We start from the raw sequence: 48,047 nt of genomic DNA, 5'->3' as shown, positions 1-48,047 counted from the left end.
TGATAACGTCTCAAAAGGATCAAGCAAGTCGATCCTTTTTGATTCTTAAATTAATTGTTTTTAAGACTTTTTTAGGGGCTGAGTAGTAACAGAAAATAATGATAAAAGCACTGCAGAGTAAGAGGTGAGAGACCATGTATAAAGGAAAGTCATAATTAGACAGTGCATAGACCTTTTGAATAACGGGGTGGTTCAATACCACGGCAAAATAAAGGGACACTAAAATAATAACTATATTTACATTTAGTGATAGTTGGCTTGGTAACTTTATATTCTTAAAGGAATAGGCTTGCATAATAAATATTTCCATACGTCTGAGATAGTATGAAACATTTTATGCTGTCAATCTTAAGGATGACTGAAGATAAACTTAACGTTTACTGAGGGTGGGGCGCAGCGAATATGTTTAGGAAAGACTAGCTCAACAATATTTTACCATCGGCTCAAAGGTCTTCTCTAATGAGATTCACTCTATTGATCACTTTTGGCTATTTATCGGTTGGAGAGTAATAAAGTGTCATACTCAATTCCGATATGCTCGCTGCTTCTCGATGACGAGCTGAGTAAATTTGGTTTTTTTCTGAGGCGCAAAGGTTCGTAATGCGACTTACAAAATATCGTAGCTTCACTCTTAATGAGTGGCCAGGTTCACTGAACCACAGCCGTTAATTATTGATCTGATCAACGTGTGAATTCATCGAAATAACGGACGCAATTTTAGGTTCTTTATTTGCTAAAAAATGAAATGATTTATCTAATTCCCCCATTAATGTCGCATGAATATCTTGATAATACTCAACAGCATTTTTGTTTTTTGAATCCCAAGAAGAGCTCCATACCATCTCAGTGATCCCCTCCTTGGTTTCATTTAACTTAATAGTCCCCACGTAATTAGATATATCCCGTTTGATAATGGGGAATTCCCCATCGTCGATACTATATTTAACTTGATGTTTCACTTCATCAATGGCTAATAAATTTTCATAAAGAGATCCATTTAATCGACGTCTTGCCCCAGGGGCATTACCTGCTAAATTTCCAATTTTTTCGACATGATTAATCACTGTAGGCGCCCAGTCTAAGCGATGAAAATCGTGAATTCGGTTCCAAACGTGATCAACACTTGCATGAATTATTTTGACTTGGTTCGTTGAAAACATACTAACTCTCCTAGTAAGACAATCACAAAAACCGTGATCACTATCCTTTATTGTAGTGCATCTGCGGGTAAATCGTGGCGACAATTTCTGTGATAGATTACGCAATAAATAGACTCTGAGGGTACTGTCTAAGAACAAAGAGAAGACAAATAGTAGATTGCTGTGGCTAGCTAAAATTGGCCACTGTTTTATAAGCGAGTAAGGGGTAATGGGGCTAAGTACGTTAGTGGTCAAACTTTTTTTGAGTTAATGCAGCATCCTCGACGTATTTTATCGAGGATGATGGCATTAATTATGTTTACCGGCTACGCGCTGAGATTCCCGATAAAAGAACTCGGGAATGACGAACCTCTAAATTTGAGGCCAAAACCATTTAACCACAGCACCTGCCATCATAGCCTTGTCGTCATTAATGTATTACAAAATATATTCTTTTATATCCTCTAAGTAGCCAACTAAATTAACTCTGCCATTTCAATCATCTAGCACGTAAAAATCATATCAGAATACTTTTACTATCCCCTATAAAAAGAGAGTTTTGTTTTAAGCAAATATTATCTGCATTTGATGTTTTTAAAGTCAACAAATGAAATCGCATTTATTTTTGATTGATTCTTTATGTATTATTAGTGTGTATTTCAAGTTGTTTTCTTGATTTACTTTGCCCTATAAATTAGAGTCGCCTCCCCTCATTATCTATGGAGGGGGGTTAAGTGAATTTTTAAGTAATTAATAAAGAAAAATTTCAATTAGTTACTTATATGATGAGTTTTTAATTTAAACAATATTAAAGAGTGAGTTAGTTATGAGTGAAAATTATGTTCAAACGGTATCAAGTGTTAATTATAACAAAGGTATTTTCTCGTTGTATTTTGTTGGTCAGAACCAACAGAATATGTCTAATGGTGTGATGGCTGAAAATGATTCAGAGCTTGAATTGAAGCAAGTCGTACATATGCCTGCTTCTGGTTTTATGTACATGGTTTCTATGGTTAAAAATATGCTTGAAGATCCTCGAATGGCTGCTGAATTTGAAAAACTAGTTGCTGCTGGTTTTTTACCAACTGATCCGTCACAAGAAGCTAGTGCAGAGTCAGAAATCGTCAAGGCAACGCCAAAAAAGCAGACTTCACGTAGTAAAAAATAACATGATGAGGTTGATACATGGAAATTAACTATCAACCAGCAGATCTTGATTATTCAAAAATACAATCAATGATTGGTGGGGTAATGTTGCTAAGCCAACACTCTCCTCTACACCGACATTACGTTGTTGCTGAATGGCAACAACGTATTATGCCTGCTTTTGAATTGAATCAGTTTTGCTATTACGAAGATGATCAAGGACGCCCAATTGCTTTTTGTAATTGGGCGTTTTTATCTGAGCAAAATAGAGATGAATTGCTGTCTGGAACAAGAGAACTTTTGCCTTCCGATTGGCGTTCTGGCGAGCATATTTATATCCCAGAAATGATTGCTCCATTCGGGCATGGGCGAAAGATGGTAAACGATCTTCGTCGTCGGGTGTTCTTGCCATGGAAAGGACAAAAAGTATGTACTGTGCGTGGCAAGCTGGATGAACAAACGAATCTCTGCACTCGAAATGTGCAGTGGTTTTCTATTTAAATAAAGATAAAAGAGGCTTACTTATGGGTAAACCATTTTGGAGAAGTGTTGAATACTTCTTTACGGGAAATTATTCTGCTGATGCTGGCAATAATAATATTGTTGCTATTGGGTTCGGCGGTGCAATAAATGCTTATGGAGGAGATGATACTATTACAGTTGGTTCCATCGGAGCCTCCGTAAATACGGGCAGTGGAAACGATAAAGTATATGCGGGCGCTGCTTACCTGAAAGTTGAAGACAGTACTGGTAATCTAGATGTTTACGGTGCAGCAGGATATGCAGACATAAATAAAAATGGCGATGGCAATGTTTCTTTTGCCGGAGCCACTGGTGGGGGATCTATTGACCATACCGGTAATCATGGCAATGTAAAGTATAGTGGTGTTGCTGCTTATAATGCTTTAACGCGCAAAGGCCTCAGTGGTGATGTGACATTCGAAGGGGTTGGTGGTCATAACCGTCTTTGGCATGAAACAAATCAAGGCAACCTTAATTTCGCTGGTGCTGGTGCAGGTAATAAGCTCGATCGTACCTGGTTTAATCGTTACCAAGGCTCTAGTGGAGATATCAGTTTTAATGGCATTGGCGCGGCTAACAGTATTAGCTCTCGAGTCGAAACCGGTAATATTTCTTTTCAAGGTGCCGGTGCAGATAACCAGCTAGTTCGTAAGGGCAAGGTCGGTGATATTACCTTTCAGGGGGCCGGTGCATCAAACCGCATCGAGCGTACCCGTCAGGCTGATGATGTCTACAGTGAAACTCGAGGAGATATTCAATTCGAAGGAATCGGTGCTTATAACAGTATTTATTCTGATGTTGCTCACGGTGATATCAATTTCTCAGGTGCTGGTGCATATAATGAGATCACGCGTAAGGGCACTAAAAATGATTTCGAAGGGAAAGGCTTAGAAGATGCTAATGCTAATGAAATTGTACTGACGAGTGCGAACTTAGGCGGTAATTGGATTAAAGAAAGCCAAGCCGTAAATGGTGTCAAATCAACGACAGAAGCTAACACCTATCTCTTTGCTTTTGCTGATGCTACGTATACCAAAATCAGTAAAGTGAAGTTACATAACGATCCGGTTACCGGAAAGCTGAGTTACTACGCAACGTCTTGGTACAAAAAGGGTAATCACTTAACCAATTTAGCAGATCAACAGATTTCATCTGAGAATGGTTTTGCAAACGTAAATAGAAACGGTGCTTATACGCTTTCAAAACTCAACGTTGATCATCAGCAGTCGGTAACCGTCCACGCAATTGAAAAAAACCTGACAGAATACGAATGGATCACTTACGGAGGCGGCACTTCCATTGATGCTGCTGATGTTACCTTGTCTGATAGTAAAATGGGCGGTCCGTCTATTTCGACTATTGGTACAACCATTGATGTAAAGGCTGTTAAGTCCAACAGAAACCCAAACACCTATATTTATGCTTCGTTACAAGGTCCGCACACCAAAATAGTGGTAGTAGAGCTGGCTAATGATCCAGAAAGCGGTGAGCTGAAATACCGATCAATACCTTGGTATAAAACAGGCGACTATACGGCTAATATTGCGGACGAAAATATCTCTGCAGGTAATGGTTATAAGCATGCCGGATATTCGCTGAGCGATCTACAGTACAGTGTTGACACTGTGAGGGTTACTTCCGATCAAATCGCTGATATGGAGGAGTATAGTGAAAAACCATTGATTGAAGCTTCGACAGACAGTGGTGAGAGTTCAGGAGATGTACGCTTTATCGGCGCGGGTGGTGGTAATGTCATCAAGTCCAATGTGACGCAAGGCAACGTGTATTTTGATGGTGCAGGTATTGCCAATGTAATCATTCATAGTTCTGATTTTGGTAACACCGACTTTAATGGTATCGGTTCCGCAAATGTGATTGTTAAAAGCGGGCTGAAAGGAGATTTGACGTTTCATGGAGCAGGGTTTGGCAATGTGCTGGTTCACCAAAGTCAGCAAGGTAAAATGGATGTTTGGGCTGGTGGTCTTGCTAATGTGTTGGTGCGTGTTGGTGATGGTGAGTATCTAGCGCATTTACTTGCTTACGGAAATACTTCCGTGCAGCAAGGTAACGGCGACAGCAGAGTTATGATGTTCGGTGGTTATAATACACATACGCAAATTGGTAATGGTAGCGGTACATGGGTTGCAGCTGGTGGTTTTAATGTGATGACCCAAGTAGGCGACGGTGATATTACCTCTGTTTTAGTTGGTGGTGCTAATGTACTGAGCAAAATCGGCGATGGTGATTTGACATCAGGTATGCTCGGTGGCGCAAACATAATGACTCACATTAGTAGCGATGATCAATCTTCTGATACAACTTCAGTTGCGCTTGGTGGCTTGAATGTGTTGACCAAGAAAGGTAAGGGTAATGCACTTGCGGTAATGGCAGGAGGTGGCAATGTCCTAACCCATATTGGAGATGGCAATACTACAGGCGTAATGATTGGTGGCGCTAACGTTTTAACTAAAGTGGGTAACGGTGATACTACTGGCATAATGCTGGGTCTGGGTAACGTATTAACCCATATTGGTAGTGGTCAGACTCTTGGCGTGATGGGCGCTGTGGGTAATGTATTTACTAAAATGGGTGATGGGGCTGCCATTGCTGCGATGGTTGGTGCTGCCAATATCTTTACCCATATCGGTGAAGGTGATTCTTGGGCGCTGATGGGCGGTTTGGGTAATGTATTTACCAAAATCGGCGATGGTAATGCACTAGCGCTGATGATCGCAGAAGTGAATGTGTTTACTCACATAGGGAACGGCAATACGGTTGCGCTGATGTTAGCTAAAGGCAATATTGCAACTAAAGTTGGCAATGGCATGACCATGGCGGCTATGGTGGGTAATGCTAATGTTTTCACTCATGTTGGTGATGGTGAAACATTCGCTGCTATGATTGGCCAGGCAAATATTTTGACCAAAGTCGGTAATGACTTAACCGCTGCATTGATGGTGGGTAAGGCAAATATTTACACGCATGTCGGCGATGGTACCAGTCTCGGTATTTTTGCTGGTGAAGCGAATATCATGACCAAAGTGGGTGATGGTACAACATTGGCCGCTATGTTTGGTAAAGCCAATGTTATGACTCATGTTGGTGGTGGCTTGACCGGCGTGCTTGCACTTGGTGAAGCTAATATCGTCACTAAAGTGGGTGATGGCTTTATGGGGGTCGTTGCTGCGGCTAAGGCGAATGTGGTCACACATGTCGGTAATGCGACTACTGCGGCGGTATTGCTTGGTGAAGGGAATATTTTAACCAAAGTAGGTGACGGTACAACTGTTGGTTTACTGATTTCTAAGATCGGTAATATCATGACTCATGTCGGTGACGGTATGACGATTGGCGTTGCTAAAGGTAAAGCTAATGTCATCACTAAAGTGGGTGATGGACTGGGTGTTAATGTCGCCTGGGGCGAAGCAAATATACTGACGCATATCGGTGATGGCGATCGTTATAACTTTGCCAAAGGTGCCGCTAATATCATCACTAAAGTGGGTGATGGACAAGAGGTTTCTGTTGTTCATGGTAAAGCTAACATTATTACTCATGTCGGTGATGGTGATGATTATACAGGCGCTTGGGGTGAAGCGAATATTATTACCAAAGTGGGTGATGGTCGTAATGTTGTATTAGCCAAAGGTGACGCGAATATTGTTACCCAAATTGGTGATGGTGATAGCTTCAATGCCTTATGGAGTGAAGGTAATATTGTGACCAAAGTGGGTGACGGTATGCAAGTCACTGCGGCGAAAGGCAAGGCGAATATTGTTACGACTATTGGTAATGGCTTAAGCGTAACGGCGACTTATGGTGATTTGAATATCAATACCAAAGTCGGTGATGGTATTTCTGTCAATGTTGCTTGGGGTAAATACAACATCAACACTAAAGTGGGTGATGGCCTCAACGTTGCGGTGATGAAGGGTAAAGCTAATGCGAATATCCAAGTGGGTGACGGTTTAGGCATTAATGCTTCTTACGCACAACATAATGTTGCCATTAAAATTGGTAACGGCGATTTCTATAGCTTGTCTGTGGCATCAAGTAATACTAAGAGTAATAAACTGTCTTCGCTATTCGCTAATATCAAACAGACGGTATTAGGCATGGCAGGCAGCCAGGGCATCAATTTCTTGGTGCAAGGTGATGATGCTTCGGCATCTGGTTACCGTAAAGGCCGTGGGGCAATTGCGACTCCGGAAATTACTCAACTCAATGGCTTCCAAATGGAAGAAATTGCAGAGGTGGGAAGTGAGCTTGGCGATAACATGTCTGGAGGTGTTACAGATGTTGAAACGCCGGATGTGGCGGCAATGAAAAGCGAATTAAATGTCGACGAAGATACGCAATCAACAGAAAATCTAAACTTGATCACTAACGGCGATTTTGAACAAGGTGCTCAAGGTTGGTTATCGACCAATGGTATTGAAGCGTCGTATTCAGGCAGTGTTTACGGTGTCGATAATACAGGCCACGGTGCTATTGTTAATGAGCTTGCTACCCATGTTAATACCACTATTTATCAAGATATTCAACGTTTAGAAAGTGGTGAAGTTCTTTCTCTAAGTTTTGATTTCGTGCAGCGCGCTGGCCTTTCTGCAGGGCATGGCATGCAGGTTTTATGGAATGGCAGCATCGTCTTCTCAGCCTCTGGTGATGAAAGTACCTGGCAGCAACAAACATTGCAATTGAAAGCACAAGCGGGCAGTAACAGAATTGAATTTAAAGGCACGGGCGAAAGTAATGGTCTTGGTTATATTTTGGATAACGTGGTTGCTAAATCAGATAAGATAGCCGCAACCAGTGCCGTCAGTGACAACGCAGAGCAAAATAAAGCTGCCGCGAATGCTTTGAGTGATAAAGAAAAAGCGGAAGCTGATGCGCAACGCTTGCAACAAGAAAAAGATCAACAGTTAGCTGCTCTTTCAGACTCACAAGAGCAGCTTGAGGCGACGGATGAAGAAGCGTTAAAAACCAATGGTCAAGCAGAACGCGAAGCGCTTGCCGCAGAACAACGAGACATAACCAAAGAACTGACAGACTTGACCCAAGGGCTCGATGCGCTTGATGATCAAAATAATTACCAAGGTGAATCAGGTGATAGCTGGAGAGATAACTTTGCTGGTGGCATTTTAGATAATGTCCAAAGCAAACTTGACGATGCTAAGTTGAATTCAAATGAGCAACTTGATAAAGCGGCTCAGCAAAATAAACAGAATCAGCAAGATGCACAAGTAGCCGTCATTGCATCTGAATCGGGTGTCGCTAAAGGCGAAGAAAACCAAGCCAATGCACAGCAAGAGATTAATGATGCTAAAGCCAATGCCAATTCACGACAAGATGAAGCTGTAGTTAGCCAGCAAGATGCGCTACAGGCTAAAACGAACGCTAATGCAGGCAGTAATCAAGCACAGCAACGCGGAGAACAAGATAGTACTGCTGCGAAAAATAAAGTTTTGCAAGCGCAAGCTGATGCGAAAGCTACAAAGCAAGATGAAGATGATAAGCCGGATCGTAATGGCGTTTCAGGAAGTGGCCTTTCTGGTAAAGCATATGAAGCGCAAGCCGCGGCTGAAAATGCAAATAATGTTGATGTTCATTCTGAAGTTGCTGCTGATGGGCGATACAGTGAAGGCCTGACAGAACAAGAGTTAGACGCGTTGGAGGGGGCTAAGGAAGCTGTTAACCGTCTACAAATTAATGCCGGTGTTCGTATTAAGAATACAGGCACGTCGGTTACCGATAAATTTAGTAATGCAAGTTCGCATAAACCTATGGTTTCAGATGTCGTTACGTTTGACGAAGTTCGTCGTAACGAACAACAGGTTTCAGGAGTTAATCTACAAGGATTAGGTGATGTTCTTGACATGGCAATTGATCCTAAGAATGCTGAAATATTTGATTCTAAGGGGGGATTTGATGGTTTCGGTCGCGTAGCAGGCTTAGTTGAACCGTTAGCTACTGATGAGCCTCGCCTCTTGAAGTATCATAAACTCGATACTGAAAACGTATCGCAAGATACACCTAAAACAGAGCTGATGTCTGTAGCGGATCTGCTTGAGACGGCTTACGTGAAGGGAAAAATCCGAGGTGAGAGTTACCAAAAAGTGATTGATGCACTTGCTCATTACCATACGACTTCGGGCGACAACGTCGATTCTGAAATGGATGCGATGGTTAATCTGCGTCAACAAGTTGAAGGCTATTTACTAGGGCATCCTGATTCAGGTCGAGTATCTGCTCTTAATGTGCTGTTATCTCAAGTGAGTCAAAACATTGAAGTCGGTGATAGCAGTGTCTATCAGGATACATTCAGCACGCTCTATGCTCAGCTTGATAATGCCAATATTAACGATAGCAAACATTTGTATATAGATGTTAATGGTGGCTTTGTTACCAAGGGTAAAGAAAACATTACTGATGCTCAAAAGCTTGCAAGTGGAAAATTGGCGGTAGATAAACTTAAAAGTGCGGTTGTTAAGGAATATGGTCAGGCTATTGCTGACGCGGTTTTTAATGATTTTCAGAAAAATGGTCTTGCTAAAGATAGCAAGGGCGTTGATGTCGAAGGACTGAAAAAAGTTCACCGTGCTATTGAACAGCAACTATCTCCCGTTAGCGCAACTCTATTTATCTGGAAGCCGAGTGGCCACAGTTCTCTTGGTCACGCTGCAATGCAGATCGGACAAGGTCGTGTTCAAGTAGATGCACAAGATACGCCTGATTTCAATCAGAAAAACTATGTGAGCTGGTGGCCGCAGCGGACGATTCCTACGAATCCTGAACAGAATATTAGTAAGAATGATTTTAATTTTAATTTTAATGAACCAGCATTCCCACACAACACTCTTGAAAGTGACATATTTTCTAAAAAAAATGCTACATCTGATAAATTCGGTATGGAAAGCGGAGATGACACACTCAGCTACTTTATAAAAACATTGAACGCTGCTAAAAGTAGTGATGCCCAGTTTAAAGATATCTCCGCAGCATATACGGCGATTGCTTTAAATAACCCAGACATGTTAGATTCATTGGGTCTTCCTGATCATGTTTCTAGACGGTTTGTTGATGAGTGGAATGATACAAGTAATGACATGATGGACGTGGCTAAACGTTTTGCTGAAGAACTGCAAAAACAAACTGAGGAAAGCAGTGACGAAGCAGCAATGGAAAAACGTATTAGCAATATAGTCCGTGAGTTTGCTGATCGTGCACTAAAAAATATTAATGACTTTAAAGCTCAAGAAGCTAATTTGGGTAAAGTATTCCGCATTAATTTAGAAGGTTTGGATGTTGCTGCAATGCAGGCTGAATGGAATAAGCTCAGTAATGACGCTGATCCCCGTTTTAAGTTGTTGACAAATAACTGTTCAACGATTGTTGCAAAAGTACTGAAAGCGGGTGGTGCGGATAAACTGATTGGGCATACTTGGACGCCGAATGTTGGTGTTTGGACGCCGACAGTGCTGTTTAATTATGGACAAGCGCTACAGGAAGCTCAGTTGGAGATTGCTGCGAAGAAGCAAAGTCGTCACTCTATTGATGATGTTGATGTGCAGTCCGGTAAAGATAAATTGCTGGAATCCGTCGTCATGGAAAATGATGACAATCCACCACGCGATAAAGCGTCACTCAGTCCACTGACTCGTTTCTTGAATAATAGACTGTACGGAAGTAAAGATGTTCGTCGCGAAATTGGCTACATCACCCAAGCATCGCTTGATCGTGCTGTCACTGATGAAAAGTCAGTTAAGGTGACACTGAAAGGTAAGTCAGGACGATTGAGTGGTTATTATCATCATGGCGACACGCTTGAAGATACCGGCCAGACTCAAGAAACTGCTCATAAAGTGGTATTGTTTGTACATGGAGCGGGTTCTTCAGCTGAAGAACAGGCGAATGCAGTCCGTCAACATTATCAGAAGCAAGGTATTGATATGCTCGCTGTTAATATGCGTGGCTACGGTGCAAGTGATGGTGGCCCTAATGAAAAAGGCCTTTATCAAGACGCTCGTACGATGTTCAGTTATTTGGTAAATGATAAAGGTATCGAGCCTGGTAATATCATTATTCATGGTTATTCGCTGGGTGGACCGATTGCCGCTGATTTAGCACGTTTTGCAGCACAGAATAATAAGGCTGTTTCAGGTTTGTTATTGGATCGTCCAATGCCAAGCATGACGAAGGCTCTCACGGCGCATGAGGAGGAAAATCCAGCGGGTATCGTCGGATCATTGTCTAAAATAGTTAATGGTCAATTTTCGGTAGAGAAGAACCTGAAAGGTTTACCGAAAGAGACGCCAATCATGCTGCTAACGGATAATGACGCCTTGGCTGACGAAGGTGAAAAACTACGTGCCAAGCTTACTGCGGATGGTTATCAGGTATCGGGTGAAAACACCATCTATGGACATCAAGCAAGTAATCGCTTGATGAGTCAGTATGCTAAGGAAATTGTAGTTGGTTTATTTGATACGAAACCTCAAACAGTAGATGAAGGCTATTTGCTAGGGCATCCTGATTCAGATCGAGTGTCTGATCCTAACGCGCTGTTATCTCAGGAGACTCAAAACATTGAAGTCGGTGATAACACTGTCTCTCAGGATACATTTAGTACGCTCGAGGATCGTCATCAAACGGAAGGGGAAAATGTCGTACCGGATAGTTTAACCAATAGAGAAGAGTCTGGTGATATTGATAGACCTTATCAGTCGCGCGATTTACTTTTGGAACCAATCAAGCCGCGAGAAACCATTGAGCTGGGTATGCCTGAAGCGGACCAAAAAGTACTGGCGGATATTGCTGAACGCGAAAATGTGATTATTGCTGTTCGTCCTGTCGATGAAAAATCAAAATCACTGATTGCCTCTAAGATGTACAGTAGTAAAGGTTTGTTCGTTAAAGCTAAGAGCTCTGACTGGGGCCCTATGTCCGGTTTTATTCCGGTCGATCAGTCGTTCGCGAAAGGTTCGGCAAGAAGGGAATTAGATAAATTCAATGCGTATGCACAGCAGTCAATTAACACTGGAAATGCGGTCAGTGCTGACCTCTACTTAAATGATGTCCGAGTCCATGAATTGGTTTCCAAATATCATTCTCTGACATCATTAGAGCTAGATGCCGAGAGTGGTATGTATAAAACAACCGCAACAAATGGCGAACAAAGCACAGAGTTCTTTTTGAAAAAAGTGACCGTTGATGACGGCGAACTGTGGCAGGTTCATTATTTAAAGGATGGCGAGTTGGCACCGTTCAAAGTGATTGGCGATCCTGTTTCTAAGCAGCCAATGACAGCTGATTATGATTTGCTGACCGTGATGCATTCCTATGGTGATTTAGGACCAAAGGACAAAGTTAAACAGCCGATGACTTGGGAACAATGGAAAGATTCTGTTACTTATGAGGATTTATCTCTCAAACAGAAGGCGTTGTTTGACAGTGAAGCGTTATTTACTAAGAAAGACGGTGAAAGTCTGGGTATCGTGAGTGATCGTCTGAAAGAGCTGAAAGATGTTATCAATACCGGGTTAGGCAGAAATAATGGACTGGAAATGGTTCACCATGGTGCAGATGATGCGAATCCTTATGCGGTAATGGCTGATAACTTCCCAGCAACCTTCTTTGTGCCTAAAAGCTTCTTTGCAGAAGACGGTCTGGGCGATGGTAAAGGCGCAATCCAGACATATTTCAATGTGAATGATCAAGGTGCCGTGGTTATTAGCAACCCGCAAGAGTTCTCCAACTTCCAGCAGGTAGCGATTAATGCAAATTACCGTGCGTCCTTGAACGAAAAATGGAATGAAGGTCTAGCAGACCCTCTATTTACGAAAAAGCGTAAGTTGTCCCATGACTATTTGGATGCGAGAGATGTATTGGCTAAGAAGCTTAATGGTGAGGTTATAAGTACGCTAAGTAATACGCTTAACCCTGACTCTAAACTTGAGCAACTTAATGGCCATACCGTCAACAACCAAAATGTTGAAAGTTGGAACAAAGTAACAGTCACTCCTCAAGATGACGGTGGTGATACTCGCTTTGACGGTCAGCTTATTATTCAGACCGAGAACGATTCAGTAGCAACAAAAGCAGCCGCGGACCTAGCAGGTAAACACCCTGATTCAAGTGTTGTTGTACAACTTGATGCAGACGGTAAATATCGTGTTGTTTATGGTGACCCGTCACAATTATCTGGCAAACTACGCTGGCAAATTGTCGGTCATGGTAGAGATGAGAGTGATAACAATAACACGCGATTAAGCGGTTATAGCGCAACTGAACTGGCTGCTAACCTAGTACAGTTCAGTGAGGACTTTAGTCTGGCGAAAAAGATCAGTAGTAAACCTGAATATATCAGTATTGTTGGTTGTTCGCTTATCAGTACAGATAAGCAGAAGGGCTTCGCTCAAACGTTCATTACTGTGATGGCGGAAAGCGACATTCGTGTAGATGTTTCTGCGCGCAGTAGTGAAGTCGCGGTTGATGCTACGGGTCGTAAGCATACCCGTGATGCTGATGAACAATGGGCACAGAAACTGGTCGATAACAAAGTTGTTCTTAGTTGGAATGATCAGGGGGACGTGACTGTTCGTGAAGAAGCGGTACGTAACACTATTGCTGAAGGTGATATTGATCTTAGCCGTGTCGGTTTAAGTGATAATGATACTGTGGCTCGTGGTGCGATTGCCGATAATGCTGATGTATTTACTGCGCCAGAAAAGCGAAAAAATAAAATCGAAATGAGCAGCTCGGATAAATCGGATAACAAAGTGAGTTACTCTGGCAATATCCAAGTTAACGTCGGTGATGGTGAGTTTACTGCGTTGAACTGGGGCACATCAAACGTAGGTATTAAAGTCGGCACTGGTGGTTTCAAGTCGCTGGCCTTTGGTGATAATAACGTGATGGTGCATATCGGTAACGGTGACAGCAAACATAGCGTTGATATGGGTGGCTACCAAGCACTGGAAGGTGCGCAAATGTTTATTGGCAACCGTAATGTGAGCTTTAATATGGGACGCAGTAATGATTTGATCGTAATGATGGACAAATCAATCCCGACTCCACCATTAGTTAACCCTTTTGATGGTGCTGCACGTATTTCAGGCGTACTCCAGAATATTTCTGAATCAGGTAAAGATCAGGATTGGTTAGTCGCTCAGGACAGTCAATGGACATTAGCGGGTGCGCATAAATTCGTTAAAGATATGTCAGGTCTGGACCAAACCAGCAGTGTTGATTATACAACGCTAGTTAATCTCGATTCTCAGCACGAACGTAGTAGCCGTGGACTGAAAAGTGATACAGAAGCAACATTGAACAAGAAGTATAACGAGTGGTTAAGCGGTAATAAGGGGTCAGATAGCAGTAAGATGAGCCGTTCAGATCAGTTCCGTCAGAAAAACGAGGAACTGGCATTTAACTTAGCGGTAGGTGGTCGAGGCGCTGATATTCAAGTAACGACGGGTAACTGGAACTTTATGTTCGGTGATAATATTCACTCCATTCTCGATACTAATCTCGGCTCGTTATTTGGCCTAATGACTCAGCAGTTCTCTGCATCAGGAAAAGCAGGGACAACTTTCACTTATAACCCTCAAGATTTACCTCGTCAGTTGAAAAATAAGCTGTTGGGTAAACTTGCTGGCGTCGGCGCTAATACGACATTGGCTGACATTTTTGCGGTTGATTATACTGCAGATGGTCAAATAATAGCGCGTAATGGTGAGGCTGTAGATAGCGTCGCTATACTGACTGAAATGGTGGAAGTGGTTGCTGAATTTGGTGGTGAACAACTGAAATCATTTGTTAATCCATCGGCATTGTTAGATAGTTTGAAATCAAGCTTAGACATGGGTAAAGATGGCCTTACCACGTTTGTTGAAAGTCATGGGTTAAAGGATAAAGCACCGGAAGAGCTGGAAAATGAATCCGCAGTTAGTGTTAGTCATGAGACTGATGGCCAGGTTAAACCTGCAACAATAGATAACGTTGCAGATAAAGAGGAGCGCCCATTTGGATTCAATGCGCTTAATTTACCTAACTTATTTGCAACTATTTTTAGTTCAGATAAACAGTCAGAAATGAAGTCTTTAGTCACCAATCTGAAAGATAACTTGACTGCAGACCTGCTTAATATGAAAGAGGCAACGTTTGATTTCCTTCGCAATAGTGGACATTTGCAAGGCGATGGAGATGTGAATGTATCTCTAGGTAATTATAATTTCAACTGGGGTGGTGACGGTAAAGATCTCGGTGCTTATCTCGGTGACAATAATAATTTCTGGGGTGGTCGTGGTGATGATGTTTATTACGCAACCGGTACGTCAAATATCTTCACTGGTGGTGAAGGTAATGATATGGGAGTGCTAATGGGCCGTGAAAATATGATGTTCGGCGGTGATGGCGATGATACTGCTGTTGTTGCTGGTCGTATTAATCATGTGTTTATGGGAGATGGCAATGACCAAGCCTTTGTCTTCGGCGAAGGTGGCACCATTGAATCTGGCTCAGGTCGAGATTATGTTGTCACATCAGGCAACTATAATTCTGTACAGGCTGGTGGTGATCAAGACTATGTAGTTACGATTGGTAACAACAATCAGATCGACTTAGGTCATGGTGATGATTTCTCGAATGTTTTCGGTAATTATAATCGGATTGACGGTAAAGCGGGCAACGACGTTATCAAATTGATGGGGTACCACGCAGTGATTGATGCAGGAGCTGATGATGATCACTTAATCGCTACATCTGTCTCGAAATTCAGTGAGCTAGATGGTGGCGAAGGTAATGATCTACTCGTTCTTGGTGGTTATAGTAATACCTTCTTAGGTGGCACTGGTATTGATAGCTTTATGATCAATGATGGTGTGATTGACAACCAAGTTACTGACATTTCTAAAGAAGATTTTATCATCTTTAATGATCTGAATTGGAATGATCTCTGGTTGCAACGCAGTGGTTCGGATTTACAAATTCAGATAAATCGTAAGATGGATTACAGTTCTGATCAGGCTAAATTTGAAAGCATGGGGTCGGTAACCTTTTCTGATTACTTTTCTGATAATCGTGCTGAATTAGTTATTAGCATGGGTGACAAGCAGCAATCAGGAGAGCGAGATTATATCGCGTTATCCAATGATGCTGTCGATAACTTAGTGCAGGCGATGAGTGGTTTTGCGCCATTAGCTGGTGATGCTGGACTTATTGACCCTCTAGGTAGTAACGCAAAACACAATATTGCGTTGGCATGGGGTAATGTAAATAAGGGGAGCGGTCATCTAGCATAATTTTACGATGAAGCTAGTGTGATTAACAATAATTTAAAGTGACGTTAGAAGTGTAAGTTTTTTTTAACCGCTAAAAATTAAAATTAGATATATTAACCTAGGTCCCTGTCATTACTGATTAGGGGCCTTTTTTTTACTTTGAAATTTAAGATAATTTCATCATGTAATAATCATTTTAAAGGCGCTTGTGAATGTTAAGTTATCGTTAAGTCATTTTTTGTAACACAGGATATTTATGCCTGTTTTTGGCACTGTTTTGTGTTGAAAATGCTATTTCTTTACGTTAGTGTGCGCTAATTTTTATTACACGGATTAATGGTTTCATGAAAATGTTCACTTCCAGAGATGAAGGCGATTTAGCGCAATCTAAGGATATTTCTTCAGCGTTAGCCTGTGCTGTTTTACTTTTAAAATTATCAGGTGTTGAGATTGTAAATGGTCTCGAAAATACAGATGATTTTTCTTTTAAAAAAACGCTTTTAAAATTTTCGTTGGCTAATAACGTTAATTTCATCCAATCAAGTTTACCCGTTAATAAACTCTCTTCTGATATGTTGCCGTTAGCTTTTAAAAATAAAGCCGGTCGCTATGTAGTACTTGCTAAAATGTCTAGTGAACAAGCATTAATACAATCCCCTGAAGAAGCAGAACCACAAGTTGTGAGTCTCGATGAGTTGAAAAAAAACTGGAGTGGAGAGGTGATAATAATGCAAGGGGCTTCATTACGCTTCGATGTGTCGTGGTTTATTCCTGAGTTTGTACGGCATCGAAAGTTATTTTTCGAAGTACTGCTGTTCTCTTTAATGCTACAACTATTGGCACTCGCTACACCACTATTTTTCCAAGTCGTGATGGATAAAGTACTGGTGCATAATGCTTTGTCGACGCTAGATGTGTTAGTGATGGTGTTGGTTATTGTAGGTGTTTTTGAGGTTGTATTGAAGGGCTTGCGTGAATTTCTGTTTGCGCATACCACCAATCGTATTGATATCGAACTGGGGATAAAGCTATTTCGTCATCTGCTCGGATTACCGTTATTATATTTTAAACAGCGTCAAGTCGGTGCCATTATTACGCGTGTGCAGGAGCTTGATAGTATTCGTGATTTCCTTACGGGATCCATGCTCACTCTTTGCGTCGATGTACTATTTACCTTTGTGTTCTTTGGGGTAATGTTCTGGTTATCACCACTGTTAACCTGCATTGTTCTATTCAGTTTACCTTTCTATTTTATTCTTGCTTGGTTAAGTACCAAACCTTTACAGAAACGTATTGAACTGCAGTTTCAAACTTCTGCAATGAATGCTTCTTTTTTGAATGAATCGGTAAGTGGTGTTGAAACGATTAAGAGCTTGGCTGTTGAACCCTTTATGCAAAGGCGTTGGGAATCACAAACACAAGAAATGGTGAAAGCTGGTTTCTCTACACAGACATTAAATAGTGTGATTAGTCACATTGTAACCTTACTTCAAAAAGTAACTGGTGTCGGAGTTATTTGGGTGGGCGCCAATTTGGTTATTTCATTAGAGATTACGATTGGACAACTGATTGCATTTAATATGATGGCCTCACATGTTAGCCAGCCCGTTGCCAAGCTAGTTGAGCTGTGGCAACAGTTTGTACAGACACGTGTTGCCGTTGATAAATTAGGCGATATGCTTAATTTGCCGGTAGAAAAAGAGCAAGGTAGTGAAACCCCACGCTCTGCACTTTGTGGCGAGTTACGCCTTCAAAACGTCTCATTTAAATACCAACCTGATTTAGAACCAGTGCTTTCAAATATTAATCTGCATATTCAGGCGGGTGAAAGCTTGGGAATTGTTGGTCCGTCCGGATCCGGGAAATCCACGTTAACGCGTTTATTACAAAAGCTCTATATCCCTCAAAGTGGCAGTATTTTAATCGACGGTATTTCATTGCATCGTTTAGATCCTGATTATTTACGCAGTCAGATAGGTGTCGTTTTACAAGAAAATTATCTATTTAACCGAAGCGTAAGAAATAATATTGCGATTAAAGATCCTTCTGCAAGTTTGGAGGAGGTCGTCGCGGTGGCAAAATTAGCCGGAGCACATGAGTTTATTTTACAACTCCCCTTGGGTTACGACACCATTTTAGCCGAAGCTGGGAGCTCCTTATCAGGAGGTCAAAAGCAACGAGTTGCGATTGCGAGAGCGTTGATGGCGAAACCTAAGATTCTTATTTTTGATGAAGCAACAAGTGCGCTCGATGATGAATCACAAGCGCTTATTCAGGAAAATATGAAAGAGATAGCACGTAGTCGTACCGTTATTATTATCGCCCATCGTTTATCAACGGTATGCGACTGTGATCGTATTATTACTTTAGAAAAAGGCCAGATAAGTGAATCAGGCGATCATAAGCAGCTCTTAGCGCTTGGTGGTTGCTATGCACGTTTATGGGCGTTACAACAAGAATTACGCAAGGAAACTGATTAATGTTTAGGAAGCACTTACAAGTTATTCAACAAGCTTGGAAAGCACAGCGTAATGAAGCTGTAGAAATAAAACGTAGCCGTGATGAGTATGAATTTCAGCCTGGTTATTTGGAAATTGTTGAGCGTCCGCCAGCCCCTTGGACAAGACGGACTGCTTTAGCATTGACTTGCTTATTGATTATGACTCTGCTGTGGTCCATTGTCGGAAAATTGGATATTCATGCCACGGCGACAGGGCGTTTATTAGTGTCTAGCCACTCCAAAGTAATCCAATCAATTGAGCCAGGTGAGGTACTGGCCATTAATGTACGTGACGGACAATGGGTTAACAAAGGTGACGTACTGATTGAGCTTAATCCGGTTGGTGTTATTAGTGAAGTACAGGAGTTACAACAACAGTTAAATTTTAAACGCTTGGAGATGGCACGTGTACAGGCTTTATTAAACAAAGATCCGATAAATAGTTTTATTGCCCCAGAGGGAGCCTCAGCGCCGCAGATTATAATTGCACGATCCCATCTGCAAAGTAAATGGCAGGAAGTTCAAACCGTTATGGAGAGTATTGATAGTGAAATGCAGGTTAATTTAGCTAATCAGAAAGCGCGTAGTGTTGCTATCCGCGGTCTAGATAAACTGGCTGTCAACATTGAGAAGCGGCTCGATGCGCAGCGATCTCTGGCTGCTAGTAATCTGCTCTCTCGAGTGGAATTGTGGGAGCAGGAAAAGGAGCAACTAGGGATTGAGAGAACGCTGGCTGAGCAGTATACGGAAATTGATATACTCGAAGCACAATATAAAAGTAAACAGGAACAACGTAATAGCTATTTGGCTAAAATTCGCCATGAATTTTACGATAAATTAAACGAGGCACAATCCGCTATTGCTGTTATGGAGCAGAAGCTAATCAAAGCGTTGGAAAAATATCGCTTACAAAGTTTACGTGCACCAGTAAGCGGTGTTGTTCAGCAGATGGAGGTACACACAATTGGCGGTGTAGTGCAGGCTGCCAAACAATTAATGATTATTGTACCTGATGATGCTTTGTTGGAAGTTGAGGTGATGTTGCTCAATAAAGATGTTGGATTTGTACATCGTGGTCAGAGAGTTGAGATTAAAGTCGATTCTTTTCCTTATACTCGTTATGGAACGGTTAAAGGTGAGGTTGCTTATGTTTCTCGTGATGCAGTGCAGGATCAGAAACTCGGTTTAGTTTTTCCTGTCAGATTGAAGATATCACAACGTAGCATATTGGTGAGAGATAAGGAGGTTCCATTGCAGGCCGGTATGAGTGTTAATGCTGAAATCCTTACTGGTGATAGAAGAGTCATTGATTATCTATTAAGCCCGTTGCAGCAGTATCAATCTGAAGCATTGAGAGAGCGCTAATGGTTAATATGGATATTAAAAATATAAAAATAAGTCACGAACTTGAGGGTGACCCCGGTTTACTAGCACTGGTTCGCGCTGCTGGTAAATTTAAATTGTTTGCAGATGTCGGTCAATTAACACATCAACTTGGTCGCCGTGAAGGCGTTGCTGATGATATCGATTTGTGCCGTTGTGCATTATGGGTCGGCTTACGTGCACGACGCAACCACAGCAATATAGATCGCCTTAATGCGCTACCGTTACCTGCATTAATGTCAACTGACATGGGGTGGGTGGTGCTGGAAAAAGTAGAAGCAGAGTCACTTCATTTATACCTGCCGGAGCAGGGAGAGTGCAGAGAATACTCATTTCATGAATTTGAGCCATTGTGGCAGGGCGAGCTAATTTTACTTGCTGAAACGATGGAGGTGCCTAAAAAAACAAAATTTGGTTTTACATGGTTTTTTCCTTCAATTGTTAAGCACGCACGGCAGTTCCGCTATGTATTATTAGTGTCATTTATGTTGCAGTTGATTGCATTAGTCACACCACTTCTTTTTGAAAATGTGATCGATAAAGTGCTAGTAAGCCGCAGTTTATCGAGTTTACAGGTGCTTGGAATCGCAATGCTTGCCTTGGCGATTTTTGAGCCTATGTATGGTTTTTTACGTTCTTGGTTATTTTCTAACCTTGCGAGTAAAGTAAATTCGGAGTTATCTAGTCGTCTTTTTCAACATTTAATCTCTCTGCCACTTAATTATTTTCAGCAACGACAAACGGGTGAAATTATTGCGCGGATCAGCGAAATGGGGCAAATAAGGCAGTTTTTAACGGGATCTGCACTTACTATGATTCTAGATTTGGCGTTTGTTGGTGTTTTTATCGCGGTGATGTTTACCTATGCAGCCAAACTTACTTGGGTAGTGCTGGCCTCATTAGTGTTGTATTTTTTATTTTGGTTTATTGTTGGGCCGGCGCTACGTGCTCGTGTGACTAAAGAGTATGAACTAAGTGCAGATAATACCGCTTTTTTAACAGAATCAATCACAGGTATTGAAACAATTAAGACTACTGCGACAGAGTCTTCTTTTTTACGCCAATGGGAACGTAGTTTAGCCAGTTTTGTACGGGCTTCTTTTCGCGCAAAAGTGATGGGTATTTTGGCAGGGCAGGGAATCGGTTTAATTCAAAAGCTGACATCTGCACTCGTCTTATGGTGGGGCGTTACCTTAGTCATGGACGGTTTATTAACTCCGGGTGAATTGGTGGCATTTAATATGCTCTCCGGTAACGTTACACAACCTATTTTACGTCTTGCACAAATCTGGCAAGACTTTCAGCATACGCTCATTTCATTACGCAGGATTGGTGATATTCTTGATGAAGACGGTGAACAGGGAAGTGGTGGTTTGGCTTCTGTACCTAAATTAGCAGGTGGAGTGAGCTTTAGTGGTGTACGTTTTCGTTATCACAGCGATAGTCATGAAGTCTTACGCAATTTGAATCTGGAGATAAAGCCCGGTGAGTTTATTGGCATTACTGGTCCATCTGGATCAGGAAAGTCAACACTAACGCGTTTATTACAGCGTTTGTATATTCCTCAACATGGTCAAGTACTGGTGGATGGTATTGATTTAGCAATTGCCGACCCGGTAGCATTACGCCGTAACATGAGTGTTGTTTTACAGGATAGTCTGCTTTTTTCTGGCTCTATTGCAGAAAACATCCGTCTTTGTAACCCTCTCGCCAGTGATGAAGAGGTTAGGCAAGCCGCTATTCTCGCTGGCGCTGATGAATTTATTATCGAGTCTCAGGAAGGGTATGCGACACAAGTCGGTGAAAAAGGATCGCGATTATCTGGCGGACAACGCCAGCGAGTTGCATTGGCTCGTGCATTACTCACTAACCCACGTATTTTACTCTTAGACGAAGCTACGAGTGCATTAGATTATGAGTCCGAAGCTGCTGTTATGGCTAATATGGGAACGATTTCGCAAGGACGTACTGTAATTAGCATCGCACATCGTCTTAATACTCTACGTTATGCCGATCGTATTTTGGTACTTGATAAAGGTGAAATAGTTGAAGAAGGATCACATGATAAGTTATTGGAAATGAACGGAATATATTGCAATTTATGGAAGTTGCAAGTTAAATCATAAACTTCAATATAGTGAAGTTTTAATATACAGACGTTTATTTTATAGAAGAAAAGCAATGTATAAAGAAGGATTTTTATACATTGCTTCGTTAATCATATTTATCAACATTGCTCGACAAAATATCCTCTACAATCCGCTATTTGCTGAAGCGTTGATCATCTTTTAAAAAAGAAGATGTGCTACACCCGCAATAACAGGCAAAGTGACTAAGGTACGTAAGATAAAGATAATAAACAACTCTCCAATATTAACCGGTATTTTACTGCCTAATAATAATGCCCCTACCTCACTCATATAGATAAGCTGTGTCACTGACATAGCGGCAATAACAAAACGGGTCATGTCGGATTCAATAGAGGTGGCAATAATAGAAGGGATAAACATATCTGCAAAACCTACCATGATCGTTTCAGAGGCCGCCGCTGCTTCTGGAATCTGTAAGAGTTCTAAAAAGGGAATAAATGGGTAGCCTAAGTATGAAAAAATCGGCGTATATTCTGCAATGATGAGTGCAATCGTTCCTATTGCCATTACCACGGGTAAAACACCAAATACCATATCAATGGCATTTTTTAAGCCATCTTTAAAAGTGTCTTTAAATCCTGTGCTATTGGCTGCTTTTAGTAATGCTTGCTCAAGGCCCCAAGAAAAAACATTGTGACCTTTTGGCGTTAATTCATTATTTTTAAGCGGCACTGTCCCATCAATGTAGATATCCTTTTTCCAGCGTAAAGGGGGAAGTTTAGGCACTATAATCGCAGCGATAATACCGGCTAAACATACTGCAAGATAGAAGGGGAAAAATAGATGCTCGAGCTGAACCTGTACAATAACAACCAATGAAAAAGTGATTGAAACCGCTGAAAAGGTGGTACCAATGACAGCCGCTTCACGCTGCGTATAAAACTTAGCTTCGTATTGTTTACTGGTCATTATAATACCGACACTGCCATCACCTAACCACGAGGCGATACAGTCAATCGCACTTCGCCCAGGAAGGTTGAATACAGGGCGCATCACCTTAGTCAATAAAGTGCCAAATAATTCTAGTAAACCAAAGTTAAGTAATAAAGGCAGTAGCAAACCTGCAAAAATAAATACACAAAAAAGTATTGGCAGCAGGTCATTTAACACCAATGCACCAGTATTATCTGAAAAGATCATTTCTGGGCCAATGGTTAAGTAGGTGAAACTTGCAAAAAGTGCCCCTAGCAATCGAAGAATAAACCAAGTCGGTGAAACATTGATCAGTCCATTTAAAAATTCACTTTGTTTAATCACATTAAAGTGAAATAGCTTTTCAAGTGTGGTGATAAGCGCGGTAAATAGCATAATGCAAGTCACAATAAGTGGCAGTGATTCACCGAGTATGTTTTGTAACATCTTGGCAACAATTGCAATGGGAATTGTCATGTTACCTTGAAAATTAATCGGCGTCATAAAGAGTAATAGGCCAATTAGTGAAGGCACAATAAAAGTCAATATGGTTTGTAGGTTGTGTTTTTTTCGAGTGAACATAGCGAGCATTGCGAACATAAAAAACCCCTTAGTTAATTGTGCTTGGATAAGCGAAAAAGAAAATTACTCCTTTTAATAAAAATTGTAAATGGGACTGTTGCACAAAGGTCGGTCCTGTCGCAAATTGCAAATTATAATTATAATTATTCTCATTTATCTGTAAAGATTTGTTTTTAAAGGGATTTAAAGTCAAAAGAAATAATTTTTTATTTTTTAATAAAAAAACAATCTATTTTACTCCCCTTAAGTCGCTTCAATTAAGACCTTCAATTCATACTTTTTAGCCTCAAAAAACGATAACTTAATCACAGTTTTCAATGTTTTTTTTACACCTATTAATAAGCCGAAGAGTCAGTCTCTACCGCACATTAAATGACCATGACGGTTGTTTTTTATGCTCAGGATGGTGCTCAAAATTAATACTGATAATTGACTTTAAAAAATGCTTGGCATATTGTTTATGCAGTTGCATAGTTTTTAATGTTGCTTATTTGTTAATGGTTTTGTTACTTATTTTGTTAATAGTATTCTTCAAAAAAAGGACGTTGTATGGCTTTAATTCAAGCGCCAAATTCAGTGGTTATGGTTCGACCATGGAAGTTTTTTTCGAACCCAGAAACGGCTGTTGATAATGCTTTTCAAAAAACGAGTCTAGAGAAACAAGACTCGCTTGAGTTAGATCGCACGGGTATATCGCTACAGGCTAAAAACGAATTTGATATCGTGGTTGCGGGATTAAATGAAAATGGCATAAATGTCCACGTATTTGATGATTTTGGTGATCGTGAGACCCCAGATTCAGTCTTTCCGAATAACTGGTTTTCAACCCATAGCGGTGGCCATGTTGCTCTATACCCAATGTTTTCTAAAAATCGCCGACGTGAACGCCGCAGTGACATCATTGAAATGTTAAAAGCGCATTATCGTGTACAAGATGTTATCGACTTTTCTGGATTAGAGTGGGATAACCTATTTCTTGAAGGCACTGGCGCGATGGTACTTGATAATGTGAATCGCATTGCCTACGTCGCTAAATCAAACCGCGCTAACGAAGTCATTCTTGAGCGTTTCTGTACCTCGTTTCAATACGAACCAATGGCGTTTGAAACGGCGGATGCCACGGGTACTGCGATTTATCATACCAATGTAATGATGTGTGTCGCCTCTAAATATGCGCTTATTTGCTTAGACATGATTCCCAATGTACGTCGGGCCGAAGTGAAGCAGCGTTTAGAAGAATCAGGCATCGAAGTCATTGAACTCAGTTTCGATCAAATTGATAATTTTGCGGGTAACGCGATCGAGCTAACGGGTAACGGCAAGAGCCACTTGGTTATGTCACAAAGAGCCAGAAATGCATTAACCGTTGATCAAATTGCAAGCATTGAGCAACACTCAAAAATATTAGATTTTAGCATTCCGACAATTGAATTAGCTGGTGGCTCTATTCGCTGCATGATCGCAGGGATACATTTGAGTCCAAGAACGTAAAAATGAATTAAGAAATCGTAAGAGCACAAAATCTATAGCGTATGGCTTATAAAAGGAGAGGGTTGTGGAAAACAGTTATGTGAAATCAGCGACAGGTGAATTGAAGCAAGTATTACTTTGTTCACCCACTTACCTTAATCTTTCACCCATCAACAAGATTGCTGAAGGGTGGTTAGAGAAAGGCGAGAAAATTGATCAACAAAAATGTTTAAACGAGCACCAACAGTTAATTGATATCTACGAGCAAAATGGCATTAATGTTGAAATACTTGTACCCACTAAAGATTTGTCGAGTCAAGTATTTGCCCGTGATTTTGGTTTCAATATCAAAGAAGGTTATGTACTGGGTCATTTTAAAGAAGCTGGGCGCCAGGCAGAAAGCCAATTATATGCACAAAAACTAGCAGAACTGGGTGTGCCAATTATAGCGACTTGCCATGAAGGTATTCTTGAAGGTGGCGATTTTTGGCAGCTTGATGAAAAAACATTAGCCATTGGCACGTTACAGCGCTCTGATGAAAAAGGTATTCAAAGTATTCGCGAGCAGCTTGAACCCTTAGGTTATACGATTATTTCAGTGAACTCGAAACCGGAATACCTTCACCTAGACATGATTTTTAACATTGTCGGTGAAAATACAGCAGTAACCTATTACGAGGGTTTACCTGAAGAGTTTAAAAACTACCTTGATGAAGTTGGTTATGACCTCATTAAAGTCGAAGAAGAAGGGGTCTTTAAGCATTTCTGTAACCTGCAAGCTTTAGGTAATAAACGGATTATTTCATTAAGCGCCAACACGACAGTTAATGCAAAATTACGTGAGCGTGGTTTCACTGTTTTTGAGTTACATGCGACTGAGATATTGAAAACTGGCGGTGGACCACATTGTATGACGTTCCCGTTAGAGCGCCATTAACAAATGAATAGCGCAGTTTTTCTGTTGCTTTAGCGCTATCCGTCTAAATGTTGGCTAACGAAATAGATAGAATTGCAGATGCACTGTCGATACCGATATTGACGAGTTCATTATCTTTGAATTTGTATGCTGCCATGCTGCCTTCAAGCCATAATCCATCTATTAAGGCATTGATTTTTATAGCAAGTATTTCACATTCATTATGATCAATTATGATGTTTTCGGTAGCTAATGCCGCGCTAATTAAGGGAGCTAAAATTTCAGTTGTTTTGGCATATTCATTAGTACGAATGGTTGCCATTTCTGGATCGATATAGGTCATCGGTAAGAAATTGGCCCACAACAATACCGTGCGTGGTGACACGATTGGCGCTGACAGCGTCGCTTGAATAAAGTGCTGTAATCGAGTTTTGGCACAAATGTCCGGGTTGTTAATTTCAACACGGGTATTAACGTACATTATTTCGAGTAATGCGGAATAGGCTTCACGGAGCATTTCATCTTTACCGGAAAAGTAAAAGCGGATCAGACCATTGGTGACATTCGCATATTCAGCCACATTACGTACTGTGGTTTTTTGTAAACCTTCGTTAGCAATGCAATCAAGTGTCGCATTGATTAACTCTTGTTTACGGTTTTTACCTTTAGTTCCTTTTGCTGGCATAGGCAGGTATTTAATCCGTATTTAAGTATAAGGGTAGTCTTACGAATCATACCTTTAGGGGATGATGCTGGCAATTTTAAACTTAGATGATGCAAACCGATACATACAAAAACTATGTATCTCACAATTCAACGTATTAGATAAACCACTCATTGATTTTTATAATCATGATTGTAATGGAAAAATTCGATTTTTCTCTTTTACCTTAAACAGAATTTTAAAAGGATTATCATGATTGTTTTAGAGATAAAAGATATTAAAGCGGTAATTGCGAAAGTGGGTTACAAAGACTTTTTTGCACAACTTAATGATACATTAACTGAAGATTATAAAAATTGGCACGATTTTGATAAAAGCCCGCGTACGGCCAATCATGTTGAAGATGGTGTTATTGAATTGATGCCAATTTCAAATGCGGAAATGTATTCCTTTAAATACGTCAATGGCCATCCCAAAAATCCAGCACAAAATAAAATGACGGTCATGGCGACTGGCCAATTATCATTAACTGAAACGGGCGAACCGCTGATGTTTTCAGAAATGACGCTACTTACGGGCTTCCGTACTGCTGCGACGTCAGCAATGGCAGCGAAACACTTAGCGAAGAAAGACTCTGAAGTATTAGCATTAATCGGCACTGGCGCACAGAGTGAATTCCAATTCTTAGCGTATTCGTTCATCTTTAATTTAAAAGAAGTACGTTTCTTCGATACTGACCCTGCAGCCATGCGCAAATTTGAACAGAATATGGCGCGTTTCGATATTCGCCTAACACCGTGTAAAGACGCAAGAGAAGCGGTTCAAGGTGCTGATTTAATTACCACATGTACTGCAGATAAGAAATATCAAACCGTATTAACCAAAGATATGATCGACAAAGATGTATTTATTAACGGTCTTGGCGGTGATTGCCCAGGTAAAACAGAAATCGAAAAAGAATTAGTAGAAAGCGCAACAATTGTTGTTGAATTCCTACCGCAATCGCGTGTTGAAGGTGAGATTCAACAACTCGGGCCTGATTTTACATGTACAGAACTACACGAAATAGTGAAGGGTGAGAAAACTCTAAACGTCGCGACAGACGGGACTATTCTGTATGACTCTGTTGGTTTTGCACTGGAAGATTACTCGGTATTACGTTTAGTCTATAAGCTTGCTAAGCAACATAATATCGGCAGCGAGATGAAGTTAATCCCTGAATTAGATGATGTGAAAAACTTGTTCTCTCTATTATAAGGGAACGCTCGCTCAGGCTACTGTTGTTCGTTAACCTGAATTTGGGATAAGTGATTAAAATAAATTAAATACTTGTCCCACTATCTAAACTTTTGACAAGTCGGTGGTATCCAACTCCGCCAAAGCTTTTGATTATTATTGAGCCATCTATCGGCTGCTTTCTGGTAAGTCATTTTATCAGAATTTACAAATGCCGTTATTTCAGAAAGCATTGCATTACTAAAATTTATATTTTTTAAGGTATCGAAAGCACACGGCCATTCATCAGGGAAATTGATTGAAGTTATTTTTTTTAACCAGCCATTTTTAGGGTTACCACAATCCCATAACCATTTTTACTCTCTCCCCATTTTGGCATCGTTTCACATGCAGGAGTATACTCAGGGAACTCGATAAACTTTCCATCATAACGAGAATCAACCCAATTTGGAGTCCAATTAAATAATACGATAGGCTGTTTTACTCGCCATGCTTTTTCCAGTTCCTGCCATAATTCATTCGCATTTTCGACCTTAATCATAGTAAAATCTAAATTCAATGCTCTAATTTTAGCTCTATCGTGTTTCTCCCAAGGGCCTCCAACGTAACGACCTTTGGGAGCTGTTTCATGTGTAGCAAATAACTCGGCGCAACTATTTAATGCTTTCCAATCGGGTAAACCTGGACATAATTCCTCAACATAAGTCGGATACCACCACTCCTCCCTAGTGACGGCATCGTGATTTCCTGCATCAATAATTTGATTTTTTTCAAGTAATATAGTGAATTTATTTGCCATTGCACCTTCTCACACTTCAACTTGAACATGTGCTTTTAAGGTCTTTAATCTAAACCATTGATCATTAGTTTTAGACCCTACATATTCCACCCTGTAGCCTTGCTCTTTGAATATTTCCCCTGTTATTTTTGCTAGAACAATTTGACTAGACCAGTCATTAATAATTATTTTAATTGATTTTTTATTTTTAGTAATAGCCATTGAAGAGTGAATGAAGACTGTCGATAAAAGACAGCTAATAGTGATCGCCTTAAATTTCCCCCACTTCATCATTTGATTACCCCCCTGCATTGCAGTTCAATGTGCACACAATAAAAATTTATTACCAAAATAATCTGCGTCGAAAGGTTCAGTTCATCACCTATTGTTAATGATTAGGAATAATAGGCAAGTACAAATATGCACTAGTCTCGATGACAATCGAGACTAGTGTTAACAAGTTTAAAGTTTAAACTTGTTAAGTTCTTGATGTAGCTCAGCGGCTTTATTTGTTAACTCATTACTGTTTAATACTGACGCCGTCATACTATCCATCGCATCTGTTGCCGTGTCATTGATGATCACAACATTGCGGTTAATCTCCTCTGAAACCGAACTTTGCTCTTCGGCGGCAGAGGCAATTTGAGCATTCATGTCATTTATCACTTCAATCGCATGGTTGATTTCAGTTAGCGCTACATGCGCAGATTGGGTTTCTTCTTTGGTTTCCACTGCTTGTTGCTGGCTTTCTTGCATTAATACAACAATCGATTGAGTTTCTTGCTCTAGCCGAGCCAACATGGTGCGAATTTCTTTGGTTGAACTTTGAGTACGAGTCGCTAAGCAGCGTACTTCGTCAGCAACAACGGCGAACCCACGTCCTGCTTCTCCGGCACGAGCCGCTTCTATAGCCGCATTTAGTGCAAGTAGGTTGGTTTGCTCTGCAATTCCTCCGATTTCGGTTAAAATACTTTGGATAGCTGCACTGGACTCTACTAAGTGATTAGTTTGCTCCTTAGCATCATTTACTTTGGTCGCTAGCTCACTGACTGCTAATGCCGCGTTATCCATTCGAGCCATACCACTTAAACTATTATTTTGTACTTCACTTGCGGCCGCAGAGGCCTGTACAGCGGAGTTTGCAACTTCTTGTGCAGTCGCACTCATTTCATTTATCGCAGTGACTAAAGAGTTTACTTCGTTCGCTTGAGTATTTAACTTGTCTTTCGAGCTTTCAGCGCGTTGTTGGCCTTCCGTTGCAATTTTATCTACCTGAACAGAGGTATCCATAACGGTGCATAACATCTCTTGCATATGGCCTAAAAAAGTATTGAACCAGTGCGCTAGCTGAGCACTTTCATCTTTACCTTTTACTTCAATGCGGTAGGTTAGGTCTCCATCACCTTGAGCAACATCTTTAAATCGTTCGACAAGGTTCATCAATACTTTACCCAATGAACTCGCAACCATGCTCATTACACCAATACCCAACAACACAGCAATGACACCGGCTAGTACACCTTGCTTAATCGCTTCGACGTTTTGTTCACCACTCCAGTTTTCGAAAGCGATGACGCTTTGAGTTAACTTACTTGTTGGCACTAAAACCATGACAATCCATGCAGCACCAGAAGTATCAACTGAAGTCACTGCATATTCATCATTACCGATGGTCACCATACCGATATCATTTTGCGTCGCTAATGATTGTATTTTTCCCCATTGTGATAAAAGCTTACTTGATACTTTCTTACCCACATCGTCGCTTCGCTTGCTATGGGCAAGTACAGCACCTTTCCATGATGAGATAATAATCGTCCCTTCACCATCAAACAGTTCTTCAGCCAACGATTCACTCTGACTTTGTAGTTCAATTAATGATAAATCAAATCCTAACGAACCAATGATCTTGCCATTGAGTTTCAATGGCTGGCTAATAGTAGTAATGAGCTCTTCTGCACCACGTACTGAGTACATATAAGGTTCCATTACAAACGTTTTTCCTGTTTCATAGGGCATTAAATGCCAGTCATCGGTTCGCTCACCGTTATTATTCAATTTACTGTTGGTAAAACTTTCCATCGCAACCATGTCAAAACTGTCATTTGCATTAGGAAAGAAGAACGGTGCGAGGTAACCTTTGGTATTGATCGCTTTCACCGCTCCAATTTCGCTTTCGATGGGCCATGTTTTTTCTTCCCACACCATATAGCCCGCGAATACCGCTTTATCTTGCGCTTCAAGAGCTGCTATAAACTGTTTAACAATCATTTCCGCGCTCGATTGCGATTCTGCACTCAATTCAATGATAGAGCGGACTTGATCCAAGTTAGCCAATACAGGAAATAACTTATTCGCAATAATTTTTCCTTGTTCAGAGGCAGTAGATCGCAAATTTAATCTAGTTGCGTCTGTTAATTGAAATTTTACTTTTTCGGTTATTTCTTCGTTTACTTTAGTAAATGCGTTGGTTGTCATCCCCATTGCTATCATCAAAGTAAACGCCATTGCTAACCCAGAACTTACTGCAATACGTGTTCGTATCGTTTTAAACATCAGTTTTCCCTTATTTTTGCATAATGTTGTTATAAAAACTTAGTGTAGTTATTTACCCGTTAAATCATCTAATTAAACAATAAAATTTTCCTGTTTGTTTTATGGCGCATAGTTTTAAATGGAATGTACGGATTAGGCCTCATTGCTATTGACTTAATCATTTTTTTATATGCATACAAATGTCATCTATTTTATTTCCCAAATCGTATGTCTCTAAAGCGTCTCCATTAGTAAAAATTGGCTGATTCGCTAATTTCCGAAAGTGAACATAGTAGTAACTGATAGTTGAGTCTGTCATTTTTGGTTAACCGCCATTAATTTAGGATCTTTATCGGTTACTATTTTTATGTGCTTTAGGACAATCGGTACAGAGTTTCTTATTAATTTTATCTGCTAGGCAACAGCTTGTTCTGATAAAGTTGATCGGTTGATTTTCTTTAATTGTTAGAGAGTTAATCAATTTTTCCGGTAAATCCATACTGTTAAGCCATAATGCTGCATCTGATAATACTGATTGATCATTAAAGTTGGGATTTATCTCTTTTACTTTAAGTAAATTCCCTAATATTAAGTCTGCAATAAACCGACCTGCATAACCCGGACGACAACGTTCTAATGAATCGAATTGAGTTCGATAATGTTCAAATAATACTTTTAGTTGAATCGCTGCGAGAGGGATCAGTTGCTCAGTAGAACCCGCTGTTAATTCATCTCGTTGAAATATAAAGCCAACAATTGCATTATGCTGGCGTTGCTGTTTAAACCCGGTGAAATCTGGTAACCGTTGTAAACCGTAAATGCTAATAAAGGTAATGTAGATAGGTTGCCAACAGAGAAGGTGCCAAGTGCGTGCTTTTAAGTAATCATCGCCCGCATTCGGGTGTTGTTTTGTTAGATCATCCCTTAGCGCTTGAATTGTTAAATAGTCTTGGGCATGACCAATAAGCCATTTATTATTAATCTGCTGTGATAATGGGGAAGGTGAGTTTTTTTCAATTTTTCCATCTAGATAGGGAATAACCTCCCGGCATAGATCTAATATTGAAGTTAATTCATGTGCGTTTTTTGAAGTATCAGTCATAGTCATAGTCAAAAAAAGGCGGTTTTCACCGCCTTTCAATTTAGAATGTATAATTTACTTTTAATTCAACACTACGATCAGCATTGTTCCAACAGTTACCTTCGTCATAACAAGCGTAGGTGTCAGCATCAAATAAGTTACCCACAATCAGGTTGGCTGTTGCCCCATCTAACGACGGTAATGCATTACCTAACTCATAGCCAATTGACAAATCAACAATGGTGTAATCAGGCACCATGCCTTGAGTATTGGCTGCGTTTTTTTGCATTTCACCGACATAACGAATACCACTACCGATATGGGCACCATTTAGTACACCTTCATCCGCGCGGTAATTTACCCATAAACTTGCTGAATGTTCAGGGTTATATATTGGAGTCGTTCCGTCGAATAAAGTATCTTTTGTTACTTCAACATCTAAATAAGTATAATTCACAGAAAGGTCTAATGAATGTGTTAGCTGAAACTTGCTGTCAAATTCTACGCCTTGTGATGTAACTTCACCTATTTGTAGGTAGCTAAAAGAACCAGAACCAACAGTCTCAGGGTCCACGGTAACAACATTTGATTTCACAATATTAAACAAAGCAACTGAACCTGAAATAGATCCATCATCTGCCATATATTTTAAACCAAGCTCAACTTGTTCACCTAATTCAGGCTCAAAACCAGATGTATTTAATGGTTCAAAGCTGGTGGCATAGCTGAGGAAGGGTGAGATTCCATTTTCAAATTCATATAATGCACCAACGCGGTATGAAAGGTTCGCTTCATCTGTTTCATAAGCCGTTCCGTATGACGTGCCATCGGCATTGAATTGATCAAAGCGTAAGCCAGCGATAACGATTAAGCTCCCCCATTGCAGTTGATCCTGTGCATATACACCTACTTGTTTACTGTGGATATCATCATCAGAATAAGCTGTTTTTGTTAATGAGTTGGCATCAATCATATTATTATCAGGTGTAAAGGTATTAAAAGTAGAGACACCGTGCGTTGCATATTCAGAATTACCATCTAATTTTTGGAAGTCAGCACCGATTAATAAACTATGGTAAACATCGCCCGTTGCTATATTGGCTGATAATTGGTTATCAAAAACAAAACCTTGAGCGCTTTCTTTTGTAGAATAAAGTGCACGACCTAAATCACCAGTGGCTGGATCATAATTGTAGATGTATGAATTTTTTTGCTCAAATTCACCTTTCATGTAGTTAAAATTTTGCATAAAGGTCAGTGTGTTATCGAATTCATGCTGAAGTTTATAACCTGCTAATACAAACTCACGCTGTGTTTCATTCCAATTTTTATCTCCAACAGAATAACTACTGTCATTATCCAGTAATACCGACTCTGGCATTGCAGTGTTATTACCTATTTGAGGATCGTTCTGATAATACAAATTCACATTTAATAATGTGTTGTCGCTGATATTCCAATCAATAGAGGGGGCAATTACATAACGTTCATTACCAGACAATGAAGTTTGTGTATCATATTGACGTGCTAAACCGATCAAGCGGTAATTTAAATTGCTGTCACCAATTTGCCCGGTAGAATCAATAGAAAACTCTTTTAAATCGTCTGTGCCTACAGAAGCGCCAATTGTAGTCTTATTTTCTGTTTGTGGTGTCTTCCCAATTAAGTTCACCATCCCACCAGGAGGCATCGCGCCATATAAAACTGATGTAGGTCCTTTAAATACCTCTACTTGTTCAAGCGCAAAGGGATCAACTTGTGGTTGTAGATTCCAGCCAGATAATGATTGCAGGGAGACACCATTATAATAACTCTGATTAACCTTAAATCCTCGGATATTAAATACATCTAAGAATGTAGCTTCTGAGCCATAGCCATTAGTCGTAATACCTGGTGTATATTTTAATGTTTCACCTAGGGTTTTAACGCCTCGAATTTCTAGCTGCTCCCTTTCAATTATATTGATTGCTTGTGGGGTTTCTTCGGGCGCTAGTACTGTCTTTGTTGCAGTATTTCGATAGGTCTTTCCTTTTACCGTTATAGTGTCGATGTTTTCTAACTGTGAGTTCTGCTCTCCTGCGATTACAGTGTAAGGGGTAGCAATAGCTACGATAATTGAAAGTGAAAGAATTGATTTATGATAGTGCTTGTTCATGAGTACCTCAAATTATTTAACAACCCATTGGTTAATGGGAATCATTATCAAATGGATTCTAAGGTACTACTTACTTAAAAAATTAACAATTTGGGGCATATTTAAGATTAATTTAAATAAAACTATTTTTTGAAGGCATTTTTACTCGTAGAGATCGTTATATTGACTTACGTTGAATTGGTACCCAGCATTCCATTGTTGATTCGTTACTGTGAATATCAAAACCAGCTTGATACATCTCTAAATCAAAACCTTTAGCAGATTGATAATCTGATTGTGGCAGCCAAGTGGAAAGGAACCATTTCAAAGTAGCATCAAGATGAGTAACTACCCCTGTATGAGGAATAACCGCATAAGTTTGTTCTGGTATATATAATAAATTTTCTGCTTTTAAACTGTTAATTTTTTCAGTATTTACTCTAGCACCAGCCCAATAGAGAGTTGATAGATGATTGTTATTTTCTCTTGTATCAACAATACCCATAACGGGTGTTTTAAAAGGAGGTTTAAGCCCTGTAAATTTAATCATTTTTTGCCAAATAATCGGTATAGCATCGCTATAATTGGGTTGTTTAGAGAATAAACCTTGTATCTCTCCGCAAACACCATAAAAATGAAATCCTTCAATATGTTCAAAGCGTATTTGTAATAATATTTTTTTTACTTCATAGGCTTGGTGTATTGGCATTGCTGACGCCAATGGTATTTTTAAACCAATGCGTTGACCGCGTTTTCGGTAGGTACTAGGAGAGCATTGAAAAAGTTGTTTAAAAGCACGATTAAAACTAACTTCAGAATTAAAACCACAATTCAGTGCGATATCCATTACGCGATCTTTACTTAAAATAAGCTTTTCAGCTGCGATACTAAGCTTGATTTCACGGACATATTGAGCCACTGTTTGATTTGTTTCTTTGAGGAAGGTGCGTTGCAACTGCCAGCGAGACCAGCAACTTTTTTGGGCTAATAGTTCGACGGTTAAAGGGGTATCAATGTGAGCATGTATGTACTCAAGAATACGCTCTATTCTTGTGAAATGGGCGCTTTCTTTCATTTTATATGTTTTCCTTTTTGTTAATTAATGAGTAATTATCCTGCTACTCACATGTATAAAGTTTCGATGAACATCCTATATCTGATGATCAGTTAATTTTATATAGTACCCGAAATTATGCTCACTAATGAACAGTTAGCAGTATTGAAAATATACATATTAGTTCAAAAATACAAGAATAAGAAAGCCTAGTAGCTTAGTAATAATGGCCACTCATTTGTAGTTTTCTGCGGCGAAAAGGGGACGTTGTACCCTAGGGAATTCACTGCAACAGGCAAAAAAGGCCACCATTTAGGCAGCCTTCAGTTGTGTGTTTAACGGGTATTACGATAAATGCAGAGCATCTAAGTCGCTTACGCCAAAAGCGAGTTAGTAACTTACAAAGAGTTGCCAATTTTAGTTATCGGTAACACTTCTGAATTACCTTGTGAGTAAAAAAATATGAGTATCACCGATTAGCATTCTTATTATTCTCTCTAGATCTACTTAAAAGGGAATTTTGTATATACTGTTAAGAACTCTTGCTTTCCGAGTAAGTTTTTTCCACTCAAAAGTTGTTCAGACTCTATAATCACATCTTCTAAAGAAAACCCTTGCATCGTTCTTCCTAGAAGGAAAGATATTGTGTAATTTTCCCAAGTAGAACCTAAATTTTGTGCCACTTTAACCCCTTGGTTAATAAACTGCCAAGACTCTTCTTCTGAAAGGTAACCACACCAAAAACACCATTTAGTTAAGGATATTGACCTACAAATATCCCAAGAAAATGTTGAATCTGTAAGCTCTACTATTTCTATTTTTAGTTTTAATCCTTTTGCTATCTCCTTTTGAATCTTTATCAAATCGGAAGAAGATACTGGTAAATAAGAATCCAACTCTTTACTGCGATCTAAAGAAATTAAGGTACTAATTCTTTCAACTGCTTCTTCTTTGCTTGCAATGTCCCAAGAATCTTTAAGTCCTTTTATATAGAGGTCGATTGAACCTTGTGGCTTCATTTCTAAAACATTTTCGCCTCTATGAAGCGATAGAATAGCACCAAAGACTAAAGCATTTTTCTCGTTTCTATTGAGAGCTTTAAGGTTTTTAAACTTTTCTAGTTGTTTTTTCTTTCTTTTACTTGCGTAGGCGAGTACAAAAGTGATGTATAGCGTAAAAATGAGGCCTATTCCACCAATAACATAATAATTCATTATAATTAGATCCTATTCCTTAATTGTTGTATTCCTGAAATAAGAGCAAATATTCCCAAACTTTCAAATAGTGCTAAAATGAGATATTTCCCACCAAAATCGTATAAATATTGATATGCTCGTTTCATTTTTACTGGTATTCCTGCTTCTTCTTGAATTTTCATATCAAAAAAAACATAGAATCCGACTATAATCAATGCCGCGCCTAGAATAGGTACCCATATGTTGTTTTGCTTTTCTAAAAAACTTTCGATTTTTTCGATTGTTCCCATATTTCCATATTCCCTTTTTACAAATTCGACCTTATGATAATTATCATAAGGCACTACTAACTTAAAAAATTAACAATTTGGGGCATATTGAAGATTAATTTAAATAAAACTGTTTTCGAAGGAATTTATATTTGTAGAAATCGTTATATGACTTACGTTGAATTGACACCCTGGGGGCAGAGGGGCAGGTCTTTCATTTTGTGTTTTTAATAATCAGCTACGACTCTAGTGAATATTTGTCGCACTCCAAAACACGCAATGAAGTGATTGTTAAAGCTTATCAGTCAGGAGGGGACACAATGAAAGTGATTGGAAAATATTTCAAAATACATTATTCAGTAGTAAGCCGGATTGTAGCAATAAGTGAGATAGTGCAAATGAAAGGCATGACCCTATTGGTCTCGGATTTGTAGCTTCTCACTCGGAAAGGGACACAGAGCGAGTTAGAAAAATGAAGACTAATTCTAAATTTGTGGCCAGATTTATTTGACCACTACACCCCATTTCATCTAAACAGTCCTAAGAAAATAATTCGTCAGTCAAACTTAACGAATCTTGATAACATCCAGCCAAATTTATTTTCGTCAAACCCAAATAAAGACTCAATTCTTGAACTACATCCCAATCAGCTTTTTCATATGCCATAACCAACAGTAAAAGCTTACCCAATTTTCCATCTCTAAAAAGTAAAGCTAATTTCACTTCTTCATCGAAAGATATTTTTTTCAATATGACATCAAATGGTTGATCTAATATGGAATCTAATAAAGAAAATATCCCTATCAAAAAAGCTTTGCCTCTTAGTTGCTTATCGTTATTCATGATCAACTCACAAAAATGTGCCCTCTGAATCGATAAACGATACAAAGCCTCAGGTTTACCTTCTTGTACGGATGAAATAAGAATAAAAGTTACAAATTGTCGTAATTTCTTTTCGCCTAAATAAGAAATCGCTTGACGAAATGAAGTGATTTTGGCAATTATATTTGAAGATGAATTAACAAGTAGAAGTAATTTATATGACAAAGCTACATCAGATGTAATAATTTTTTCTACTGCAGAATAATCAATTTGATCTTTCGATATTATATTTGCTAACTCAGTTAAAGCGACAATAGATGAATAAATAACCTGTTTCTTAATAACTTTGGGTTTGCTAAAAAAATATCCTTGAAAATAATCAAAACCTGCATCAAGAGCATCCTGATATTCATCATAAGTTTCAACTTTTTCTGAAAGAAATTTAATATCACTGTTAATAAATCGATTAATAAAGGGAATACATTCTTTAATAGAAATTAACGTTGTATCTAATTTAATAATGTCTACAAATGGAAAAAATCGTTCCCATTTTTTAGCGGGGATAAAATCATCTAGCGCAATGATATAACCATCATTTTTTAAAGATTCAATTTGATTAAAAAGTATATCGCTTGCTTCATAACTCCCTAAAATTTCGATGACCATTTTATCTTTGGGAAACATCTTAGGAATTTCGCCAAGAATACTTTGATAAGGAAAATTAATAAACCCTAGCTTATTGTCTAAAATATTAGATGCGGAGGAAAAAAAATGTTCGGAAAAAAGCTGAATTGTATCGGAGTCATTATCAACGAGAGGATAGGAATTTTTTACCCCTTCCTTAAATAAGAATTCATACGCAATTAAGTTTAAATTCTTATCTAATATCGGTTGTCTTACTACATCCCCAAACATAAAGGGTTCTCCTGAACTAAATGATAACATCCATTAAATTAACGCCATACGTGACTTTAAAAATGGAAAAAGTCATGAGCTAACCTTATTTTTCATCGACAAACAATAAATAAATCGAACAAGATAATGCCATTATAAGAGTTTATCATTTGGGTTTGTTGCTGGATAGATTAAAATATGAGTAAAGTTTTAGAAGATATGAAATTAAGAAGGCGAGGTTTTCAAACAGAACTAATAAGTGGAGTAATGGATTAGCTCTGGCGAGTAATAGCTCAAGATGGTGATGAGATTGATATTTTAGTTCAGAGACGAAAAGATAAGAAGACTACAATGCGGTTCTTTCAGCGCTTATTAAAGGGTGAAGCAACAACACCGCGAAGGTACTGTCAACTTAAGTTAAAATAACAAGTTTATCTATGGAGTGCGGTTTATTTAATATCTATACATCAATAGGTTACCTTTAATTCCGAGTTGTTTTTGGTTCAAATTTCGTTGATTTTACAATACCTGTTAATACTATAAAACCAAGTGAATTTTGAATGATTTGTATGACAGCTTTAGTGTTGTGTCTAAGTGGTTTTGGCCACTATTTTATAGTTTCTAAAGCGCTTTTGGGGGCGGTAGTGACTTAGCTTTGTAACTCGCCAAGGGGAACAAAATTTCAGATAACAGTACGTTACATGAGTGGATAAAATTACTGTACCATTTCACCCGGCTAATTTAAGATTGCACAACCACGTACTATTATTATTTGTAGTAGTAAGATAAAATCAGTTGAGAAAATGACAGGCTATTAAAAATAGTCACAACCATGCGGTGTTTATATCTATTTTAAAATAACTACTTTAAAATATTTACGCTAGTACAGACCGTGTATGAGGAACTATAATAGTTTAGTGCGTAATCAGTCTATTAAGATTAACCTCGCTGTCGCACCTCAGACTGATTTGTACACCATGTGTTATCCCCTCTATGGGACAACTATTTCAACAATATAAGGAACCAACTTAATATGTCAGGTTTAAAGAACCAAGAAAGTAACCCGAACAGTGAACTAAACCAACTCAAAGCCTTACTCGATCAGCCTACAGAAGATTTACCACTAATATCTCTGTACCGCATCAGATACCTAGCGACTGAGCTTTCTATGGAAGCTGTAGTAACACATGCTCAGCAGATTATTGATAAGCGCAAACTAGCAATGTCAGAGTAATGTCATAGCAATAAACTGGCTAAGACATTAGCCAACACTGCTAGTTTCTAAGGCGCTTTGGGGCACAAAGCGCCTTAGGATTTTCCATTATTTACCTGATGAGATTGACTCCTTAATCCATAAAAGCTGTATCAATCAGGTAATAAAAAGTTAAAGGCTCGTTTAGATTCAGGTAATGAACTAAAAGAGAAATTAAAGCTATTAACTCAAATCTTGACCCCTCTCGAAATTTACTGAGAATATAAGGTAAAAAAATCCAGTCAATAAATATTGACCGGATTTTATTGGTTAAAAAAGCGAGTTACTCTTGCTCTTCTTTTGTTTCTTCTTGTTTCTTTTTCTCTTCATGGCCAGTACCGCCACATCCACCACAACAGCTCATTTTATTCTCCAGTTACTGTATTAAAAGTTAAGTATTAAACAACTTAAGGTGTGTTTAGAACCTTATTAATTTGTGCTAACACGCTTTAGGTTTGATTAAAAGGGGTAAATACAACACCACAAAACAACCAAAAGCAATCACCCAAAGTGCAACAGCCAATGACAATACATGACTGTAATTGGCAATAAAGTACAGACCAAATACACGCACGATAAATGCGAAAATAATAGCTACAAAAGCAATTTTCATGGTTTTTCCAACCACGATATTACGACCTGTATGCCCTAGTGATACACGTGAAATCATGCCTAAAATCATGGTTGCCATCGCGCCAATTGTTAACGTATGGATAGCTTGAGAATGACTGACCACATGAGTAATTTCAGATAAACCAAACATTAACAGACCAATCGCAATACACCAATAACTTACATGTAGTGACCACACTAATGGCGTTCTAAGGGTCACTAAAAACTTCCAACGATAGACACGAAATGCATGAATAATACTGGCAGCAATAAACAAACTAGCAACAATAGGCGCAGGTAACTCGATAAAACCAGACCCGACAATAACGGCGATTAAGATGCTAGTAATCGATAATTTTTCAAGTGTAGGAATCGCATCAACACGCGGTGTTTTTGTACCATTAGCTGTAAACATTGGGAATACACGTCCGCCCATAATGCACATTACTAAGGTGATTAATAACACCATAAAAGTGGATGCTTGCCCCATCAATATGGGGTTAAAAGTCGCGGCACTGTAATGTAACAAACCATTGGTGGTTGCCATCACCAGTAAAATAGGGATGAACAATAGGTTACGCCATAGTTTTGCTTGAATAATAGGTTTCGCTAAAGCGATCACAGCCAGTGGTAAAAAGGCCATGTCTAAAGCAATAATAAGACTATTTGGTAGTTGCTCAGGTAAGAAAAAGGCAATGCGGGCAGCTAACCAGACTAAGACTAATGCAGCTAATGCTTTACCATTTAAACTACGTATGCCACTCCAGTTTTGTACCGCGGTTAATAAGAAACCAACGATAACGGTGGCAGAAAAAGCAAATAACATCTCATGGATATGCCACCAAAGACTGCCACCGTATAAATTAATGTTAATGGAACCAGTCAAAACACCATTCCAAATAATTAAGCTCAGCATGCTAAAAATAGCGGCAAACAAAAAGAAAGGTCGAAAAGCAAAATCTAAAAATGGCAGTGCTTGCTGTTTATCTTTTGATTTGTTCGGATCTGAAATATTAAGCATTGTTTCTCCAAAAAATGGGGGGCCTTTACGACACATCCTGTATGAGCAATTCTGTTAACGTATTTTTGTATTGTCCGCCAACCAAATTTTCAAGAGTGTAGTCATCTAAAGTTTTAAAAAAGCTTTCTTGCGCTTGAGCAAATATTTTCTTTAGTTGGCAACTTGGCGTGATCACACATTGGTTATCTCCACCAAAACATTCTACTAATTTATTTTTATCTTCGATTTCGCGTACCAAATTACCAATATTAATTTCATTAGCAGCCCGGTTAAGTTTAATGCCACCATTCTTGCCTCGTATCGCTAATACAAAACCACGATGACTAAGTTGTTGCACAATTTTCATCAAGTGATTTTTAGAAATTGAATAACTTTTTGCAATATCATTAATCGTACTGAGTTGTTGATTATTGATGGCGAGATAAATTAATACCCGCAATGAATAGTCAGTGTAACGTGTGATATGCATGGCATTGGCCTAGTAACCTTAAAGATGCATCTATTTTACATCTTTAAGGTTGTGTGTAAATAAATTTATTAAGCAGCGCTGATTACTTGCTTAAAGAAGTGCTTAAAATAACGTGCTTAGATATGCTAAAAGGGAGGGGAACAACTGAATTTTTTTGCGTTTTAAATACAAGACATTAATTACAAATACTTAGCTCACGGTAGCCTCCAAGTTATGCGTTTAATGACTTTGATGTTAAGTAACGACTTTCTTTTACATAAATAACGGTTTCAATGTTAAAAAAAACAAACCACTTAAAATCAATAGTTAACTTATCAACATTAACCTTAAATAGCAGATGAAAAATTTTGTGTTTTTATGAATTTCTTTAGTATAAAACGCTTTTCCAATTTAGCGCTCTTTTCAAGCCTAGATAGCTAAATGAAGTGATTTGGTTTTTGTGATGTAGATCACATGTTTTTTGGTGTTGTAAGGTGCTATGGGGCACAAAGCGCCCTAGCGAATTTACAGCTAGACACAAAAAAGGCCACCATTTAGGTAGCCTCAATATTCATGTGTAGAACGGGTTTTATGGTAAATACGCTAGTCGTTATCACGCCAGTTAGGTGGTAGTTCACTGCCATCATTAGGTAATAAAAATGCGCTATACAGAATATCTACTTTATTAGTGTCAGAGTGCATAAAGTAATCATCATTATTAAAATCAACAAACTCAGGTGCCCAGAGTTCTCCGACTATGCTGTGTGGATAAGACATCACGTCATTACCAGTATTAGTATCAGTAGGTTCTTCATTAACTCCTAATACACGAATAACTTTGTGAATTAATAAATATTCGTTAAAACCATTTACATGTTCATTGGCAGTGAACGAATCTGTAGAGCAAACATATCCAGCATTGGGCTCGGGATCTTGTAAATATAATTCAATCACGTGACCACCATTGGTTGCTTTATCACCACATGCTAGGTAATGGGATCCTTCAAAGTAAATAACATATAATTTATCGGGATTATACCAGTCCGTTTGTTTTAACTTATCTACGATTTTGTCACGCATCCCCCATTGATATTGATGAAGCTCTGCGTTAGTTTCAGTCATAGGCCAATAAGTAATATCTACATCACCGTTATCTTGCAGGTCTAGCCTAAGTTGTTTTCCCGATATTCCGTAAAACCATTTATCAGCCGCAATAATTGATTTTTGAAGTTGATAGCTTTTATCTCTCTCTTTATCTTCATTCCCTGATGGCACAGCATAAACGATGTGAACTGTATTTTCGTATTGTGTTGGATCAGGCTGGTCTGTGGTTACTCTGGTATAAGAGGTGGCAAGTGTTGTATCTGGTGAACTAGAGCCATCTTCACTACATGCAGATAAACATACTACTGATGCGATTATTAACGATAATTTATTCAAACTTTCTCCTTGGAGTCACTTTATTCAAAGTGGCCATAATAAAAACCTCTCAACTATGTTGGATTTGATCTTGGATGAGAGGCTATATTATCAATTAACAGCAAGTGTCATTTTATTCATCAAAGCGCTTAGATTTACCATTCTATTTTGGCAGAAAACTCTGATAAACGCGCGTTTCCAGTATTGCATTGATCTGTTGAAATATACTTTCCACAAGAATTGGTAATTGCAGGGTTTGTGACTTGAGCCCGTATTTGCAATTCTACTTCACTTAGTTTTTTGCCATTTACGTTATTTAAAACCTTAAATCCTTCTACCGTTCTATTGGCACCACCACCTCGCTTGAATTCTATCGCATATTTATTTGCCCCTAAAAACTCCAATAGCATTGAATAGTCTGCAACTAATTTAGCACTTTGAAATTTATAATTGATCGTAATTTTTTGTATTGTTGCGTTAGCTGGAGCGCCACTATAAGTAATACAATTACTAAGAGGTAGCTTAGGTTTAGGCTGACTACTGGTCCACCTATTAGGATAAAACCCATCTGTATATGGCATAGTTACATTGTATGTATGCTGACCATCAGGGCCATAATCACCTTGTAAAAAATTTCCATCTTCCTTCACAAGGTTTAAAGTACAAACTCCAGCTAAAACTGATGTAGATAAAAATGTCATAAATATTAGTGGAACCAAGGTATATATTTTTTTCATTGTAAAAATCCTTTCTTTGTTGATAGGTTTAATTGTTTTACTTTTATTGGCACGCCGACAAATATAAAATAAAAACAAAAAAAAGATATGAAAAACAAGCCTAAATTACACATTATGTGATAATCCCAACCTTTTTCATTCACAGTCAGTGAAAGAAAATAAATATTATTCTCCCAATAAATAGCATGTACAAAATGACTGTTATGTTAAATGGTCATTTTCCATTATACAAATAGCTGTTTCATCATAAAATCATTACGAACCACTTAAATTCGTTAGTTGATTGTTTAATATTAGCGATAAAACCGTAGATAAAAAAACAACATTAGTAGGCTGTTTTGTAAGCGTAAATGTATCATTCTTGTTTGGATGCCGTTCTAAGCCCAAATCATTATATTACTCGATCCTATTTTAATTATAATTATGAGTTCACATAATTATACTTTCCTCTATTTTATAGGTTTCTAAGGCGCAATGGGGCGATTGCGAGTTAGCCTTTACATCAACTCCTGTTAAATAACATTGTCATAATAAAAATAGTTGAGAACTTAAAAGTGGTATTGATTAAAGGCGCATATCTTCTTTAAACCACGCTGAAAACCGATTAAAATTTTTGTTTTTCCATGACCGATTTGGTGCAACAAGGTAATAATTATAAGTTGTACTCATTTCCTTGTCGGTTAATTTACATAACTGGCCATTGGCGATATCGTCTCTTACCATTTGGTGCCAACCCAACCCAAAGCGATGCCTTGTTTTAGCTTTGCGGCCAATGTTGTCATAGAAACATGACTAAACTGAATTTGACTTAACTGTGATATTTTACAGGCATTACCAGGCTTTGATGATAAAAGTCCTTTATCCAATGGTCCTTTAAATACCAGCGCTCCCGATAAACCCACCAGCCGATTGCAGTAATCATTATCGGTACAGTAGGGCATATTGAACTCAACATAGGTGAACCGGTGAACCGGTTAACTGCTTAAGCTGGTTCAAAGCTCGTGAAGATTTACGTTACCACTACCTACAATCTCCACAACATAGAGTAGTGGAGATTGTAGGTAGTGGTTTTATGGGTTAGAGATTAGAAGTTATAGGTAAGCTCTTACTGTATCGCGCTTAAAAAATCACTATCATTGATATAAAATGCGAAATCACCATCTTTTAAAAACAGTTCGGATTTTTTGTTCATTTTTCTTGCCGCTGTAATCGCTTTTAGCATTTCGGGTTTATTTTTACTCAAAGAATAAATACAGGCTAAGTTATACACTAGCGTTGCGTTTTTTGTGGTTTTTATATCGAAATCTACACTCAGTAACGCGTCGTGTAGCGTTGTTAATATAGCTTCATCTCGAGTGGCGCCATAAATAACGGCACCTTGGCTAGCGACGACTAATATCGCATATTGTGCCTGTCTATTAGTGCTGTCTTTAACGAGTGGGTGAATCTGTTTGTTATAAGCATTAAATTGCTCTTTTGCTGATTTAATATCACCGTGTTGAAGTGCGTTGACTAATAACTGCGGAAGTTTCATATTGATATCTGTCATATAGATATTTTTTCGATCTTCTCTTTGTAGCAATTCTTTTGCAACGAATAACAGTTCGTTAAAGGCGGCGGGATCTTTTTTCGCCTTTTCATAGTGAAAGGCTAATAATTTTTTTTCATCCTCTATCAACTCATGAATACCATTAGCACGTCGTGCTTCATCACCATCGTCTTTACTGAAATGAGGCGTTTGGCTAATAATGCTTTCATCTAAATAAAAGCGATTGCTCGCTGTTAATGTTGCCCATTTTATTGTTTCATCACTCTCTTCTTGTTTAACAGGGTTAATACATTGATCTTTTACTGCTGTTACCATTGCTGGGAATAGGTTCGTTTTGCTGTCTGTTGGCGTGTCATTTATCAGTAATCCCGCTGCCGTTAATTGCGCGTCAAATGTCTTTGGAAAACGACTTTTTTTAGTGTCATACGCTATTTGGAAAGTATCATTACTGCCAATTTCATATTGTGTTACCTGTAATTGAGAGACATTGTCGGTACTGCTCGTTTCAATACTGCCAAGGTAAAAATATTTCGCTTCTGCAGGGGAAAATAGGGGGATTGCATATGTTGATCGGCCGATGTTGTTATGTTGGGGTAGCAAAGGTCTAAATGTAGTGGGTGGTGTGTTGTCTTGGCTTAAAGCAAAAACTGGGGTATTGATGTCATCAAGGTTATAACCATTGATTGTGACAGAAATTTTGTTATCAAGACGGTTAAAGTAATACCCGTGTGCAAGGTGAATATTGTTATCTAATTTTGTTTCTATTAGTTGGATTTTGTTGGGTTGCTGTTTATTTTGTTCCCAGCTACCAGCAACCATTAAATTTAAAGACCCACCCATAAAGGTATAACAAAAAGTATTGTCTTCTAGTACATAAAGCTCTGAGCGTGTTTCGTTATTGCTGGTTTTATACAGACCTAAAAAAGCTGATTTATCTATGTTTTTTGGAAACCAAGCCTTACTGGGTAAAGTAAAGCTTGATTGTATTAGTTTGCCATTTTCAAAGGTTATATTTTTTATAAGGCCTTTAGACGTATAATAAGTGCCTTGACCATCTTGTATATTATCCTTCCATAAACCAACAATCTTATCACCACTCGGAAAGTTATATGTGCCTAGACCGTGCATTTTCCCATTTTTCCAGAGGCCTGTGTGTATTTCGCCATCTGCATATGTAGAGGTGCCTTGACCATGCCTTTCACCCTCTAACCATAATCCAACGTATTTGCTACCATCTGTTGATATATCAGTGCCTTGGCCGTCTTTTTTACTGTTTTTCCATAACCCGTCGTATTTCCAACCTGCTAGGCCACTAAAAACACCATGGCCATTCATTTTCCCGTCTTCCCATAAGCCTACATACTTATCGCCACCCGGCCATGTAAAAGTGCCTAAACCATTTTGAGTGTCATTTTTCCATTGTCCTACGTACTTTCGGCCATCGTCTGTAAGGTAAGTGCCTTGGCCATTCACGCAATCACCTGAAATACATTCAGCGAGTGCATATTGACTAAAAAAACAACTTGTGAGGCAGGCTAAGGATAATACTGTGAACTGTTTCATAAGAACCTATTGTTGAATATATATGGGGGGCATGTTTTTGACATGGTAAATTTTACATCAAATTATAATGGTGGGCTATGATAACCTTAGTGATCCATGACGGATAGCCATCATATAACTTGATGATGTTAATGTTGTTTTTTCGGATGTTGAAAATATAGGTTGAACTTATGATGGACGTTATATGTATTAGGTAGCATATTAGGTAAAAAGCGCGTAATAAGTATGCTGTCACTGGTAAATATTTCTACTTTGTATAAATCTTATGTTTTATAGTTTTTTGATAAGTGGGAATTATGGCTGATAAACAGAAATCACAAGTAACCAAAAAAGAACCAGCAAGCTCATCGCTTAAACAACAGAACAAGCCTCCACAGAAACGAAAAAAACTACGACTATTTTCAAAGATTAATATTCATGTGCCTATTGCACCGCAGGGGGGCAGGTCTGAATGGCACTGCATTAAGCCTAAAAGCTATAGATAATAGGCTTTACAAGGACAGAGAGAATTCAAGTTAACTCATTAAGTTCATGTTTTTAAGTTGATTTACCAAAGGCATTCAATTTAGTCTGATCTTTAATATCCTGAAAATATTGCGTTTATAGCTTAATGCAGTGCCATTCGGGGCAGGTCTTTCATCGTGCATGATTTAATATTTTAGACTAAGATTTTTGCACTCAATTTAACTGGGTGATACATGCATATTGTTTAATGAACAATCACTATCACCTATTGATAGAAGCACTTGATGCTAATTTAAATAAAGGCATGCGTCAATTAAA

General features: G+C 38.9%; 27 protein-coding genes and 1 pseudogene. 11 read left to right on the top strand and 17 right to left on the bottom strand.

Going from position 1 to position 48,047, the window contains the following annotated elements; genetic code table 11:
* Positions 1 to 665 precede the first annotated feature (665 nt).
* Complete coding sequence (locus CXF74_RS11375) at positions 666 to 1,160, bottom strand: SRPBCC family protein (RefSeq protein ID WP_101082562.1); 495 nt, start codon at positions 1,158 to 1,160, stop codon at positions 666 to 668.
* An 805-nt stretch (positions 1,161 to 1,965) separates the two neighbouring features.
* Between CXF74_RS11375 and rtxH the strand changes: the two genes are divergently transcribed.
* The 6 genes from rtxH to CXF74_RS11345 all read left to right on the top strand — a co-directional run bounded on the left by rtxH (position 1,966) and on the right by CXF74_RS11345 (position 22,096).
* Positions 1,966 to 2,307, top strand: a complete 342-nt coding sequence (gene rtxH, locus CXF74_RS11370; RefSeq protein ID WP_101082561.1) for a protein RtxH — start codon at positions 1,966 to 1,968, stop codon at positions 2,305 to 2,307.
* A gap of 17 nt (positions 2,308 to 2,324) precedes the next feature.
* Complete coding sequence (gene rtxC / locus CXF74_RS11365) at positions 2,325 to 2,786, top strand: RTX toxin-activating lysine-acyltransferase RtxC (protein ID WP_101082560.1); 462 nt, start codon at positions 2,325 to 2,327, stop codon at positions 2,784 to 2,786.
* A 23-nt stretch (positions 2,787 to 2,809) separates the two neighbouring features.
* A complete protein-coding gene (gene rtxA, locus CXF74_RS22530; protein WP_101082559.1) occupies positions 2,810 to 16,108 on the top strand; it encodes an MARTX multifunctional-autoprocessing repeats-in-toxin holotoxin RtxA in 13,299 nt (4,432 codons plus the stop codon).
* A gap of 323 nt (positions 16,109 to 16,431) precedes the next feature.
* Positions 16,432 to 18,567, top strand: coding sequence for a type I secretion system permease/ATPase (locus tag CXF74_RS11355; protein WP_198552840.1), 2,136 nt, complete (start codon positions 16,432 to 16,434; stop codon positions 18,565 to 18,567).
* Positions 18,567 to 19,952, top strand: coding sequence for an HlyD family type I secretion periplasmic adaptor subunit (locus CXF74_RS11350; protein ID WP_101082558.1), 1,386 nt, complete (start codon positions 18,567 to 18,569; stop codon positions 19,950 to 19,952). Before CXF74_RS11355 ends, CXF74_RS11350 begins: the two co-directional genes overlap by 1 nt.
* Positions 19,952 to 22,096, top strand: coding sequence for a type I secretion system permease/ATPase (locus CXF74_RS11345; RefSeq protein ID WP_198552839.1), 2,145 nt, complete (start codon positions 19,952 to 19,954; stop codon positions 22,094 to 22,096). The genes CXF74_RS11350 and CXF74_RS11345 overlap by 1 nt, the downstream gene beginning before the upstream one ends.
* A gap of 162 nt (positions 22,097 to 22,258) precedes the next feature.
* Here the strand turns inward: CXF74_RS11345 and CXF74_RS11340 are convergent, their stop codons facing one another.
* Positions 22,259 to 23,614 carry a YjiH family protein gene (locus CXF74_RS11340; RefSeq protein ID WP_101082563.1) on the bottom strand — a complete coding sequence of 452 codons (1,356 nt, stop codon included), beginning with the start codon at positions 23,612 to 23,614 and terminating at the stop codon, positions 22,259 to 22,261.
* A gap of 549 nt (positions 23,615 to 24,163) precedes the next feature.
* Between CXF74_RS11340 and ctlX the strand changes: the two genes are divergently transcribed.
* Positions 24,164 to 25,105: a citrulline utilization hydrolase CtlX gene (gene ctlX / locus CXF74_RS11335; RefSeq protein ID WP_101082557.1), complete on the top strand. Its 942-nt coding sequence runs from the start codon at positions 24,164 to 24,166 to the stop codon at positions 25,103 to 25,105.
* Between the two features lie 64 nt (positions 25,106 to 25,169).
* Positions 25,170 to 26,021 carry a dimethylarginine dimethylaminohydrolase family protein gene (locus tag CXF74_RS11330; RefSeq protein ID WP_101082556.1) on the top strand — a complete coding sequence of 284 codons (852 nt, stop codon included), beginning with the start codon at positions 25,170 to 25,172 and terminating at the stop codon, positions 26,019 to 26,021.
* A gap of 43 nt (positions 26,022 to 26,064) precedes the next feature.
* On the opposite strand, the gene CXF74_RS11325 is transcribed toward CXF74_RS11330, so the two are convergent.
* Entirely contained in the window at positions 26,065 to 26,685 is a 621-nt protein-coding gene (locus CXF74_RS11325) for a TetR family transcriptional regulator C-terminal domain-containing protein (RefSeq protein WP_101082555.1), read from the bottom strand.
* Positions 26,686 to 26,916: 231 nt separating this feature from the next.
* Between CXF74_RS11325 and CXF74_RS11320 the strand changes: the two genes are divergently transcribed.
* Positions 26,917 to 27,921, top strand: a complete 1,005-nt coding sequence (locus tag CXF74_RS11320) for an ornithine cyclodeaminase (RefSeq protein ID WP_101082554.1) — start codon at positions 26,917 to 26,919, stop codon at positions 27,919 to 27,921.
* An 80-nt stretch (positions 27,922 to 28,001) separates the two neighbouring features.
* Here the strand turns inward: CXF74_RS11320 and CXF74_RS22865 are convergent, their stop codons facing one another.
* The 9 genes and pseudogenes from CXF74_RS22865 to CXF74_RS11280 form a co-directional block, all read right to left on the bottom strand.
* Positions 28,002 to 28,151, bottom strand: coding sequence for a hypothetical protein (locus CXF74_RS22865; RefSeq protein WP_269800768.1), 150 nt, complete (start codon positions 28,149 to 28,151; stop codon positions 28,002 to 28,004).
* Positions 28,152 to 28,213: 62 nt separating this feature from the next.
* Positions 28,214 to 28,900: pseudogene (locus CXF74_RS11315) on the bottom strand (glycine betaine ABC transporter substrate-binding protein).
* A gap of 240 nt (positions 28,901 to 29,140) precedes the next feature.
* Positions 29,141 to 31,234: a methyl-accepting chemotaxis protein gene (locus CXF74_RS11310; RefSeq protein WP_101082553.1), complete on the bottom strand. Its 2,094-nt coding sequence runs from the start codon at positions 31,232 to 31,234 to the stop codon at positions 29,141 to 29,143.
* A gap of 328 nt (positions 31,235 to 31,562) precedes the next feature.
* Complete coding sequence (locus CXF74_RS11305; RefSeq protein WP_157822389.1) at positions 31,563 to 32,315, bottom strand: siderophore ferric iron reductase; 753 nt, start codon at positions 32,313 to 32,315, stop codon at positions 31,563 to 31,565.
* A gap of 40 nt (positions 32,316 to 32,355) precedes the next feature.
* Entirely contained in the window at positions 32,356 to 34,449 is a 2,094-nt protein-coding gene (locus tag CXF74_RS11300; protein WP_101082551.1) for a TonB-dependent siderophore receptor, read from the bottom strand.
* Positions 34,450 to 34,606: 157 nt separating this feature from the next.
* Positions 34,607 to 35,503 (bottom strand): AraC family transcriptional regulator, encoded by an 897-nt coding sequence (locus CXF74_RS11295; RefSeq protein WP_101082550.1) that lies wholly within the window; start codon positions 35,501 to 35,503, stop codon positions 34,607 to 34,609.
* 482 nt (positions 35,504 to 35,985) lie between these two features.
* The gene (locus CXF74_RS11290) at positions 35,986 to 36,696 is read right to left on the bottom strand and encodes a DUF1266 domain-containing protein (RefSeq protein WP_101082549.1); all 711 of its coding nucleotides are present in this window, start codon (positions 36,694 to 36,696) and stop codon (positions 35,986 to 35,988) included.
* Positions 36,697 to 36,701: 5 nt separating this feature from the next.
* A complete protein-coding gene (locus CXF74_RS11285; protein WP_101082548.1) occupies positions 36,702 to 36,968 on the bottom strand; it encodes a hypothetical protein in 267 nt (88 codons plus the stop codon).
* A 519-nt stretch (positions 36,969 to 37,487) separates the two neighbouring features.
* Positions 37,488 to 38,684 carry an EAL and HDOD domain-containing protein gene (locus tag CXF74_RS11280; RefSeq protein ID WP_198552838.1) on the bottom strand — a complete coding sequence of 399 codons (1,197 nt, stop codon included), beginning with the start codon at positions 38,682 to 38,684 and terminating at the stop codon, positions 37,488 to 37,490.
* A 267-nt stretch (positions 38,685 to 38,951) separates the two neighbouring features.
* Between CXF74_RS11280 and CXF74_RS23015 the strand changes: the two genes are divergently transcribed.
* Both CXF74_RS23015 and CXF74_RS11275 read left to right on the top strand, forming a co-directional pair.
* Complete coding sequence (locus tag CXF74_RS23015; protein WP_332870271.1) at positions 38,952 to 39,089, top strand: hypothetical protein; 138 nt, start codon at positions 38,952 to 38,954, stop codon at positions 39,087 to 39,089.
* Positions 39,090 to 39,696: 607 nt separating this feature from the next.
* Positions 39,697 to 39,897, top strand: a complete 201-nt coding sequence (locus CXF74_RS11275) for a hypothetical protein (protein ID WP_101082546.1) — start codon at positions 39,697 to 39,699, stop codon at positions 39,895 to 39,897.
* Positions 39,898 to 40,354: 457 nt separating this feature from the next.
* Here CXF74_RS11275 and CXF74_RS11270 read toward each other — a convergent pair whose 3' ends face one another.
* From CXF74_RS11270 to CXF74_RS11245, 5 genes are all read right to left on the bottom strand, one after another.
* Complete coding sequence (locus tag CXF74_RS11270) at positions 40,355 to 41,548, bottom strand: NnrS family protein (protein ID WP_101082545.1); 1,194 nt, start codon at positions 41,546 to 41,548, stop codon at positions 40,355 to 40,357.
* 25 nt (positions 41,549 to 41,573) lie between these two features.
* Positions 41,574 to 42,017, bottom strand: a complete 444-nt coding sequence (locus CXF74_RS11265) for an Rrf2 family transcriptional regulator (protein ID WP_101082544.1) — start codon at positions 42,015 to 42,017, stop codon at positions 41,574 to 41,576.
* A 582-nt stretch (positions 42,018 to 42,599) separates the two neighbouring features.
* Complete coding sequence (locus CXF74_RS11260) at positions 42,600 to 43,436, bottom strand: hypothetical protein (protein WP_101082543.1); 837 nt, start codon at positions 43,434 to 43,436, stop codon at positions 42,600 to 42,602.
* A gap of 134 nt (positions 43,437 to 43,570) precedes the next feature.
* A complete protein-coding gene (locus CXF74_RS11255; protein WP_101082542.1) occupies positions 43,571 to 44,152 on the bottom strand; it encodes a hypothetical protein in 582 nt (193 codons plus the stop codon).
* A gap of 1,105 nt (positions 44,153 to 45,257) precedes the next feature.
* Positions 45,258 to 47,264: an MORN repeat-containing protein gene (locus CXF74_RS11245; protein ID WP_101082540.1), complete on the bottom strand. Its 2,007-nt coding sequence runs from the start codon at positions 47,262 to 47,264 to the stop codon at positions 45,258 to 45,260.
* Positions 47,265 to 48,047: the final 783 nt, after the last annotated feature.

The sequence above is a fragment of the Psychromonas sp. Urea-02u-13 genome (assembly GCF_002835995.1).
In the GTDB taxonomy this organism is placed as follows: Bacteria; Pseudomonadota; Gammaproteobacteria; order Enterobacterales; family Psychromonadaceae; genus Psychromonas.
This window is presented reverse-complemented; position numbering and strand designations above follow the sequence as displayed.

Bases quoted from the DNA above. Each gene is read 5' to 3' on its own strand.
- CXF74_RS11375 (WP_101082562.1), bottom strand. From the start codon at position 1,160: ATGTTTTCAACGAACCAAGTCAAAATAATTCATGCAAGTGTTGATCAC.
- rtxH (WP_101082561.1), top strand. From the start codon at position 1,966: ATGAGTGAAAATTATGTTCAAACGGTATCAAGTGTTAATTATAACAAA.
- rtxC (WP_101082560.1), top strand. From the start codon at position 2,325: ATGGAAATTAACTATCAACCAGCAGATCTTGATTATTCAAAAATACAA.
- rtxA (WP_101082559.1), top strand. From the start codon at position 2,810: ATGGGTAAACCATTTTGGAGAAGTGTTGAATACTTCTTTACGGGAAAT.
- CXF74_RS11355 (WP_198552840.1), top strand. From the start codon at position 16,432: ATGAAAATGTTCACTTCCAGAGATGAAGGCGATTTAGCGCAATCTAAG.
- CXF74_RS11350 (WP_101082558.1), top strand. From the start codon at position 18,567: ATGTTTAGGAAGCACTTACAAGTTATTCAACAAGCTTGGAAAGCACAG.
- CXF74_RS11345 (WP_198552839.1), top strand. From the start codon at position 19,952: ATGGTTAATATGGATATTAAAAATATAAAAATAAGTCACGAACTTGAG.
- CXF74_RS11340 (WP_101082563.1), bottom strand. From the start codon at position 23,614: ATGTTCACTCGAAAAAAACACAACCTACAAACCATATTGACTTTTATT.
- ctlX (WP_101082557.1), top strand. From the start codon at position 24,164: ATGGCTTTAATTCAAGCGCCAAATTCAGTGGTTATGGTTCGACCATGG.
- CXF74_RS11325 (WP_101082555.1), bottom strand. From the start codon at position 26,685: ATGCCAGCAAAAGGAACTAAAGGTAAAAACCGTAAACAAGAGTTAATC.
- CXF74_RS11320 (WP_101082554.1), top strand. From the start codon at position 26,917: ATGATTGTTTTAGAGATAAAAGATATTAAAGCGGTAATTGCGAAAGTG.
- CXF74_RS11310 (WP_101082553.1), bottom strand. From the start codon at position 31,234: ATGTTTAAAACGATACGAACACGTATTGCAGTAAGTTCTGGGTTAGCA.
- CXF74_RS11305 (WP_157822389.1), bottom strand. From the start codon at position 32,315: ATGACTGATACTTCAAAAAACGCACATGAATTAACTTCAATATTAGAT.
- CXF74_RS11300 (WP_101082551.1), bottom strand. From the start codon at position 34,449: ATGAACAAGCACTATCATAAATCAATTCTTTCACTTTCAATTATCGTA.
- CXF74_RS11295 (WP_101082550.1), bottom strand. From the start codon at position 35,503: ATGAAAGAAAGCGCCCATTTCACAAGAATAGAGCGTATTCTTGAGTAC.
- CXF74_RS11290 (WP_101082549.1), bottom strand. From the start codon at position 36,696: ATGAATTATTATGTTATTGGTGGAATAGGCCTCATTTTTACGCTATAC.
- CXF74_RS11285 (WP_101082548.1), bottom strand. From the start codon at position 36,968: ATGGGAACAATCGAAAAAATCGAAAGTTTTTTAGAAAAGCAAAACAAC.
- CXF74_RS11280 (WP_198552838.1), bottom strand. From the start codon at position 38,684: ATGTTTGGGGATGTAGTAAGACAACCGATATTAGATAAGAATTTAAAC.
- CXF74_RS11275 (WP_101082546.1), top strand. From the start codon at position 39,697: ATGTCAGGTTTAAAGAACCAAGAAAGTAACCCGAACAGTGAACTAAAC.
- CXF74_RS11270 (WP_101082545.1), bottom strand. From the start codon at position 41,548: ATGCTTAATATTTCAGATCCGAACAAATCAAAAGATAAACAGCAAGCA.
- CXF74_RS11265 (WP_101082544.1), bottom strand. From the start codon at position 42,017: ATGCATATCACACGTTACACTGACTATTCATTGCGGGTATTAATTTAT.
- CXF74_RS11255 (WP_101082542.1), bottom strand. From the start codon at position 44,152: ATGAAAAAAATATATACCTTGGTTCCACTAATATTTATGACATTTTTA.
- CXF74_RS11245 (WP_101082540.1), bottom strand. From the start codon at position 47,264: ATGAAACAGTTCACAGTATTATCCTTAGCCTGCCTCACAAGTTGTTTT.